Raw genomic sequence first — 54,193 nt, forward strand, 5'->3', positions numbered from 1 at the left:
CAAGTCATCAGGAAGGCATATCGGTGACCGCAAAGGCGATGAACAGTGCATCTGTTCGGGATGCGAATCGCATCTATTTTCAGGCTCTGGCCAACTCTCGGGCCTCCCTGGGCAACCTCTCGGTGCTTCCAGTTCTCATCATGTTTCTGGTCGGCATCGTCACCTTCGGACTGAGTCTGCTGAGCGCAGACGAAGGTCGTGAAGTCTTGTCATTTGTTCGTGATGTCAATGTGGTCATCATCGCAATAAGTGCGCTGTTCATGGCGCTTTCGGTATTCAGAAAGCTGCTCTACAAGTTCCAAGTCTTCTTCTCGGTCGCCTTGGCGGGCATGGCACTAGGCCTCGTATACGGCGTGTGTTTGCTCACCGTCCCGCTGGTGGCATTCGTCAACGTGCCCGACAAGAGAGTCTCGACAGTGTTGTTCGCCGTTACCGGCTCCGTCGGTCTCGGCGTCGTGGCCGCGGCGGTCGTGGTTCACGCGCTGATGTTGAGGCATCGGTTGCGGGTAGGGCATTCGGAGGAGCGCACGATTGGCAACTTCGTGGCCGTGTCCCGGTCGAACAGGTCGAAGATCGTGTGGATCACTTTCGGTCTGGTGGCGGTAGTGCCGAACGTGCTGACCTCGGGCCAGTACCTGGCGAACTCCCTTGGGGCGCTGGGGCTCATCTTCTTCGCGTGCGTAACGCCGAGTCTTCCGGTGGAGTTCGCGTATCTTGCCTATCTCAAGTCCAAGGATCGCGCCTATTGGGAGGCCCGACCTCCGCGGCTTCCGAAGGATGAGCGTCGCAGGTTGGCCAGGAAGACCGCGATGTGGGTGTTCGGGATCGCGGTCGCCCTTGCGCTGTTCTGGGTCTTCGCCAAGAACTTCTCTGCAGGTGTTTAGCAATGGAGAGGGAAGCAACGTCGCGCTTGAAGCTGAGGCGTCGCACGCTGAGTTTGCACAATGTGGTCAGTTTGACCCTCAACCTCCAAGACGCCGACCAGCTGCTCGAGATCATTGACGGAACGGTCGACGAATTCCGACGCGCGCTGGTCCGGAACGGCTATTACGTGACAGGGCCAACGGTGTTTCGCGCCCTACCCGATTCACGGGACTTCACGCTCATGACCACCCTGGGCAATCGGATGAACCTGGTGGGGGCCCACGGCACCGGCTTCGAGTTCAATGAGCGACTCACTCTCGACACCGACTACTTCTACCGGCACGTGGACATCGATGAGCCGGTGCCCTACGACGACATCGAGAGGATGCTGCAGGAAGCCGGATTGACAGTGCAGACGATTTACCATGTGATCCTCGACGTCTATGGCGAGACCATGCTCGATCTGTACATCGAAGCGGTCGAGCGGTGACGGAGAACACCTGGCAGCTCGCGGCGTTCGGCAAGAGGCTGGCCTACCAAAACGTCCTGAGTTCCCGTGCGACGTTCCATTACAGCGAGCTCGGTGAACGGTTCGGAGAGTTTACCTCCGCCATCACGCAGAACGGATACGACCCGAAGGGACCCCTCTTCTACAGCCTCAACAACGTTCCGTTGGACGAGATGGTCGACATTGAGATGTTCCTCCCGATTCGTCAAGACTCCGTCCAACCCGAAGAAGGGCTCCTCTTCCACTCGTACTTCGACGTCTCGCCACTGCTCAGCGGCATGGTCACCGGCGACTTCGAGGTTCAGGCCGAACACGTCTACGCGCAACTCTTGGCGACCTTGGACGTGAACGGACTGCAGCAGAACACCCCCTTCTATCATCTGGTCCGCAACGACATCGCGCCTTACGTCTCCGTTCTAGTCGGGTACTCGAAGCGCTGAGTGTCGCAGCGGAGCGCTAGGTCTGCCAAGCCTCAAGCGGTGTGAACCTGCCCGAGCACGCCGCCTCAGGCGCCCCTGCGGGTGCGGAAGGTCCGCGCCAGCACCATGACGAGCGCACCGGACAGCAGCCCGGTGGCGAAGACGATCAGCCACGCAGGGTCGAAAGAGGCCGGGCCGACGACGCGGGCCGGCGTGATGTCTTTCGCAGCGATGGGGGCCGAGAAGAAGTCCTGGATCTTGCCGAGATCGGCACCCGGTGTCCTGGCATTCGCCAGCACCGTCGAGAAGTTGCGGTAGAACTGCTCGTTCTTCCTCAGGCCGGTGTTCCCGTTCGTCAGCAGCTCAGCGACCCCGGCCCGGATCCTCGAAGCGTCGCTGTAGGTGACATCGGCGCCTCGCAGCAGCGCGTCGAATTGAGCGAGATTGTCCGGCACGGCCGTTGCGCTGCCCGCGATCCTGCTGCTCGTGTCTGCGGATTGCGTCACCAGGTCGGCGAGGTTCCGGTGCAACTCGTCACTGGTGTCGATATAGAGGTTCGGGTCGTCGGGTCGGAAGCTCTCCCAGTCTTTGATCTCGAGACTCCGGACCGCGCTTGCGTAGAAGTTCGCGCCCCTGAGGGCAGCGACGACGTCGGCGAACCCGGTGTCCACGCTCGCCAACGCGGAATCGAATTGCGGAGCAGTTGGCGCGTCGAACGGTAAGGAACCCCGAACCTTCTTGAGCGCCTTGATGTCCGCCTTCAGCGTCTGCAGCACAGCAGGATCCACGAGCGGGGTAGCAGGCTCGGAGGGACCGCCCGAGCCTTCGGTACCGCTCGGATACGCGAGGGGCTTCAAGACCGCTGCAAGCCCTTCGAGGTTCGCGATCCTGGTCGCGAGGTCATCACGAAGTGCGGTGGCGTTCGCGTCCAGGGCGTCGACGGCGGCGGAGTGCTCGGCGGAGTAGAGGGCCATCGCTTGTCGCAGCGATCCGAGTGCGGTGGCCAGACTCGGTGGCACGGTTCCCTCGGGGGTCAGGCAGGCCTCCGGGTCGTCGTTCACACCGACCCCATCGAGCGCGCACAGGGTCGTGTTCCTCAAGCCGTCGAACTGCATCCCGTAGAAGGTGCGATCCGAGACGGCCTGACCGGCGATGCCCGAGTTGCTGTTCGTCACGTTGAGGCGTGCGATCTCCTGCTGGCGGAGCGCGTACGCGTCGAGAAGAGGCAGCTGATCGCGAAAAGCGCCACTGGTTGCGGTGAGCGTGCTGGTGACCGACTCGGTGAAGGCGTTCCGCGCCTCGACGGTCGCCGCGTCGATGCCCTTCAGTGCTGTGGCGCTCGCCACAAATGCCTCGAAATTCGGGATCGTCCTCGAGAAGGGCTCATCCACGTCCGACGACAAAGCGGTGATCAGTGCTCCCTGGTTGCCCAGCGCTGCGTTCATCTGGCCGTCGGCCTGTGCGATGTTGCCAGCGACCGACGCGTAGTACATCGTCACGACACTCTTGTTGAACCCCTGCACGATGCCGGTGACCTTGCTCGTCAGCAGCCGGTCCGAGGGCTCGTCGGCCTGACGCCGCACCTTGAACTCGACGGTCGCCCTCGTCGGGTCGACCTCCTGGAGGGTCAGGAGGTCGCGTGAGAACGACTGCGGAATGTAGATCACGGCGTCGAGAGAGGCGTCTTTGTAGGCCTTCTCGGCGACCGGCCGCGAGAGCACCGACCAGTTGTACTCCGTGTCCTTCGAGACTCGGTCGACGAAGTTCGCGCCGAAGGTGTACGAGGTGCCGTTGAAGTCGGCCGCGAGGTCCTCGTTGACGAGAGCGATTCGGGGCGCGGAGAGCGGGCCGCTCCGAGACAGTTCGCCGTTCACGGCAAGGAAGCCGAGGGCCAGCACGGTGACCAGCAGGATCGCGGACGCCGAGCGCGCGAGCTTCGTCGCGCGCGTCGCGCGGGTCGTGCCACTCCTGCGCTCCGTGCCACTCCTGCGCTCCGTGCCGTTCCTGCGCTTCGTGCCCCGAAACAGGCGTGCCATGATGAATCCCCCCGGTCGCCAAGCCTTGAGTGATCATTCTAGAACATCAGTCGGTTGCCGGTGGGATGCCCAGCCTCGCGTGGGCCGCGGAGCCGATGCGGGACGCTTGCTGCGCCTCCCGGGCCCGCCGTACCATGAGGTGTCTGAATGAGAACGCCTTGTTCTGATATCGAACAGCAACCGCACGATGAAGTGAGGTCCCCCGTGCAGTTCCACCACCACGGCTACGTCTCCGGAGACCCGAGGGTCCAACCCCCGGCAGGCACCGGTATCGACCGGCCCGCCGAGCTCCCCGACACGATGGACGTCCTCATCGTCGGGACGGGACCCGCGGGCATGATCGCCGCCGCCCAGCTCGCGCAGTTCCCCTCGGTCCACACGCGGATCATCGATCGCCGGCCCGGGAGGCTCGAGATCGGCCAGGCGGACGGCATCCAGGCGCGCAGCGTCGAGACCTTCCAGGCCTTCGGGTTCGCGGAGCGGATCACCGCCGAGGCCTACCGGATCACCGAGATGGCGTTCTGGAAACCGGACCCCGCCGACCCCTCCCGCATCGTCCGGACCGCCCGGCCCGCCGACGACCCGACGGGCGTGAGCGAGTTCCCGCACCTCCTCGTCAACCAGGCGCGCGTGCTCGACTACTTCGCCGAGTGTGCCGCCAACGCACCGACGCGCCTGCGGCCCGACTACGGCTGGGAGTTCGTCCGCCTCGAGGTCGACGATGCCGCCGAGTACCCGGTCTCCGTGACGCTGCGGCGGATCGAGGATGCGGGCGGCGCCGAGCGCGTCGTGCGTGCGAAGTACGTCGTCGGAGCCGACGGCGCCCGCAGCAAGGTCCGCGAGGCGATCGGCTGCCACCTCGCCGGCGATCAGGCGAACCACGCGTGGGGCGTCATGGACGTGCTGGCGGTCACCGACTTCCCGGACATCCGCACCAAGTGCTCGATCCAGTCGGAGGCCGGAAACATCCTCCTGATCCCGCGCGAGGGCGGCTACCTCTTCCGGATGTACGTCGACCTGGGGGAGGTGCGCCCCGAGGACCACGGGGCCGTCCGGGCGACGACGATCGACCAGATCATCGCGCGGGCCAACGAGATCCTCCACCCGTACACGCTCGACGTCCGCGACGTCGCCTGGCACAGCGTCTACGAGGTCGGCCACCGCCTGACCGACCGGTTCGACGACGTGCTGCCGGCCGACCTCGGCCGCCGCACGCCCCGCATCTTCATCACGGGCGACGCCTGCCACACGCACAGCGCGAAAGCCGGCCAGGGCATGAACGTCTCGATGCAGGACGGCTTCAACATCGGCTGGAAGCTCGGCCATGTGCTCGACGGCCGCAGCCCGGAGGCGCTGCTCGCCACGTACTCGGCCGAGCGCCAGGTCGTCGCGAAGGAGCTGATCGACTTCGACAAGCAGTGGTCGACCCTCATGGCGAAGAAGCCGGAGGAGTTCGCGAGCCCGACGGAGCTCGAAGACTTCTACGTCCGCACTGCAGAATTCCCCGCCGGCTTCATGACGCAGTACTCGCCGTCGCTGATCGTCGCCGAGGCGGAGCACCAGGCGCTCGCGACCGGGTTCCCGATCGGCAAGCGGTTCAAATCGGCGCCCGTCGAGCGCGTCTGCGACGGCAACCCGGTCCACCTCGGCCACCACGCCAGGGCCGACGGCCGATGGCGGATCTACGTGTTCGCCGACGCTGCGCGGGCCGGCGAGGCGTCGGCCGTGCGGGACTTCGCCGACTGGCTCACCGCCTCCCCGGAGTCGCCTCTCGCCGCGACGCCGGCCGGGCTCGACCCGGATGCGTGGTTCGACGTGAAGGTCGTGTACCAGCAGGACCACACGGGCGTCGACATCGGAGCGGTGCCGGAGGCGTTCCTCCCGCGGGTCGGGCCGTTCGAGCTCATCGACTACGAGAAGGTGTACGCCGCGGACCCGGAGCACGACATCTTCGTGGAGCGCGGCATCGACCGCGGCGGAGCGATCGTCGTTGTGCGGCCGGACCAATATGTGGCGGACGTCCTGCCGCTCCGCGCGACGGACGAGCTCGCGGCGTTCTTCCGGCCGGTGCTTGCGGTGTCCGTCTCGGCTTGAGACCGCGCCAAGCGGCCCTACACCTGCGCGCCGAGCTTGAACCCGCGCGGCTGCTCCTCCTTGCGGGTGTACGAGAACCCGTCGGCGCCGATGGTGACCTCCATCTCGGAGTCGTCGGTGCGCGTGGTGAGCGGTTGCGGGTTGCCGTCGAGGTCGAGGACGGTCGAGGCCTCGGTGTACCAGGAGGGGACGACCGGGTTGCCCCACCAGTCGCGGCGCTGGTTGTCGTGCACATCCCACGTGACGACGGGGTTGTCCGGGTCGCCGGTGTAGTAGTCCTGCGTGTAGATCTCGATGCGGTGGCCGTCTGGGTCGCGCAGGTAGAGGTAGAACGCGTTCGAGACGCCGTGGCGCCCGGGCCCGCGCTCGATGCAGTCGGAGCGACGGAGCGCGCCGAGCTTGTCGCAGATGGCGATGATGTTGTGCTTCTCGTGCGTGGCGAAGGCGATGTGGTGCATGCGCGGCCCGTCGCCTCCGGTCATGGCGGTGTCGTGGACGGTCGGCTTGCGGCGCATCCACGCGGCATACGTCGTGCCGGCTTCGTCCTGGATGTCCTCCGTGACGCGGAAGCCGAGGTCCTCCATGTACTTCACGGCACGCGGCACGTCAGGCGTCACCTGGTTGAAGTGGTCGAGGCGTACCAGGGCGCCCGGCGTGTACAGGTCGTAGCGCCAGGCGAGGCGCTCGACGTGCTGCACGTCGTAGAAGAACTCGTACGGGAAGCCGAGCGGGTCCTCCACGCGGACGGAGTCGCCGATGCCCTTCGTGAAGCCGGAGGCGCGGCGTTCGACCCGGCAGCCCAGCTCGGTGTAGAACGCGACGGCTCGGTCGAGGTCCTCGGGTGTCCGGACCCGGTACGAGAAGGCCGCGACCGCGGGCGCCGGGCCTTTGCGCAGCACGAGGTTGTGGTGGATGAACTCCTCGAACGAGCGCAGGTAGACCGCGTTCTCGTCCTCCTCGGTCACCACCAGCCCAAGGACGTCCACATAGAACTCGCGGCTCGCGGCCAAGTCGGTGACGACCAGCTCCATGGAGGCGCAGCGCACGATGTCGGGCGGTGTCGCCTTCGGGGTCGGAATGGGATCGGTCGGCGCCGGGATCGGGTCGCTGTCGGTCACGGTGGGCTCCGGGGAGTCGGGGGTGATGGTCATGGTGAGCTTCCTCTTCGTCGAGTGGTCTGCGGGCGTGGCGGCGATCCGCCGCCGTGTCACTGCCGGGTCACGCGTCCCCTGCGTCCTCGGCGGCCTCGGCGGCCTCCTCGGGCTGATGGACGGTGGCGCCGAACCGGGCGGTGTGGACCGCTCCGAGGGTGATGTGGACGGCCTGCTGGTCGGTGTAGAAGTCGATCGAGCGGTAGCCGCCCTCGTGCCCGAGTCCGGACGCCTTGACGCCGCCGAACGGGGTACGGAGGTCGCGAACGTTGTGCGAGTTCAGCCAGACCATCCCCGCCTCCACGCTCTGCGCGAAGGTGTGGGCGCGGGTGAGGTCGCTGGTCCAGATGTAGGCGGCGAGCCCGTAGCGGACGCCGTTGGCGAGCTCGAGCGCCTCCTCGTCGGTGTCGAACGGGGTGATGGCGACGACCGGGCCGAAGATCTCCTCCTGGAAGATCCGTGCGTCGGGTGCGACGTCGGCGAACACCGTCGGCGCGACGTAGTTGCCGGTCGGCAGCCCCTCCGGTCGGCCGCCGCCGGCCAGGAGTCGTCCCTCCTGCTTGCCGAGCTCGACGTAGCTCATCACCTTCTCGTGGTGCTCGGGGTGCACCAGCGCACCGACCTCGGTCTTCGGGTCGTGGGGGTCGCCGACCACGATGTTCTTCGCGCGCTCCGCGTAGCGCTCGCAGAACTCGTCGTAGATCGCCCGCTCGACCAGGATGCGCGACCCGGCGGTGCAGCGCTCGCCGTTCAGCGAGAACACGCCGAACAAGGTCGAATCGATCGCAGCCTCCAGGTCGGCGTCGGCGAAGACGACGGCCGGCGACTTGCCGCCGAGCTCCATCGACAGGCCCTTCAGGAACGGCGCCGCGTTGGCGAAGATGATCTGCCCGGTGCGGCTCTCGCCAGTGAAGGAGATGAGCGGGACATCCGGGTGCTTCACGAGCGCGTCGCCCGCCTCCTCGCCGAGGCCGTTGACGAGGTTGAACACGCCGTCGGGGAGGCCCGCGTCGCGGAAGATCCCCGCCCAGAGCGAGGCCGACAGGGGCGTGAACTCGGCGGGCTTGAGCACGACGGTGCACCCGGAGGCGAGGGCCGGCGCCAGCTTCCAGCTCTCCAGCATGAAAGGCGTGTTCCACGGCGTGATGAGCCCGGCGACGCCGATCGGCTTGCGGTTCACGTAGTTGAGCTGGCTCCCCGGCACCTTGTACGCGTCATCGGACTGGGCCACGATCAGGTCGGCGAAGAAGCGGAAGTTCTCGGCCGCACGCTGCGCCTGCCCGAGCGCCTGGGTGATGGGGAGGCCGGTGTCGAACGTCTCGAGCTCCGCGAGCCGGGCGTCCTGCGCCTCCACCGCGTCGGCGATCCGGTTGAGCACCCGGGCGCGCTCGCGCGGCTTCATCCGCGGCCACGGGCCCTCCTTGAAGGCGCGGGTCGCCGCCGCGACGGCCAGGTCGATGTCCTCCCTCTGCCCCGCGGCGGCGGTGACATAGGTCTCGTTCGACACCGGGTCGAGCACGTCGAAGGTCCGGCCCGAGACGCTGTCGACGAACTCCCCGTCGATGAAGTGCTGGATGGTGCCGGGGAGGTTCTCGGGGACGTGGTGGGTGGGCTCTGCGTGCTGCGTCATCGCGTGCTCCTGTCGGTCGTGCGGTCGTGAGGTCTGTGGGATCAGCGGTGATCGTCGCCGTCGCGGCCGGACTCGGCCGCCTGGGCGCGATGGAGGGCGTCGAGCGTCGCCAGCCGGTGGTTCCGGGCGGCGAGCTCGATCTCGAGGGCATCGGCCTCAGACTCGATCAGCTGGAGGATGTGCTCGTGCTCGTCGACGGACTCGCGGGCGCGACCGGGCACGAAGGCGAAAGTCGAGTCGCGGAGGACAGTGAGCCGGTTCCACCCGCGGTGGACGAGGTCGAGGATGTGCGGGTTCGGGCACTCCTCGAAGAGCACCGAGTGGAACTCCTGGTTGAGCTGGGTGAACCGGTGCGGGACGAAGTCGTCGAGGCACGCGACCAGCTCCCGGTTGATGAGGCGGGCGCGATGGAGTTGGTCCCCGGTGAGCAGGGGAGCCGACAGGCGGGTGGCCGCTCCCTCGACGAGCGCCAGCGTCTCCATCGTGTACGTGTACTCGGCCTCGTGGAGGAGCGCGACCTGCGCGCCGACGTTCTTCTCGAACGTGACGAGACCCTCCGCCTCCAGCCGCCGGATCGCCTCCCGGACGGGGACGACGCTGACGCCGAGCTCGCCGGCGATCTGGCCGAGCACCAGCCGGAGACCGGAGCCGTACCGGCCGTCGTCGATGCGCGCCCGGATGAACTCGTACGCGAGCTGCGACTTGCTCGGCGTCGCCGCGGGGCCGGTTCCCGGGCCGGCAGCGGCCGCGCTCACTGCTGTTCCCGCCACGCGCGGTACCTCTCCGTCCACGCCTCGTTCATCGGGAAGAGTCCGTCGATCTTCTCTCCGGCTGCCACCTGCTCGGCGACGTACTCCTCCTCGCGCTCCTGCTCGATGGCGGCCGCCGCCACCTCGGCGACGAGGGCGATCGGGATGACCACGAGCCCGTCGTCGTCGCCGACGATGACGTCGCCCGGCAGCACCGTGGCACCGCCGCACGCGATGGCGACGTCCGCCTCCCAAGGCACGTGCCGCCTCCCCAGGACCGCGGGGTGCGCGCCGCCGTGGTAGGTCGGGATGTCGAGGGAGGCGACCGCCGCGATATCCCGGACGCCGCCGTCGGTGACGATCCCCGCCGCGCCGCGCACCTGGGCGCGCAGCGCGAGGACGTCGCCCACGGTCCCGCTCCCGCGCTCGCCCCGTGCCTCGATCACGACGACCTCCCCTTCGCCCACCGCGTCGATGGCGCGCTTCTGGGCGTTGTAGCCGCCGCCGTGCGAGGCGAACAGGTCTTCACGGTTGGGGAGGTACCGGAGCGTCTTCGCCGTCCCGACGAGTTTCGTGCCGGGCTTGGTGGAGGTCAGACCGTCAATGCTCACGTTGTCGAGACCGCGCTTGCGCAGTTGCGAGCTCAGGGTGGCCGTGGTCACGGTCGCGAGCTGCGCCCGCACCTCCTGAGTCAACGACGGGCCGTCAGCGGCCGGTGTGCCGTAGGCCTCCGCCCGCTGCGTCTCGTCGATGCTCGGCTTCGCACCGAAGTCGCCGAACGTGAGGGTGCCCTGCGTGATCCGCGTCACCAGCCTCCCGGAACTCGGAGCGCCGGGAGCGCTGGGCGCATCGACCTCGACCTCCACTGTCTGGCCGGGTTCCACGACGGTGGAACCCGCCGGGGTCCCGGTGAGGATGATGTCCCCGGGCTCGAGCGTCATCAGCTGCGACAGGTCGGCGACGAGCCGCCCGAACGGGAAGAGCAGCTCTTCCGTCGTCGCCTCCTGCACGAGCCGTCCGTCGACCCAGGTGCGGATGCGCAAGGACGCCGGGTCGATTTCTGCGACCGGGATGAGGCCGGGCCCGAGGGGGGTGAAGCCGTCGCCCCCCTTCGACCGCACGTTGGAGCCGCGGTCGGCCGCGCGGAGATCGTAGAGCCCGAAGTCGTTCGCGGCCGTCACCGCCTCGACGGCGGCCCAGCCCTCCTCGGGCGCGACCCTGCGGGTGGGTCTCCCGATGATCAGGGCGATCTCGCCCTCGAACGCCAGGAGCTCGGTCCCCGCCGGCCGCTCCAGCTCGGAGCCCGAGACCGCCAGCGACGACGACGGTTTGAAGAAGTAAGACGGCTGGGCCGGGGTGCGCCCGCGCTGCTCGGCGCGCGATCGGTAGTTGAGGTGCACCGCGATGATCTTGCCGGGACGGATAGCCGACCCGGACAGGGGGAACTCGCTCATCTCGTTCTCCTCAGTAGCTCGCGGGCGCAGCGGCCGCAGGGTCGTCGCCGATGAACCGGATCGCGAGCCCCTCGGAGGCGCGGGCGAGCAGCGTCACGTCCGACCCGACCAGGAGGTAGGCGGCGCCGGCCCCGGCGTACCGGTCGGCGGTGGCGGGGTCGAACGCGTTGACGCCGACCGGGACTCCTGCCTCCCGTCCGGCCGCTATCACGCGCTCGACCGCCGCGGCCACCTCCGGGTGGTTCTGCTGCCCGAGGAGCCCGAGGGAGGCTGCCAGGTCGGCCGGTCCGACGAGCAGGGCGTCGACCCCGGGGACGGCGGCGATCTCGGCGGCCGCGTCGAGTCCCTCCACCGTCTCGATCTGGACCGTGAGCGAGACGAGCTCGGAGGCGCGGGCCAGGTAGTCGGGGATGCGGCTCCAGCGCGAGGAGCGCGCCAGCGCGCTGCCCACTCCGCGCACGCCGGCCGGCGGGTAGCGGACGGCGCGCACCATCGCCTGCGCCTGCTCGGCGCTGTCGACCATCGGCACGAGGATGTTCTGGGCGCCGAGGTCGAGGAGCTGTTTGATCACGACCGTGTCGCCGATCGGCGCGCGGACGACGGGGGTGACCGGGTAGGCGGCGACCGCCTGCAGCTGCGCGAGGACGGACTCGAGTCCGACGGGGGAGTGCTCACCGTCGATGAGGACGATGTCGAGGCCGCTCCCGGCGCAGATCTCGGCGACGAGGGGGCTGCCGGAGCAGGACCAGATGCCGAACAGGGGCCGGTCGGCTTCGCCGAGGCGGTCGGCGAGGGTGGGTGGCGGGGTCAGCTGAATCGGCATGTGACGGCTCCCAGGGTTCCGTAGTCGGCGTGGACGGTGTCGCCGGGGTGCACCCACATCGGGCGTGTGAACGAGCCGGCCAGGATGGTGTCCCCGGCCTCCAGGCGGGTGCCGTGCGCGGCGAGTTTGTTCGCCAGCCAGGCGACGCCGTTCGCGGGGTGATCGAGCACGGCCGCGGCGACCCCGGACTCCTCGATGGTCTCGTTGCGGTAGAGCAGGGCGCCGACCCAGCGCAGGTCGACGGCGTCGGGGGCGACGGGGCGGCCGCCGATGACCATGGCGCCCATCGCGGCGTTGTCGGAGATCGTGTCGACGATCGTGCGCCCCTCCAGTTCGATCCGGGAGGAGAGGATCTCGAGCGCCGGGACGACGTAGGAGGTGGCGTCGAGCACGTCGAACAGGGTGACGTGCGGCCCCTCCAGCGGGGTGTCGAGCACGAAGGCGAGTTCGACCTCGACGCGCACGTTCGAGAACCGGTCGTGCTCGATCACCGCGCCGGTCTGGTAGACCATGTCGGCGAAGATCGCCCCGTAGTCCGGCTCGGTGATCCCGGTCGCCTGCTGCATCACCCGGGAGGTGAGCCCGATCTTCCGGCCGACCAGCCGCCTCCCGGCGGCCAGCCCGCGCTCGACCCAGACCCGCTGCACGGCGTAGGAGTCCTCCACCGTCATCCCCGGATGGCGGGCGGTGAGCAGCGGCACCGTCGTCCGGGCGCGCTCGGCGTCCGCCAACTCATCGGCGATCGCCTCGATGGTCATCCTGTCGAGCACCGGTGCTCCCTTCTGACGTTGCCGTGCGATCGTATATCATCCGTGCGCGGCAGGCCAGGGGCGGAGCTCAGACCCTGTCGGGCGCGCCCTCGGTGTCGATGCTCGCGGCGGTGACCTCGATGACGGCATCGTGCATCCCGTTGGCGTCGGCCCACGCTCGCGTGACCTCGAAGACGTCGCGGCACACGTGCGCGGCCGGTCGTTCCCCGTCGACGGCGAGGCGGATCGAGATGCGGGCCGGCGTCAGCGAGATGCCGTCTCCGGGTTCGGCGCCGAGCGCGGCCCCGAGCGCGGAACCGACCCGCTCCATCACGCCCCCGGCCGGGTACAAGCGCACCACGCCGGGTATGGCTCCCACCAGCGCCGCGAGCACGGACTCGGTCCCGGGTTCTGCGGTCGTCATGGGCGCTCCTCCTCATCCTGCGGCTCGTCGAACACGTCGGTGACCGTGACGTCGACCGAGCTGACGGTGAGCTCCGCGTGCCGTCCGAGCTCCGCGGCCACCGCCTCCCGGACCGCGGCTGCGACCGTCGCGAACGGCTCCCCGTACCGGACGGCGATCTCGACGTGCACGTCCACCGGAGCACTGAGGGTCCCGACGTCGCCGTCGAGGCGGCAGCGGCCCACGATGACGCCGTCGATGCCGTCCCCGACGCCGCGGATCAGCGCACGGACGGCGCCCTCCGTGAGGGCGAGATCCGCCGACGGATCAGGGTGCGCCACCGGGATCCGCCGTCCCGCCTTCACGTCGAGGCGGATGCCGTCGAGGATGCGCGCCACCCACCCGTCGTCGACCGGGTTCTGCTCGGCCTCGGCCGCCAGGGCTTCGGCCGTGGTCCGGCTGAGGCGCTCCAGCGAGGCGAGCGCGGCCCGGCACTCGGGCGAGTCGTCGATGCTCGGGTCGGCCGGCCGCCGTCCGCGCGCCAGGTAGTCGCTGAGCTCGTCGAGGGTGTGGCCGTCGATCAGCTCGTCGCCGGGGAGGAGGGGGTCGGTCATCGCCAGTCCTCCATCGCGTCGAGCAGTCTTCTCCGGCCTCGGGCGAGCTGTCCCCGGACAGTGGACGCCGGGATGCCGAGCTCCGCCGCGATCTCGTCGTAACTGTACTGTCCCACTTCGCGCAGCACCCAGCATCTCCTCTGCAGCTCCGGGAGGTCGTCGAGCGCCCGGCTCAGCGCCTCCCGGGCGGTGCGGACCTCGGCCAGATGCTCCGGTCCCTGCGTCGCGGGGGCGGGCGCCTCGACCTCCGTGATGTCCTCGTGCGGGCGCCGGGCCCTGATTCGGTCGATGCAGCGCCGGCTCAGGATCCGCATCAGCCACGCCTTCACCGCAGCGCCGGCCTCGAGCTCCCCGAGCCGGTCCCAGGCGGTGACGAACGTCTCCTGCACGACGTCGTCCGACTCGTAGGTCGACCCGAGCATCCGGGCCGCGTAGGCGCGCATGAGGGGCCCGTGCCTGCGGACGAGGACCTCGAAGGCGGCCGGGTCGCCGTCGGCCGCGCGGGCGGCGAGCGTGTCGTCGCTCGCCTCCTGCAGGGCACGCAGTTTCTGGGGGGTCACCGCGCCTCCCTCTCACCGCACCGACCACCTGCGACCATTCGTACTTCTGTTAGAACGGTTAGTAACTAGCTCGGCTAGATAAATCAGCGAATTCTCAGCTTTTCCGCGTGACGAACGCCCGCACCGGTCCGTCACAGATGTGCGGCTCACAGACGTGGGCCGGAAGGAACGGAAGGACGAACCATGGCGAACACCACCCCCTCGACCAGCCCCGCCCCGACCGAGCGGGCGCTCGGCAAGACGGTCATCAACGACGCCGTCGTCGCCAAGGTGGCCGGCATCGCGGCGCGCGAGGTCCCCGGGGTCCACGCGCTCGGCGGAGGCGCCGCTCGCGCCCTCGGCGCGCTCCGTGAGGCGGTCAACGCGACCGACCTCGGCCAGGGCGTCAGCGTGGAGGTCGGAGAGAAGCAGGTGGCGGCCGACGTGACCGTCGTCGCCGAGTACCCCGTCGCGCTCCAGAAGGTCGCCGCCGACGTGCGCGCGGCCATCGTGCAGGCCATCGAGCGGATCGTCGGGCTCGAGGTCACCGAGGTCAACGTCACGATCAACGACGTGCACGTGCCGAGCGACGACGACGAGCAGGAGGCCCGGGTCCAGTGACGAAGGCCAGCTACGGCGCACTGATCGGCGGCGCCCTCGCCGTCGTCTGGGCCGCGTTCGGCTTCTGGGTGTTCGTGGGCGTGGCCGCGGCCATGCTCGTCGGCGCCGCGGCGGCGCGGATCCTCGGCGGCGAGCTCGACCCGGCCCGGGTGGCCGACGCGCTGCGCGGCCGCCGCTCCTCCTCATGACCGGAGGTCGCGACCGGTTCCTGGGCGTGGCGCTCGAGCACCTCGCCCGGGCGGTCGCCGCCGACGAGCTCGGCGTCTTCCCGCGTGACGTCTCGGCCCGGGTGCGCGACGCCTCCGGTTCGCTGGCGGTCCGCGTGACCGCCCCGGTCGCCGTCCGCTCGCTCAGGGCAGCCCGAGTGGAGGCGGGTCCGGCCGAGCCGCTGGCCTCACGCTTGGCGGACGCGGCTGCGACCATCCGGGCGCGCCTCGGCGCGCTCACCGGCCTCGAGGTCACCCGCGTCGACGTGCGGGCCAGCGGAGCAGTCATCTCGGAGAGGAGGGTCCGATGACCCGGACCGGAGCGCGGATCGTTCGCCGCGAGACGCACTCGCCGCGCTCGGCGGCGGCCGTCGCGGTAGCTGCCGTGCTTCTCGCCGTGGTCGTCTGGCTGGCGGTGGAGGGGGTGCTCGCCCTGCTCGGGCTTCGCCCGGCGCTCCTGGCACCCCGCGCGCTGCTGACCGCGATCGCGGAAGCCCCGGGATGGCCCGCTCCCGCGCTCATCGCCACCGCGAGCGCGGCATCCCTGATCGCGGTCGTGCTCGTCGCGCTCGCGGTCTTCCCGGGGCGGCGGGCGCGTCGCCCCCTGGCGTCCGAACGGGCGCTCGTCGTGGCGGACGACGACATGCTCGCCTCCGCTCTCGCCCGCCGCGCAGCGAAGACGGCCGCAGTGGCACCTGACGCGGTGTCCGCATCCCTCGGGCGCCGGGCCTGCACGGTTCGCATCGTCCCCGTCAGCGGCCGGCGGGTCGACCGCGACGCCGTCCGCCGTGCGGTCGCGGAGGAGTTCGAGCGCTCCGGTGCGACCGAGCGGGTGCGGGTCAGCGTCCTCGTCTCGACGAAAGGAAAGGTGGGATCGTGAACGACACCAACCGCGCGCTGAACCGGACGGTCATCGCGGTGGCCGGGCTGATCGCGCTCGCCGTCGGCGTCGCCGCGGCACTGCTGCTGCTGGTCCCGGGTGCGGCCCGCCAGTGGACGCGCACCGCGCGAAACCTGGTCGCGGCCGCCGATGACGCCTTCGCACGTCCGTTGGGGCCGGGAACGGCCGTCAGCGCGACAGCGCTGGCCGCGCTCACGGCAGCGCTTGCGACGGCCGTGCTGCTCCTGGTCTTCATGCTTCGGCAAGGGGGAGGCGCGACCTCCACGGTCTTGCGGATGGAGACGGCCGACGGCGAGGTGCAGATCGACACCGCCGTCCCGGCCGCACTCCTCTCCGATGCGCTGGCGTCCGTGCCCGGAGTCGCGGGGATCGGGGTCGGCGCCTACCGGGTGCGCGGCGAGCGCGCCCTCAAGCTCACCGTCCGCTGCCGTCGCGGGGCCTCGCCCCGGGAAGTCGTGGACGCCATCGACGACGCCGTGCTGCGGCTGCATGCCGCGCTCGGTGCCACGCCGCCCGTGTTCGCCCAGCTGGTCGGCGGGTTCCGTGCCCGCCTCCGCTCGGCGGTGCGGGTCGACACCGCGACGGCCGCCCGGTCGTCGTGATCCAAGAAACACGAGATGGGAAGGACACAGCCATGAGTGCTGCCGACAAGATGAAGAACACCGCGCAGGAGCTGAAGGGCAAGGCCGAGGAGGCGATCGGCAAGCTCACCCACGACGACCAGAAGGTCGTCGAGGGCAAGGCCGACCAGGCCGCCGCGAAGGTCAAGAACGCGGGCGAGGACATCAAGGACGCCTTCACGGAGTGATCGCCGCGCCGTGGTCCGGCCGGTGCTTCCGGGACGCGGGTCGCCGTTCTGCAGGGATCGGCGACTCGCGTCGTCCGTCGGCTCGGCCGTCAGTGCAGGTCGGCGGCGATGGCGTCGGCCGCTGCCGTCAGCCGTGCGCCGATCGCCGCTGCGTCGACCGCCGACGAGACGAAGACCACGGCCAGCGCCGCCGGCGGCTGACCGCTCACCCGGAGGGGCACGGCGACAGACGCGAGGCCCGGGATGACCTCGTCGTGGCTGGTCGCGTAGCCGCGGTCGCGGGCGAGTGACGCCTCCTCGCGCGCGTGCTCACCGGGCAGCTGCCGCCACTGCGCGTCGGTGAGCATCGACTGGATCGCGATCCCGGGAGCGCCCGAGGCGAGCGGATGCCGGGTGCCCGGCCGCTGCGCCACGGTGGCGTGGGCGTGCGCCGGCTCGACGGTCACCAGCGTGACGACCTCGTGTCGGTCGAGCACGGCGACGAAGGCGGTCATCGTGAGCTCGTTCGCCACCGCGGTGAGCTGCGGGAGGGCGACGGCCTGCAGGTCGCGGGAGACCGACCGCGCCAGGCTGGCGAGCCGCGGACCGAGCTGCACGGAACCGGCGGCGTCGCGCACGACCAGGCCGTGGTCCTCCAGCGTGCGGAGGATCCGGTAGGCGATCGAGCGGTGGAGGCCGAGTCTCGCCGACAGTTCGGCGATGGTGAGCGGCTCGCCCGCGTCGGCCAGGATCTCGAGCGCGCGGATGCCGCGGGACAGCGTCTGCAGCGGGGAGGCGGAGGCCGCGTCGCTGCCGGGAGTCATGCGTTCGATTATAGAAGCGGGGGCACTCCGATCCGGTCCCGTCAATGGGGTCCCGAGCGCGCGCCGGCGACCCTAGCGTTGCGGCATGCCGACCTACACCGCCACCCGCCCGCTCGACGGCGACGCCGATCAGTACCTCGACTACGTGTCGCGTCCCGAGAACCTGCCCGCCTACTTCCCGCGCATGACGGAGGCCCACCAGCTCCCCGACGGCAAGGTGGAGACGACCGCCCGGGTCGACGCCGACCGGGACGGCCGGGACGAGACCGTCACCTCGGAGGCCGAATTCGACGTCGACCGCGCCGCGCGGGAGATCTCGTGGTCCGCGCCCGGTCCGCACGACTATCACGGGTCGCTGCGGATCACCGACGACGGCGTCGAGCTCACCATCCACACGACCCACGACGTCGACGGGATGCAGCACGCGCTCGACGATGCGCTGCAGACGATCGCCACCAACCTCCGAGAGCAGGCCTGACCCGTGCCAGAGACCCAGTACACCTTCGACAACCCGGTAGACCGCTACCCGGCGATCAAGCCGGACGAGAAACAGGTTCCCGAGCCCGGTCTGGAGAGCGACCTCCAGCCGCGCGCCGACCTCGGCGAGGACAGCTACGTCGGTTCCGGCCGCCTCGAGGGCCGCAAGGCGGTCGTGACCGGAGGCGACTCCGGCATCGGCGCCGCCACAGCCATCGCGTTCGCGCGCGAGGGCGCCGACGTCGCCCTCGTCTATCTCCCCGAGGAGGAAGAGGACGCGCAGCGCATCGCCGGTCTGATCCGCGATGCCGGCCGGACCGCCGTCACGATCCCCGGCGACCTCAAGCAGCGCGAGTTCAGCGACGAGATCGTCCGCCGCGCGCTCGACGAGCTCGGCGGGATCGACATCCTCGTCAACAACGCGGGCAAGCAGATTGCGACCGAGAGCCTGACCGACGTCCCGGACGACTAGTTCGACCACACGATGAAGACCAACATCTACGCGATGTTCTGGCTGACCCGCGCTGCTCTCCCGCACCTCCCCGTCGGCTCGGCGATCATCAACACCACGTCCATCCAGGCCTACCAGCCGAGCGAGACGCTCGTGGAGTACGCGACGACGAAGGCCGCGATCAACGCGTTCACCAAGGCCCTCGCGCAGCAGCTCGCGCCGAAGGGCGTCCGCGTCAACGCCGTCGCCCCGGGCCCGATCTGGACCCCGCTCCAGGTGAGCAAGGGGCAGCTGCCCGAGGCGATCCCCGAGTTCGGCCAGGAGACCCCGATCGGGCGCCCCGGCCAGCCGGCCGAGCTCGCCCCCGCGTACGTCTTCCTCGCCTCGCCCGAGTCGAGCTACGTCATCGGGGAGACGCTGGCGGTCACGGGAGGGATGCCGACGCCGTAAGGGCAAGGCTCGGCTCGCGTGCGGCCGCTCGGGCGCGACGAGCGGCCGAACCCGTATGCTTCGGAACGGAGTAGCCAATCGGGGTCCGCATCCCGCGTGAACTCGGGGAGGTCCGACGGTATGGGGAGGAGAACCCGGATGGGCGTGGCCAACCACGGCGACGGCCACGCAATGAGAATTCTCGCCCGGGGTCCGATCGGTCTCTATGCGGTGGCGGCAAGTGTGGGCGTTGTCGGCTTGCTCACCGGCGTGTCGAGTCTTCCCCTGGTCAGCGGCATTCTCGTTGTCGCTGTCATCTTCTTCGTCCTGTCGTTGACGGCTGCGTACTTCACGGTAAAAGGAGTCACGGGGCCGCCCGCATCAAGCGGCTTCATCGGCCAGCTCTTCGCCATGGGCTTCTGGCGTGGTTCCCGTGCTTTCCGAGTGACATTCGTGCTGCTCGGAACGATCGCGGCGCTCACGTTCTCCGCTGGAGCCGTCGTTTTGCCGCGCGGGACGACAGTTGAAAAGGTGGGAGACGCCTCCTACAGCGTCAACTCCGGTCACCGTCAGGTGTTGTCGTCGGCTGAGGCGCTGTACCTCCAAAGCGCGCAGCACATTCTTGTTCCGATAGGCCTCGCCCTTGTACTCAGCGTCTTTTCCGCAGGGCTGCTTCGCGGTGTTGCGGTTGCTCGACGCGAGCGAGCGGGTGGCCTCACGCGGGACATGTGGCAATGAGGAGAGCGCTCAGGCGCGCAGCACCGAGGGCCGGGGGAGACCCAGCTCTTCGAGGAGGTCGCCGAGCATGCGGTCGAGTTCGAAACCGGCCTGGGTGATCTTGTTGTTGCCGAAGGTCCGCAGGGAGGCGCTCGGTTGCTCGAAGGCCAGCACGGTGCGCCCGGCGCCCCGGGCGTGCAATTCGAGGCGCACCGGAGCGTAAAGCAGCGCGCCCGGATCATGCCGGAACATGCGCGCCATGACGCCGTACTCGCCGAGCAGGTACAGCGCGCTCGGGGTGTCGGCTCCCCCGACCTTCATGACCGGGGTGGGGTGCTCCTCCCAGAACCGGACGAGCCCGTGGATGCCCGGCCCGGCGAGCTCTGCGACGAGGCGGCGCCAGGGTGCGCCCTCGCGCATGAGCCCGCTCAGCAGCCTCCTGTCGACGGCCGGGACCTCCGCCTCCAGAGCCGAGCGGAGTCGCTCGAACGGCATCTCGGCCTCCAGCTCGATCCGGGAGGCGGTCACCGGCACGATGCGCTCGGTTGCGGGGAGGGCCATGCCTCCTATTCTCGCCTGCCGCAAAAGGAAGCCCCTCGACTCTCGAGGAGAGCCGAGGGGCGGGGTGGACACGGGACGGGTTACGCGGAGACCGCCTTCTGCCCGGTGTCGCGCGACGATTCCGTGGCCGACTCCACGGCGATCTTGCGCGGCTTGGCGCGCTCGGCGATCGGGATGACGACGGTGAGCACGCCGTTGTCGTAGCTGGCCGTGATGCGCTCGGCATCGACGTCGTCGCCGATGGTGAACTGCCGCAGGTAGGCGCCGTACGGTCGCTCCTGGACCAGCCAGCGGCTGCTCTCGTGCGAGCCCGCGGAGCGCTGGGCGCGGATCGTCAGCAGGTGGCCGTCGACGTCGACGTCGACCGAGCCGGGGTCGATGCCGGGGAGGTCCGCATGGAGGACGTACTCCGCGCCCTCGCGGAACAGGTCGATCGGCATCATGCGCGGCTGGCGGCTGGTGTCGAAGATGGTCTGGGCGATCCTGTCGAGCTGGCTGAAAGGATCGAACGACATGGCCATGGTGTGGGCTCCTTTCACTCGGATGCGTGTGTCTCTACTGGTCTTCTCGAGGAAGATCTACTGTGTTTGCAACAGATTTTTTACTCCAGACAATTGACAAAATCTCGCATTCCCAGCAAACTTTGAGGATGACGGATCGCGGCGAGGACACCCCGCTCTACAGCATCGCGGTCGCGGCCGAGCTCTCGGGTCTGACCGCCGCCGCGCTGCGTCTCTACGAGGAGAAGGGCCTGGTCGCGCCCGCTCGCACAGATGGCGGGACCCGCCGCTACAGCGAGGGGGACCTGTCGCGCCTCCGCGAGATCTCGCGCCTCCAGGAGGACGGCATCAACCTCGCCGGGATCGGGCGCGTCATCGAGCTGCAGGGCGAGAACGACGAGCTCCGCCGGCGCATCGACGACCTCGAGGCGCCCGCGGCGGCGGAGGAGTGATCGGGCGATGCGCTCAGAGGTCGTCGATCGAGCCGATAACGACCGGCACGCACTCGGTGAAGCGGTACCGCACGAGGTCGGGCCACTCGCTCGAATCCGCCAGGTCGAACACGTCCACGACGGCGGCACCGCCGATGTGGGAGGGGAGGCGCAGCTCGAACGGCGGTTCGCTGGTCCGCTCGAACTCGATCTCGAAGGCGATGTCGCCGCGTTCGAGGACGGCCAGGACGGTGTCCACGGCACCCCTCCCTCCGGTCCGGCCCGACGGGCGATGCTGCCGCGGGCGATGCGTCTTGCGGCCAGTAGTACTCCTGGCCGCGCCCGGAGCAACCCCTTGCCCCGCCGCTGGATCGGCGCGCCTAGACTGGGGCCGTCCGTCCGAGCCGCTCAGGAGGAGTCCGCCATGGGTACGATCAGCGTCCACGAGTTCGTGTCGCTCGACGGCGTCTTCGAGGACCCGAGCTGGACGGTCCCGTTCGGGTTCGACCCGGACATGGGCGAGGACATCGCGCGGCTCACCCGCTCGTCCGACGCGATCCTGCTCGGGCGTCGCACGTTCGAGATGTTCGCCCCGGCTTGGTCGGGCCGCACGGCCGACGACGACCCGGGCGCGCCCTTCTTCAACGACACCCCGAAGGCGGTGGTCTCGGGTAACCTCGACGACGCCGCGGCTGAGCGCACCTGGCGCAACTCGCGCTCGCTGGGCGCCTACGATGCGGGGCGCATCCGCGAGTTCAAGGACAGCGTCACGGGAGGGATCTACATCAGCGGCAGTGGGGCCCTCGTGCGCGCCCTCCTCGCCGACGGCCTCGTCGACGCCCTCCACCTCTTCGTGTACCCGCTCGTCCGCGGCACCGGTGCGCGGCTGTTCCCAGAGGGGAGCGCCGAGACGGTGCTCCGGCTCCGGCAGTACGACGCCTACGACAACGGCGTGCTGCATCTCATCTACTCGCGGGCGTGATCCCCTCACGGAGGTGATCACCGGATCCACCAGTTCGGATGTCGCCGGTCAGCGCTAGGTTTGTCACCTCACCAGAACACGAATCGGGAATCAACCGTGACCCTCCTCCGTCTATCGCTCCGTTATGCGCGCCCGTACTGGCGCTCGGTGAGCGCGGTCGTCGTCCTACAGCTGATCGCGACGCTGGCCGCCCTGTTCCTGCCGACCCTCAACGCCCAGATCATCGACAAGGGCGTCCTCCGCGGTGACACCGACTTCATCTGGCGGACCGGGGGCCTCATGCTCATCGTCTGCTTCGGCCAGGTGGCTGCTGCGATCACGGCCACCTACTTCGGTGCCCGCGCCTCCATGTCGACGGGCCGCGACCTGCGTCGCGCCTTCTACCGCAAGGTCGACGACCTCCCGGCCCTCGACCTCGCGCGGTGGGGCATGCCCACTCTCATCACCCGCAACACGAACGACGTGCAGCAGGTGCAGATGCTGCTCCTCATGACTCTGAACTTCATGGTGTCGACGCCGATCATGTGCGTGGCGGGCATCATCCTCGCCGTACAGGTCGACGCCGGGCTCTCGTGGCTGATCTGGGTCTCGGTCGCGGTCCTCTTCGTCGTCGTCGGCGTCCTCGTCGCCCTGCTCCTCCCGATGTTCCGCGAGATGCAGAGCCGGATCGACGGCGTCAACGGCGTCATCCGCGAGCAGATCGTCGGCATCCGCGTGATCCGCGCGTTCGTCCGCGAGAAGTTCGAGACCGGCCGCTACGACGACGCCAACGCCGCGCTCACGCGCATCTCGGTGCGGGTGGGGAACATCTTCGTCCTGATGTTCCCCGTGATCATGCTCATCCTCAATGCCGCAACGGCCGCGGTGCTGTGGTTCGGCGCGGAGCGCGTCAACACCGGCGAGATCCAGATCGGTGCGCTCACCGCCTTCCTGCAATACCTCCTCCAGATCCTCGTCGCGGTCATGATGGGCGTCTTCATGGCGATGATGATCCCGCGGGCGATGGTGTGCGCCGAGCGCATCGACGAGGTCCTCGGAGCTGTCCCGTCGCACCGGGGGGCCGACGCGGCGGCAGCGCTTCCGGCCGGCGGCCGCGTGCAGGTCGAGGGCGTCACCTTCGGCTATCCCGGTGCCGAGAAGCCGGTCCTGAACGACGTCACCTTCGCCGCCGAGCCCGGCCAGGTGACCGCCATCGTCGGGTCGACCGGTTCCGGCAAGAGCACGCTCGTCTCCGTCATCGCCGATCTCTTCACGCCCCAGCAGGGCCGGGTGCGGATCGGCGGTGTCCCCGTCGACGCGCTGACCCGCGAGCAGCTCTCCGGCGTGCTGGGTCTGGTGCCGCAGCGGCCCTACCTCTTCTCGGGCACGATCGCCTCCAATCTCCGCTTCGGCCGGCCCGACGCGACCGACGCCGAACTGTGGGAGGCGCTCCGCGTCGCCCAGGCCGACGGCTTCGTCCGCGCGAAGGAGAACGGCCTCGACGAGAGGATCGCCCAGGGCGGCACCAACGTCTCGGGCGGCCAGCGCCAGCGGCTGTGCATCGCGCGCGCTCTGGTCGCGCGTCCGAAGGTGTTCCTGTTCGACGACTCGTTCTCGGCGCTCGACGTCGCCACCGACGCCCGGCTGAGACGCGCCCTCGCACAATCCACCGGCGACGCCACGGTGATCGTCGTCGCGCAGCGCGTCTCCACCATCCGTGAGGCCGACCGGATCATCGTCATGGACGACGGCCGCGTCGTCGGCAGCGGCACGCACGACGAGCTGCTCGAGACCAACGAGACCTACCGCGAGATCGTCGAATCGCAGCTGAGCCTGGAGGTGGCCTGAGATGACCCGGACCGACCAGCGCAAGAACCGACGTCGCCCCGCCGAGGAGCCGACCGCCACCGCGATCGTCCTCGACGAGCTCGAGGAGGAGTACGACTTCACGCCGGGCGAGTCCGACGGTGACATGTTCGGCGGAGCCCCCGCCAAGAAGGCGCAGCACTTCTGGCCCTCCTTCGGTCGTCTGCTCGGCCTCCTCCGGCCCGAATGGCTCGGGATGGTCTTCGTGACGCTGCTCACGGTGGTCTCGGTCGCCCTCGTGGTGATCGCGCCGAAGCTGCTGGGTCAGGCCACCGACATCATCGTGCAGGGCTTCACGAGCTCCGCACAGGGCGGAGCCGGCATCGATTTCGTCGCCCTCGGGCGTCTCCTCATGATCGTTCTCGCCTTCTACATCGCTGCGTCGCTGCTCCAGTGGTGGCAGGGCTACCTGCTGAACGGGCTGGTGATGCGGGTGGTCTACCACCTGCGCGAGTCGGTGGAGGCGAAGCTCAACCGCCTCCCCCTGAGCTACTTCGACACGCGTCAGCGCGGCGACCTCATGTCGCGGGTGACCAACGACGTCGACAACATCCAGACCGCGCTGCAGCAGGCGTTCTCGCAGCTCATCCAGTCGGTGCTGACCGTCCTCGGCATCGGGATCATGATGTTCATCGTGTCGTGGCAGCTCGCCCTGATCGCGCTGATCTCCATTCCGCTCTCCGGCATCATCGCCGGCGTGATCGGCTCCCGCTCGCAGAAGCTGTTCAAAGCGCAGTGGGCTTCGACCGGCGCGCTCAACGGGCACATCGAGGAGTCGTACTCCGGCCTCGACCTCGTGCGCTCGTTCGGCCGCGACGAGGTCATGCTCGAGGAGTTCGACCGCCGGAACGACAAGCTCCACCGGTCGATGGTCGGAGCCCAGTTCGTCTCGGGCATGATCATGCCCGCGATGAACTTCGTCTCCTACCTCTCGTACGTGCTCATCGCCGTCGTCGGCAGCCTGCGCGTCACGGCCGGCCAGATGACCATCGGAGACGTCACCGCCTTCATCCAGTACTCGCGGGAGTTCTCGCAGCCGGTCGGCCAGATCGCCGGCATGGCCAACATGCTGCAGTCCGGGGTCGCCTCGGCGGAGCGCACGTTCGAGTTCCTCGACTCGGAGGAGCAGTCGGCCGACACGGAGGCCGAGCACCTCCCGGAGCGCGCCGACGGCCGGGTGGAGCTCGAGCACGTCGACTTCTCGTACGACCCCGAGACGGAGCTCATCCGCGACCTGTCCCTGTCCGTCCAGCCGGGCCAGACGGTGGCCATCGTCGGCCCGACCGGCGCCGGCAAGACGACCCTCGTCAACCTCATCATGCGGTTCTACGAGCTCAACGCCGGAGCGATCCGCCTCGACGGCGTCGACACCACGCACCTGTCGCGCGCGGAGCTCCGCGGCCAGGTCGGGATGGTCCTCCAGGACGCGTGGCTGTTCTCCGGCACCATCCGCGAGAACATCCGCTACGGGCGGCTCGACGCCACCGACGACGAGGTGATCGCGGCGGCCAAGGCCACCATGGTCGACCGGTTCGTGCGCCAGCTCCCCGACGGTTACGACACCCTCATCGACTCCGACGGCGGCAACGTCTCCGCGGGTGAGCGCCAGCTCATCACGATCGCCCGCGCCTTCATCGCCAACCCGTCGCTGCTCATCCTCGACGAGGCCACGTCATCGGTCGACACGCGCACCGAGCTGCTCGTGCAGCACGCCATGGCCGCGCTGCGCACCGACCGCACCTCGTTCGTGATCGCGCACCGCCTCTCGACGATCCGCGACGCGCACACGATCCTCGTCATGGAGAACGGCCGCATCGTCGAGCAGGGAGACCACGCCACCCTCCTCGAGCGCCGCGGAGCGTACTACGACCTCTACATGACGCAGTTCCGAGGCGACGACGCCGAATCCGAGCTCGCCCTGCAGGAGGGCGTGACCGCGGGAGCCCCTGCGTCGTAAGTTCCGGCACAGATTCGTGCCGAGTGTGGGCTTCGACTCGCCCCGGGCCCACCTTCGGCACGAATCTCGGCGAGGCGGAAGGCGAATACCCCGTAGTTCGCAGCACAGATTCGTGCTGAATGTGGGCTTCGAGGCGCGCAGGGCCCACATTCGGCACGAATCTCGGGGATGGGAGGCGAGGCGAAGGGAAGGGAGGCGAGGCGGACGACGCGCATACACCGTTTTGCTAGGCAGGTGAACGAGTTGAGGGCGCGACCTGCGACCGGTACAACTGGCTCATGAGCAAGGTCGACGGCACCTCCTTCCCCCCGGGCCCGGAGTACGAGTACGGCGGGTACCACGTCCGCATCGAGCCGGACGGATCGACGACCGGGCGGTGGCGGGTCGTGTCCGACGACGACGACACCTACTTCGGGATCATCGCCGCGGCTGAACCGGTGAAGGGCGAGCCGGAGGTGCACTTCGCCACGCACTTCCCGGGTGAGGAGGAGATCCCTCCCATGCGCATCTGCGCCCAGTGGACGTCGGCCGTGGAGTTCCTCCTCGACGCGGGCGAGGGCTGACCGGCAGCCTTACCGGCAGCCGAAGACGCGCTGCGGACGCGCCGCAGACACGCAGAAGCCCGGAGCCGGCGGACCGGCTCCGGGCTTCTCGCTGTCTCAGGCGAGCGCGGGCTCAGGCGAGTGCGCCGATGGCGAAGCTCACACCGCCCTGGTCGTCGACCGACGCGTCGAGGACCTTGTCGTCGAGCGCCACCGCTGCGCCCGGCTCGAGGAAGAGGCGCGCGCCTCCCGACTCGACGACCTGGTCGGCCGGGTCGGGGGTGGCGGCCACCTCCGCCGCGAAGGCCGTGTGCTCCGGGTTGCTGCTGCTGATCCGCAGGCCAGCGTCGTCTTGCGGTGCCTGCTCCGTCAGTGTCTTGACGATCGTGCTGGCGTTCTCCGTGAGGGTGAGCATGCGCTCTCCTTCCGTTCGATTGCTCAGGAGCCGTCCACGATTCCGCGCTCAGGCGGAACCCGCAACCCTCGCTCCCGTCATTGCCAGGGAACACTCACGTGGCACTCACCCGGCGGTACGGCTCACTCGAACGCGGCGAGGAGCTCCCGGTTGAATGCCGGGATGTCGTCCGGCTTGCGCGACGAGATCAGCGTGAACGGACCGTCGTCCACCACGACCTCCTCGTCCACCCATGTGGCGCCCGCGTTCCGATAGTCGGTCTGGAGGCTCGGCCAGCTGGTCAGGGTGCGCCCGTCGACGACGCCCGCCTCGACGAGCACCCAGCCGCCGTGGCAGATCACCGCGATCGGCTTGCCGGCGTCGGCGAACGCCTTCACCAGCGACACCGCTTCGGGGAACATCCGGACCTGGTCGCCGTTGGCCACACCTCCCGGGAGCACCAGCCCGTCGTACTGGGAGGCGTCCGCCTGGTCGAGCGTCACGTCCACTTGGAAGGTGTCGGCCGGGGTCAGGTGGTTGAAGGCCTGGACCTCGCCCGCGTCCTTCGAGATCAGCTTCGCGGTCCCGCCAGCCTCGGTGATCGCCTGCCACGGGCCGGTCAGCTCCGCCTGCTCGATGCCCTCGGGGCCGACCAGGAAAGCGATCGTCTTGTCATTCACTGCCATGTGTAGTTCTCCTTCCGTGCTCCCAGCTGTACGCCGCGGCCGCGGGAGAATGAACCCATGACAACCATTCCGCAGGTCACTCTCAACGACGGCAATGCCATCCCTCAGCTCGGCTTCGGCGTGTACAAGATCCCCGAGGACCAGACACCGGAGGCGGTGCTCGCCGCGCTGGAGGCGGGCTACCGGCACATCGACACGGCCGCCTTCTACGGGAACGAGCGCGGAGTGGGCGAAGGGATCCGGCGCAGCGGCCTCGACCGCGGCGACGTCTTCGTGACGAGCAAGGTCTGGTGGACCGAGAACGGCTACGACTCGACCCTCCGCTCGTTCGACGCGAGCCTCGAGCGACTCGGCTTCGACACCATCGACCTCTTCCTCATCCACTGGCCCGCACCGCGCAGCGACAAGTACGTCGAGACGTGGCGTGCGCTCGAACGGGTTCACGAGGAGGGGCGGGCCCGCTCGATCGGGGTCGCCAACTTCCACACGCACCACCTCGAGCGCCTCGCCCGCGAGACCGCCACCGTGCCCGTCGTCAACCAGGTCGAGCTGCACCCGTGGCTGCCCCAGGCGGGGGTGCGGAGGTACGACGCCGCGCACGGCATCGCGACGGAGGCATGGTCGCCGCTGGCCCGCGGCAGGATCCTGCAGGACCCGACCCTCGAGCGGGTCGCATCCAAGCACGGCGTGACCCCGGCACAGGTGGTGATCCGCTGGGAACTGCAGCTCGGCGTGATCGTCATCCCCAAGTCGACGACCCCCGAGCGGATCCGCCAGAACATCGACGTCTTCGGCTTCGAGCTCGACGGCGACGACCTCGACGCCATCGCGGCCCTTGAGACCGGCGAGCGAACCGGCAAGGACCCGGACGACCTCGGCTGACCGCGGCGGCGTCTCCCGCCCGTCCGCAAGGGCGCAGAAACGCCCTACTCGCCCGAGGGGTGCGCCCCCACCACGTCGAGCAGCCACGCGAGCGCGAAGGCCCGCTCGCGCCACGCGGCGTACCGGCCCGAGACGCCGCCGTGACCGGCCGCCATCTCGATCTTCAGGAGCGCGTCGGCCTGAGCGACGTCCCGCAGCTTGGCGACCCACTTCGCCGGTTCGACGTAGAGCACGCGCGTGTCGTTGAGGCTCGTGATCGCGAGGATCCGCGGATACGGGTGCGGGTGCACGTTCTCGAGGGGCGAGTACGACTTCATGTAGAAGTACACGTCCTCGTCGTGCAGCGGGTCGCCCCATTCGTCCCACTCGATCACCGTGAGGGGCAGGCTCGGGTCGAGGATGCTCGTCAGCGGATCGACGAACGGCACCTCGGCCAGCACGCCCGCGAAGGTCCGCGGAGCGAGATTCGCCACGGCGCCCATGAGCAGCCCGCCGGCACTCCCGCCCTGAGCGGCGAGCCGGTCGGGGCTCGTCCAGCCCTGGTCGACCAGGTGCCGGGCGGCCGCCACGAAGTCGGTGAACGTGTTCTTCTTGTGGAGCTTCTTGCCGTGCTCGTACCAGAGCCTCCCGAGCTCGCCGCCGCCGCGGACGTGCGCGATCGCGAAGACGACGCCGCGGTCGAGGAGGCTGAGGCGCGGGATGCTGAAGGACGGATCCATGCTCGCCTCGTACGAGCCGTACCCGTAGAGCACGAGCGGGGCCGGCTCGCCCGGGGTGACGAGGTCGCGGCGGTAGACGAGCGATACGGGGATCCTGGTCCCGTCGGACGCGACGGCCCATTCGCGCCGCTGCGCGAAGAGCTCGGGGTCGAACTCGCCGAGCACGGGCTGCTGCTTCCGGAGGTGCAGCTCGCCGGTGCGGACGTCGTAGTCGTAGACGCTCGACGGGGTCACGAAGCTGCCGTATCCCAGACGGAGGTACGGCTGCTCCCACTCCGGGTTGCCGCGGAGCCCGACGGTGAACAGTTCCTCCTCGAAGGGGAGCTCGTGCAGCGTGTCGTCAGCAGCAGCGCCGGCACCGCCTTCGGCCGCCGCGCCCTCGGGCAGGCGCGCGACCGCCACCCGGGTCATGCCCTCGCGGCGGTATTCGAGCGCGACGAAGTCGCGGAACGCGTCGACTCCCTCCAGGCGCACGGCGGGGTCGTGGGGGAGGAGCGTGCGACGCGGCCCCTCCGGGTCGTCGGCGGCGACGCTCACCAGCTCGAAGTTCACGGCGCCGTCGTTGTGCACGATGAGGAGGCGGTCGCGGCCGCCCACGACGACGTGCTCGATGTCGTACTCGACCCCCTCCTTGCGCGGCCAGACGACGCGGAACTCGCCCGTGGGGTCGTCGGAGCGCAGCAGCCGGCTCTCGCTCGTGACGTTCGACCCGGCCTCGATCACCAGGTACCGGCGGCTGCGGGTGAGCCCGACCCCGATCCAGTACCGCTCGTCGGGCTCGTGGAACACCTGCGCATCGGCGGTCCCCGGCCCGTCGCCCACCCGGTGCCGCCAGACGGTGTCCGGTCGCCACGACTCGTCGACGGTCGTGTAGAAGATGTATTCGCCGGTCTGGTCGAACAGGGCGCCGGACGCCGTTCCCGCGATCTCGTCCGGGAACACGGCACCGTCGTCCGTCAGGGACCGGACACGCAGCGTGTACCGTTCGTCGCCCTCCGTGTCGACCGCGTAGAGCAGCCGCGTGCCGTCGGCGCTGACGTCGAAACTGCCGAGCGCGTAGAACTCGTGCCCCTCCGCCTCCGCGTTGTCGTCGAGCAGGACCTGCTCGCCGGGCAGACCCTCCCGCTGCGCCTGCTCGTCGAGCGACGGAGGCGTCCAATCGTCGGGGGCCGCGATCGGGGCGCGGCAGTGGATGCCGTACTGCTTCCCCTCCACGGTCCGCGTGTAGTACCACCACTCGCCCTCGCGGGTGGGGACGCTCAGGTCCGTCTCGCGCGTCCGGGCCTTGATCTCGTCGAAGATCTGCTCGCGTAGCAGTGCCAGGTGCTCGGTCCTCGCGTTCGTGTACGCGTTCTCCTCGTGGAGGTGCGCGATGACGGCGGGGTCGTCCTTCTCGCGCATCCACTCGTAGTCGTCGACGTAGACATCGCCGTGGTGGGCGCGCGCGACGGGGTGCTTCGGTGCGGTGGGCGGGGTGAGCATGCCTTCAGGCTACCGGGCGCCTCCGCGGCTCCTCGTGCTGCTCCCGCGCCGTGCGGGGACGACCGGGTGCGCTCCGGTGTAGCCCTCGCGCTCCTTCGCGATCGCCATGATCCGCGAGCGCTGCGCGTACCAGCCGAGCACGAGCAGCGGGATGATGACGACGAGCGAGGCCACGGTGAAGGTCCCGGTCGGGTAGTCGAACGCCATGAGCACGAGCACCGAGGCGAGGAAGGCGAGCGTCAGCCACGCGGTGAACGGCGCGCCGAAGAGCCGGAACGCCGGCCGCTCCATCCGCCCGGTCAGCGCCCACCGGCGCAGCTGCATCTGGCAGAGGACGATCATGCCCCAGCTCGTGATGATCCCGAGGGAGGCGACGTTGAGCACGATGTTGAACGCCTGCTCGGGCACGACCAGGTTGAGGAAGACGCCGAGGACTCCGATGCACGCGGTGAGGAGGATGCCCCCGTAGGGAACTCCGCGGCTGTTCATGCGGGCGGTGAAGCGCGGCGCGGCACCCGTGGTGGCCATCGAGTGGAGGATGCGCCCCGTCGAGTACATGCCGGCGTTCAGACTCGACAGCGCGGCGGTCAGGACGACGAAGTTCATGACCGAGCCGATGATCGCGCTGAGCTGCGGGCCGCCGAGGTGGCTGAAGACCGTGACGAACGGGCTCTCGCTCCCGCTGTACGCGCTGGCCGGGAGGAGCAGCGCCAGCAGGAGCACGGAACCGCAGTAGAACACCGCGATGCGGAACACGACGCTGTTGATGGCGCGCGGCATGATCCGCTCGGGCTCGGCCGTCTCGCCGGCCGCGATGCCGACCAGCTCGACGCCCGCGTAGGCGAAGACGACGCCCTGCACCAGGACGACGGCCATCGCGATCGTCGCGACGCCGTGGGGCAGCAGCCATCCGTTCCGGGCGAGCATGGCGACGCCCGTGGGCCCCTCATCGGTCGGCCATCCCGCCGCGAGGACGACGATCCCGACGATCAGGAAGGCGACGAGCGCGCCGATCTTGATGAGCGCGAACCAGAACTCCATCTCGCCGAACACCTTGACCGAGATGAGGTTGAGGCTGACGACGACGATGAGGGCGATCAGGGCGAGCAGCCACTGCGGCACGGCCGAGAACAGGCTCCAGTACTTCACGTACAGGGCGACGGCGGTCGAGTCGACGATCGCGGTCATCGCCCAGTTGAGGAAGTACATCCACCCGGCGACGTAGGCCATCTTCTCGCCGTAGAACTCGCGCGCGTACGACACGAACGACCCCGAGGACGGGCGGTGCAGCACGAGCTCGCCCAGGGCGCGGAGCACCAGGAAGGCGAAGAAGCCGCACACGGCATAGACGAGCACGAGCAGCGGGCCGCCGTCGGCGAGGCGCCCGCCGGCGCCGAGGAACAACCCGGTGCCGATCGCGCCGCCGATGGCGATCATCTGCAGCTGCCGTGACGACAGCGCCTTGTGGTAGCCCTCCTGCTCGCTCGAGAAGTCCTGAACGGCCTGGCCGACGTCGCCCAGGTGCTCGCGACGGTTCTCCAGCTCCTCGGCCGGGTCATGCGGTGTGCTCAACGGCGCCTCCCTCTCCGGCCGTTCACTGTACCCGAGCCGCGCGCAGCCCCGGGACGCCGGGCGCCGGAGGAGGAACGGCCGCCTCGCCCCGGGTAGGGTGGGCGCGTGAGTGACAAGTGGTGGCGTTCGGCCGTGGTGTACCAGGTGTATCCCCGCAGCTTCGCGGACAGCGACGGCGACGGCATCGGCGACCTCCGGGGAGTCATCGAGCACCTCGATCACCTGGAGGAGCTCGGCGTCGACGTGGTCTGGCTCTCGCCCATCTACGCGTCTCCCCACGACGACAACGGCTACGACATCAGCGACTACCGCGCGATCGACCCGCTCTTCGGCACGTTCGACGACTTCGACGAGCTGCTGGAGGGCCTCCACTCCCGCGGGATGAAGCTCGTCATGGACCTCGTCGTGAACCACACCTCCGACGAGCACCCGTGGTTCATCGAGTCGGCCGCCTCGCTCGACAGCCCGAAGCGCGACTGGTACTGGTGGCGTCCGCCCCGCGACGGCAAGCGTCCGGGCGAGGCCGGAGCGGAGCCCAACAACTGGGGATCGTCGTTCTCGGGGCCCGCCTGGCAGCTCGATCCCACGACGGGCGAGTACTTCCTCCACCTGTTCTCGCGAAAGCAGCCGGACCTCAACTGGGGGAACCCGGAGGTCCGCGACGCCGTCTACGACATGATGAACTGGTGGCTCGACCGCGGCGTCGACGGGTTCCGGATGGACGTCATCAACTTCATCTCGAAGGACACGTCCCTCCCGGACGGCCCGGTGCAGCCCGGTGCGCTGTACGCGTCGCCGCACCCGATGGTCGCCGACGGACCGCGGATCCACGAGTTCCTCCACGAGATGCACGAGCGCGTGTTCGGCGGGCGCGACGACCGCTATCTGACGGTCGGCGAGATGCCCGGCGTGACCATCGAGCACGCCCAGCGCTTCACCGACCCGGCGAACGCCGAGGTCGACATGGTGTTCCAGTTCGAGCACGTCGACCTCGACCACGGTCCGGGCGGCAAGTGGGACCACCGGCCGATCACGGTCGTCGACCTCAAGCAGAACCTCACGCGATGGCAGGAGGGACTGGCCGAGCGCGGCTGGAACAGCCTCTACTGGAACAACCACGACCAGCCGCGGGTCGTCAGCCGTTTCGGCGACGACCGGCCGGAGTTCCGCGCTGCGTCGGCGAAGGCGCTCGGCACGGTGCTGCACCTCATGCGCGGCACCCCGTACGTCTACCAGGGCGAGGAGCTCGGCATGACGAATGTGCCGTTCGACTCGATCGACGACTTCCGCGACATCGAGTCCCTCAACCACTACGCGGAGGCGGTGGACCTGCTCGGCGAGCCGGCGGACGAGGTGCTGGCGGCGCTGCGGCGGACGAGCCGCGACAACGCGCGCACGCCCATGCAGTGGTCGGCCGGCCCGAACGCCGGGTTCAGTTCCGGGACGCCGTGGATCGCACCCAACCCGAACCACACCTCCATCAACGCGGCAGACCAGCGCGAGGACCCCGAGTCGGTGTTCTCGCACTATCGCAGGCTGATCGCCCTCCGTCACGCCTCCGAGGTCGTCGCCGTCGGCGATTACGAGCTCGTGCTGCCGGAGCACCCGGCGATCTTCGGGTATACGCGCAGCCTCGGTGAGCGGTCCCTCCTGGTGCTCGCCAACGTCAGCAGCGAGCCCGTGCGCTTCGACACGAAGTCCCTCCCCGGGTGGGACTCCGCCGAACCGGTGCTGCGCAGCGGACCCGCCGGCGCCGCGTCGGTGTGGGGCGAACTCGCTCCGTGGGAGGCGGTCGTTCTCGCGCGCTGACGCGAACCGCTCTTGCGCACACCGCCCCGCGGGTGTGTGATTGCTGGCACGAACCGGGGAGGCTGTCATGGGGAATTTCGTCGCGCGAGCCGAGGTCGACGTGCGGGCGCCGCGGCGCATCGTGTGGAACCTCCTCACGTCGAACGGCTCGCATCCGGAGATCATGTTCGGCGCCGAGATCGAGTCGGAGTGGCGCCTCGGCTCGCGCATCGTGTGGCGAGGCGAGTGGGAGGGACGCACCTTCGAGGACCACGGCCGGGTTCTCGAACTCGACGATCGCGAGGAGCCGTGGCGGCTGGTGCTCACCCACTTCAGCCCGCTGACCGGCCAGCCGGACGTGCCCGAGAACTATCACGGCCTCCACTTCGAGCTGGACGAGACGCCGGAGGGGACGCACGTGACGCTCGACCAGGACAACAACCCCACCCGTGAGGCGGCGCAGCACTCGCAGGACAACTGGGCGGCCATGCTCGCGGGCGTGAAAGCCGTCGCCGAGAGGCAGGCCGCCGGGGCTAACCGGCCTTAGCGGTCTGCGCCTTGGGCTCCAGCGCCGCGCTCTGCCGCACCTCGGTGAGGAAGGCCCCGAGGAAGACGTCGAAGGCTGCGACCGTGCCGTTCCGGTCGCCGCTCAGCAGATAGCCGAAGTGGAGTCCGGCGGCGCTGTCCACGAGCCAGTGGGCGAGCACCCCGGCTCTCCGCGTGTCGACGCCCTGCTTCTTGATCCAGGTCTTGACGAGGTCGCGCCAGGCGATGAAGGCGGTCGTGATGCGCTTGCCGATGTCGGGGTCGATCGGCTCGAGCACGCCCGCCTCGAACTGCAGGCGCAGGGCCGTCCGGTTGTTGTCGCGGAGCGAGTGCCGGAACGCCTCCCGGTACCAGTCGTGGAACTGCTCCGGCGAGAAGGACGTGACGTCGACGCCCTCGAGCGACTGGGACTGCTGGCGCACCCCCTCCTCGAGGATCGCGTCGATCATCTCCTGCCGCGAGCCGAAATGGTAGACGAACGAGTAGGTGCTGACGCCCAGCGCGCTGGCCAGACTCCGGAACGTCATACGGGAAAGCGGCTCCGTGGCCACGTGGTCCATGATTCGGGCCAGCAGCTCGGGCTTGCGATTCGGATCGGGTGTGCGTCCCATAGCGATAACGATAGCTTCGGGTATCTCCCGCGGGACTAGTAGTTTCGGAGCCTGCGCGAGCTTTCAGGCGATCAGCCGTTGCCCTTGCCGTTACCCTTGCCCTGGCCGGCGTTGCCGCCGGGTGCCGGGGGAGCCGGGTTCGTCGGAGCCCCCGGTGCGGGCGCGGGCGCGGCCGGGGTGGGTGCTTTGGCCGCGGGCGCGTTGATGTACTTGGCGGGCGGCGCCGGGAAGGCCGCACCTCCGTAGATGCCGTCGAGCGCGGTCTGGATGCGCTTCACGATCGCGAACTTCACGTCGCCGCCGCCGACACCCTGGAACTGCTGGCTGCGAAGGGCGACCTGGCCGGAGATGTTGCCGACCCACGTCGCCTGCGCGATCCGGGTCGTGGAGGTGACGAGCCAGTTCTCGATCGAGTTGTCGGTCGTTCCGGTCTTGCCGAAGATCGGGACGCCGTCACCGGGGTTGGCCGACGCCGCCGTCCCGCCGCCGCGCAGCACGCCCTGGAGCGCGTAGATCGCGGCCGCCGCGATGCCCGGGTCGATCGGCGTGCTCGAGCACACGCTCTTCGGGACCGGGTGATCGGTGCCGTCCGACTGGATGATCCGGTCGATCGCGACCGGGCTGCACGCGACGCCGTTGTTGGCGAGGCCGGCGTACGCCGTCGCCATCGTGATCGGCGCGATGTAGTTCGTGCCGAGCACGGAGGAGGGGTTCGCCATGTAGCGGTTCGTGGCCTCATCGGCGCCGTGGACGAGGAGATCCTGCGCGCGTTCCTTGATGCCGCAGAGGTCGATCATGGTCGCCATCTTCGCGAAGATCGAGTTGATGGAGGCGGCGGTCGCGTTCATGACGGTCGTCGCCGTCACCGACTCGCCCTCGTCGTTCGCGACGGACCACGGTGCGCCGCCGATGTCGTTGCACGGGTTGCTCTCGTGGAACGCACTCTGCGGGAACAGGTGCTGGGTGCCGTTGACCGTCTCATAGAGGGAGTGGCCCTCCTGGAGCCACTCGAGCAGGTCGAAGGCCTTGTACGACGATCCGGTCTGGAAGCCCTCCGAACCGCCGTCGTTGTAGTCGGTGTTGTAGTTGACCGCCGTCGTGCCGGGGGCCGGATCGGCCGTGTTGTCGTACGGGCGGTTCTGCACCATCGTCACGATGCGGCCGGTGCCGACCTCGACCGACACGTTGGACGAGCCGAGGTCGAGGTTGGGGCTCGTCGGCGGGATGTAACTGCTGAGGGCCTGCTGCGCTGCGCCCTGGAGGTCGAGGTTCAGCGACGTGTAGATCTTGAGGCCGCCACGGGTCAGGAAGCCGCTGCGGTCGTCCTCGGTCTTGCCGAAGATCGGGTTCTGCTCGATCTGGCGTTCGACGTAGTCGCAGAAGAAGGCCGCGTTGAACTGCTGCGCCGTCATGCAGCCGTTCTGCATCGTGCTGATGTGCGGCTCGATCTTCGTCTTCTTGGCCTCATCGTGCTCGGCCTTGGTGATCTTGCCGTTGACGAGCATCCGGTCGAGCACGTAGTTGCGGCGGTTCAGAGTCGCCTGATAGCCGTTCGCCGCCCCGTTGTCCTTGCTGTTCGGCCGGTCGATGCGCAGGTTGTCGGGATTGTTGAGGATCGCGACCAGGGTCGCGGCCTGCTGGAGGTTCACCTGCTGCGCGGAGACGCCGAAGTAGTACTCGGCGGCCGACTGCACCCCGTAGACGCGCCCGCCGAAGAGCGCGATGTTGAGGTAGCTCTGCAGGATCTGGTTCTTCGAGTACTCCTTCTCGAGCCCGATCGCGTACCGCATCTCCTTGAGCTTGCGGGAGGGGTCGACCTTGGTCGCGTCGTTGTAGCAGGACTCGTAGGCCGTGAGCTGCTTCTTCTGGACGGCGGCCGAGGCGGTCGGGTCGGGCTGCTTGCTCTCGCAGCGCTGCACGAGGATGTTCTTGACGTACTGCTGCGTGATCGACGAGCCTCCCTGCACCGACTTGTGCAGGGCCGTGAGGACAGCGCCGCGGATGGTGCCCGTGACGTCGACGCCGCCGTGCTCGTAGAAGCGGGGGTCCTCGGTGGCTACAGCGGCGTCTTTGAGGTTCTGCGAGATCTGGTCCCAGCCGACCTCGATGCGGTTCTGCGAGTAGAACGTCGCGATCGGCGCCCACTGGCCGCCGGTGAGGGCGTACATCGTCGAGGCCTGCGCGAGCGGCTCCACCTTGACGTACTCCGGGAGGCTGTCGAAGACGCTGATCGTGGAATCGGCGGCCGACCCGGTCAGTGCGACCGCCGGAGTGACGGCGGCGGCGGCCAGCAGGCCGGCGACGCCGCTCAGCGCCACGAACCCGAGGAGGGCAGGTGCCCACTTCCATCTGCTGCGTCTCTCGGGAGTCATGCGCGCCATGATACGCGGAGGAGGTGAGTGCACCCCGCTCGCGCGGCCCGGGTTGTGGAGAGTCCGTTCACAGAGTAATCAGGCGCCGTCGCGCAGCTTGTCGCACAGCCGCGCGAGCGTCTCGAGCTCCTCGGGGGAGAGCTTGGTGCCGACCCGCTCCGAGATGGTGCGGGTGTGCTCGACCGCCACTCGGCGGAACATCTCGAACCCCTTGTCGGTGAGCTGGATCACCGCGCCGCGAGCGTCCGACGGCTCCGGGCATTTCGCCACGAGGCCCTGGGCGACGAGCCGGTCGACGAGCCGGCTCACGCTCGGCTGGGTGAGCAGGACGTGCTTGTTCAGGTCTCGCAGCCGCAGGCGCCGGTCGGGCTGCCGCGACAGGTTGAAGAGCACGTCGTACTCGTTGAAGGAGATGTCGCGGGTGGGGAACTCTGCCGCCAGCGTGCGCATCACGGCGACCTGGGCGCGGAACAGCGACTCCCAGGCGGTGACCGCACTCGTGCGCGTGTGCTTGGCGGGCGCGGCGGTCGCGCTCTCAGCCATGGTGCCTCCCGGGGACGGACCTCAATGCATTCGCATCTTCTCATCATCGTCCGACACGGGCATCCGTGCTACCACGGCAGGCGGCGCGGGATTCGCGGAGCGATCACGTCGCCTGGTGTGCCCGGGGAGGCGGTTAAAAGATTGAGGGCCGGCCGCAGAGGCTAGCGGCCGGCCCTCTCCCTTGCACCAAGAGTGTCCTGCAATCACATTCCGCGATGGCTGCCACAGCAAACAACCATTGCTCTTGAACTGTATAACGAAGTGGTAACGGGCGCTAGTTACCAATCCGTTATTTTTTCTGCGAGTTCGCTATGCGCCCCTGTGCGGTCTCGGAGTCGCTACTCGGCGTCGAGGTCGCGCTCGAGGAGCGAGACCAGTCCGTCGAGGGCCGCCTCCGCCCCGGGAGCCTCGGACCTCAGGGTCACGACGGTGCCCTTGTTGGCGGCGAGCCCCATGAGCGACAGGATGCTGCCGGCGTTCAGGTCGGGCCCGTCGCCGACGGCGATGGTGACCGGGATCCCGGTCTCCTGCACCGCCTGGACGAAGAGCTTCGCGGGTCGTGCGTGGAGCCCGGAGGCGCTGCCCACGGTCGCCGTGCGTTCGGTCATGTCGATCCTCTTTCCTTCTTCGTGCCGGGTCAGGCCGCGACCGGCTCGGGGACGGCAGCGGTCGCGTCCTTCGTCTCGACCCGCTCGGTCCGGGTCCCGAACCGCTTGAGCGCGACGACGATCACCGCCGTCACGACGACCCCCGCGACCAGGGCGATCAGGAAGCCCCAGATCGGGTCGATGGCGAAGAAGACGAAGATGCCGCCGTGCGGAGCGCGGGACTGGACGTGGAACGCCATGGCGAGAGCGCCCGTGACGGCGCCTCCCACCAGGTTGGCGGGGATGACGCGCAGCGGGTCGGCCGCGGCGAACGGGATGGCGCCCTCCGAGATGAAGGAGGCTCCCAGAAGCCAGGCGGCCGCGCCGTTCTCGCGCTCGACCTGCGTGAACCCGCGACGGTACAGCACGGTGGAGGCGAGGGCCATGCCGAGCGGGGGGACCATCCCGGCCGCCATGACCGCCGCCATCACCTGGAACGAGGCGTCGGTCTGCTGGGCGAGACCGGCGACGGCGAACGCGTAGGCCACCTTGTTGACGGGGCCGCCGAGGTCGAAGCACATCATCAGGCCGAGGATGATGCCGAGGACGATGGCTCCGGCACCGCTCAAGCCGTTGAGGAAGGCGGTCAGCTGGGTCATCAGCCAGGCGATCGGGGCGCCCAGGATGAGCAGCATCAACCCCGAGGCGATGATGGAGGCTCCGAGCGGGATGATCACCACCGGCATCAGGCCGCGCAGCCAGCGGGGCACGGCCGGCTTGCCGATGAGGTACGCCGCGTAACCGGCCAGGAGGCCGCCGATGAGGCCGCCGAGGAAGCCCGCGTTCATGAAGACCGCGATGGCGCCGGCCACGAATCCCGGCGCGATACCCGGCCGGTCGGCGATCGCGAATGCGATGTAACCGGACAGGGCGGGTACGAGGAATCCGAGGCTGACGCTGCCGATCTCGAAGGCGATGGCCCCGAGATAGTAGCCGAGCCCCTCCGGAGGCAGATTCCAGATGGCGTAGTGCTGGAGCGTGTACACCGCGTTGTTGACGCCCGACGAGCCGTGCGCGAGGGCGATGCCGTAGCCGCCGAGGAAGGGCAGGAAGCTGATCGCGATGAGGAGACCGCCGCCCGCGACGAACGGGATCATGTAGCTGACGCCCGTCAGGAAGATGCGCTGGAGGTTGCGCCCCCACGACAGCTGCTGCGGCTGGGTCGTCCCTCCCTGGGCCGCGGTCGCGGTGACGCGCGGGCCGTTCGGGTCCTTCGCGGCGGCGATCGCCTCGGTGATGAGGCGGTCGGGCTGCTCGATGCCGCGCTTGACGCCGGACCGCACGACCGGCTTGCCGGCGAACCGCGCCTCCTCGCGCACGTCGACGTCGTTCGCGAAGATCACGGCGTCGGCCTCGTCGAGGACGCTCTGCGGGAGCGCCTGGTAGCCGCTCGAGCCCTGGGGCTCGACGATGAGGTCGACGCCCGCCTTGGCGCCCGCGGCGGTGAGCGCGTCGGCTGCCATGAAGGTGTGGGCGATGCCGGTCGCGCAGGAGGTCACGGCCACGATCCGCGCCGGGCGCCCGTCGATCAGGTAGGCGTCGCCGGGGGAGGCGCTGGGCGCGGGCGCGGGAGCCTCCGACGCGGCGGAGGCCGCCGGTGCCTGCTGAGCGGCCTCGCCCTCGCCGATCGCCTCGTCGACGAGAGCGACGACGTCCGCGGCGGTCCGGGCGGACCGGAGCCCGTCGGTGAACTCCTCCCGCATGAGGCTCCGGGCGAGCTTCGACAGCATAGCCAGGTGGGTCTCGGCCGCGTTGTCGGGGGCGGCGATGAGGAACACGAGGTCGGCGGGGCCGTCCGGGGCGCCGAAGTCGACGCCGGGGGTGAGGCGGGCGAACGCCAGCGACGGCTGCGTCACCGCGGCGCTCTTGGCGTGCGGGATGGCGATGCCGCCGGGGAGGCCCGTCTCGTCCTTCTGCTCGCGGGCCCAGGCGTCGGCGTACAGGGCCTCCGGGTCGTTCGCCCGGCCCTGCGCGGCGACGCGGGCGGCGAGGTCGCGGATGACCGCGCTCTTGTCGTCGCCGAGGCCGACGTCGAGGCTCACGAGCTCGGGAGTGATGGTCTTCGATGACACGGTTTCCTCCATACGGTTTCAGGTGTCGGGGCTGTTCAGGTGGTTCGGTTCCGCGCGCCGGGTGTGCGGGCGGTCGCGGGTCAGGCGTGCAGGGCGGCGACGCGGAGGTCGACGTCCGGCAGATCGGAAGGGCGGGGCGGCTGGGTGCCGGGGAGCGCTGCGGCGGCAGAGCCGTAGCGGATGGCGGAGAGGAGCCGGTCGGGCGCCTGCTCGCCGGCGACGTCGGCGAGCAGGTAGCCGGCGAGCGAGCTGTCGCCTGCACCGACGGTGCTCCGCACACGTATCACGGGCGCGGGGGCGATGTAGCCCTCGTCGGGCGTCACCAGTACCGAGCCGCGCGCGCCCAGCGTGACCAGGGCCGCTCCGACGCACTCGGGGACGAGCCGGCGGGCCACTCCCAGCACGGCGCGGCCCAGGTCTTCCTCGGGATCGAAGGCGGTGCCGGTGAGCTCGGCGAGCTCGTCGTCGTTGGGCTTGATGAGATCGGGGTGACCGTGCTCGACGACCGCGCGCAGCGCCTCCCCGGAGGTGTCGACCGCGATGAGCGGAGCCGACGAGCCCCAGCGGGCCCGCACGGCGCGGATGACGGCGACGTAGAAGTCGTCGCCGACGCCCGGCGGCAGCGACCCTGCCAGGACGAGCCAGCGAGCGCCCTCGCTCGCCTCCACGACGGCGGCGACGAGCGCGTCGGCGTCCGCCTCGCTGAGGGAGGCGCCCGGGAGGTTGAGCTTGGTCGTGACGCCGTCCGGATCGGTGATGGTGAGATTGGCGCGAGCGTGGCCGGTGATCGGCACCGTCCGGCTGCGCACCCGGGTGGCGAGCAGGGCCGCGCCGAACGGGTCGTCCGCGGCGAGGGGCAGCACGGCGACGGCGTCGACTCCGGCGGCCTGGACGGCGCGCGCCACGTTGATGCCCTTGCCGCCCGCGTCCTCGCGCGAGACCAGAGCGGACTGCACGCTTCCGGGCTGGAGCGGGGCATCGAGGGCGATGGCCCGGTCGAGCGACGGGTTGGCCGTCAGGGTGACGATCATGCGGTCCACACCTCCGTCCCGGCCGCCTCGAGGGCGGCAGCGAGCTCGGCGTCCGGCTTCTCGTCGGTCACGAGGACGTCGACCGCGTCGAGCCCACAGAACGAGACGAGCGACTCCTGCCCGAACTTGCTCGCGTCGGCGACCACGACGACTCGCCGCGCGGAGCGCACGATCGCCTCCTTGACCGCCGCCTCGTCCGGGTCGGGCGTGCTGGCGCCGAAGCCGGCGGAGAGGCCGTTGACGCCGACGAAGGCCACGTCGGGGCGGAGCGACTCGATGGTGCGGACGGTGGAGGCGCCGACCGCGGCGGCGGTGACCCCGCGGATCCTGCCACCGACCACCGACAGCGAGATCCGTTCGGCCGAGGCGAGGGCGGGCGCCAGGGTCAGCGAGTGCGTGACGACCTCCGCCTCCCCGTCGAGCGCGACCAGCCGGGCCGGGAGCAGGGAGGCGACGGCTGCCGTGGTCGTGCCGGCATCGAGGAAGAGGGAGCCGCGGAACGATTCGCCGAGCGCGTCGAGCGCCCGGACCGCGATGCGCTCCTTCGAACCGGCACGGAGACTGGTGCGCTCGAGGATGGACGGCTCGGTCGTGCTGCCGCGCTCGATGGCGACCGCGCCGCCGTGGACCCGGCGCAGCGCACCGGCTCGCTCGAGTGCGTCCAGATCGCGGCGCACGGTCTCGGTCGTGACGCCGAACCGCTCGGAGAGCTCGACCACCGCCACGCGGCCCTCGCTGAGGAGGATGCGTTCGATGAGCTCCTGCCGCTCCATTGCGTACACCGCGGTTCCCTTCGTCGGAAGATTCCCAAACAATACAACATGAAGCAACACAAAACAACAGGCGATGCGGAATTGCCGCATTCGTGCGTGCCGGTGGAGCGTTGGTGGGACGCCAGGGATGTCGTGGCGCGAGTGCCGCGAGTGCCGCGAGCCGCGAGACCAGGAAGGCCGAGGCGCACGTGCGTGCGTGCCGGCGCGGGTTTCTTGGGTCGGCTATCGCCTCGGGCCGGTTATCGTCGGCGCCCCAGCGGGTGCCCCGCGTCGCTCGCGGTCAGGCGGCCGCGGCCGGCCCCCGTGCGGATCCGAGCCGCATGCGCACACGAGGATGGCCGGAGAGCGGCAACTCCCCGGCCATCAAGACCTTCGACGCCCCGCCGAAGCGGAGCCTGCGTCAACAGTCACCGAGGGCCCTCCCCATGCTAACGCCGGCGGTGCGCACCCCCTCCACGCCAGCCTCGGAGAAGCCCTTGCTCGCTACCCTCCGCCCCTCTCGCGCCCCCGCCCCTCTCGCGCCCCCGCCCCCGCGATCGAGTCCCCTCAGAGTGCGCGTCCCGGAGGTGATTTCGTGCACTCTCGGGGAACTCGTTATCGGCGCGTGCGCCCCCCGCGATCGAGTCCCCTCAGAGTGTGCGTTCCGGAGGTGATTTCGTGCACTCTCGGGGAACTCGTTGTCAGCGCGTGCGCCCCCCGCGATCGAGTTCCCTCAGAGTGTGCGTTCCGGAGGTGATTTCGTGCACTCTCGGGGAACTCGTTATCGGCGCGTGCGCCCCTCGCGATCGAGTCCCCTCAGAGTGCGCGCGCTGGGGGCGATTCCGTGAACTCTTGGGGGACTCGTTGTCGGCGGGTGCGCCCCCGCGATCGAGTCCCCTGAGAGTGCGCGTACGGGGCCGGGATTCGTGCACTCTGAGGGGACTCGATGGAGGGGGCGGAGGCGCGCGGAGCGAGGCGCGCGGAGCGAGCCCGCCGCCCCGCCTCAGAACAGGTCGGGGGAGGGGGCGCTCGCGTAGCGGATCGAGACGTCGGCGTGCCGGTCGAACCGGTACCCGACGCCACGGACGGTGCGCACGATGTCCTCGTAGCGGCCGAGCTTCGACCGGAGGCGGCGGACGTGCACGTCGATGGTCCGCTCGTTGGGGACGTCCTCCTCGTCGGCGCTGCTCCACAGGGAGGCGATCAGCTCGGAGCGCTCGATCGTGCGGCCTTCGCGCAGCACCAGGTACTGCAGGAGCTCGAACTCCTTGTACGTCAGCGCGACGGTCTGGTTGTCGAGCACCAGGCGCTTGCGCGAGATGTCGACGACGACGCCGGAGGCGGCGCGGTCCTCGTCCTCATCGACGACGGTCGCGTGGCGGTGCTTGGCGATGGCGGCCGGGTCCTGCAGGGCGAGGCGCACGACGTCGACGTCGCGGCCGCCGGCCCCGGCGGGGGCGAGCGCCACCGCGGCGTAGGTCTCAGCGGAGGGGGCGAGCTCGGCGGTCAGCCGCTTGAGCGCCTCCACGATGCGGCCGAGGTCGGTGCCGTCGGCGGCGGCCTTCGCCTCGTCGATGCCGACGTAGAGCACGAAGCCGCGGGCCTCGGTGCCTTCGGGCACGGCGCGGATGCGGGGCGCGGAGGAGACGGCGGCGCTCTCCGTCTCGGCCGGGGCGGCGGCGCGGAGCGGCGAGGTGGAGCGACGGGCGGCGGCGGCGGTGGTGGCGTAGGGGGCGTCGATGGTGGCGAGAGACATGGGAGGGAGGTCCTTCGTGATGATGATGCTTCGCGGATCCCGGTACGGCGATGCCACCGTCTCAGCAGCGGGGAGGAGCGGTGTCGCCGGTTTAGCGGATTCGCGGGATGGGTGTTGTCGGCCCTGTTCAGAAGGGGCCGGTGCTCGGGTGCGTGGGTGTGGCGCTCCCGGGGAGCTCGCTGCCCGGACGACGTCGGTCGCGTCGTGGGCTTCGGCTCAGCGAAGGGTCGTCAGATCAGCGACACATTCGGCACATGGACTCGCAGCCGGCCATCATCATGCCGGCATTCCCCAGAGCCTCGAAGGAGGTCAAGGTACGCGAGTAGAGAGTCATGTCAAAAAGTAAAACGGACCGTGACTCGCCGTGTCAAATCGTGACGGAATGTTTCAGACGGTTCCGTAGAGGCGATCGCCGGCGTCGCCGAGGCCCGGGACGATGTAGCCGTTCTCGTTGAGGCGCTCGTCGAGGGCGCCCAGCACGATGGTGACGTTGCGGCCCTCGGTGGCCTTCTCGAGCGCCTCCAGGCCCTCGGGGGCGGCGAGGAGGCAGATCGCGGTCACGTCGACCGCGTTGCGCTGGAACAGGAACTCGATGGCGGCGCCGAGCGAGCCTCCCGTCGCCAGCATCGGGTCGAGGACGAAGCACTGCCGGTCGGACAGGTCGGTCGGGAGGCGCTCCGCGTACGTCGTCGGCTGCAGCGTCTCCTCGTTGCGGACCATGCCGAGGAAGCCGACCTCGGCGGTCGGCATGAGCCGGACCATGCCCTCGAGCATGCCGAGCCCGGCGCGGAGGATGGGGACGACGAGCGGACGCGGCTCGCTCAAAGCGAGACCGGTCGTGGCCGTGACGGGCGTCTCGATCCCGACCGGCTCGACGCGGACATCGCGGGTGGCCTCGTAGGCGAGCAGCGTGACGAGCTCATCGGTGAGCTGCCGGAACACCGGCGACGGGGTGCGCTTGTCTCGGAGCACGGTCAGCTTGTGCGTGATGAGAGGGTGGTCCGCAACGTGCACTCGCATAGGCTCAAGGCTATCCGAACATCCTTCCGTGGAGGTCCCGTGAGCCTGCCCGTGCCCGACGCCTACGAGCGGTGGATGCGGAGCGCCATCGCCGACGCCCGGCTCGCCTTCGGCACCGGCGACGTGCCGGTCGCGGCCCTCGTGATCGACGAGCGCGGCGAGGTGATCGGCACCGGGCGCAACGAGCGAGAGCTGCGGAACGACCCCACGGCGCACGCTGAGGTCCTCGCACTGCGCGACGCTGCGGCCTCCCGGTCCGACTGGCACCTCGAGGGCTGCACGCTGGTCGTCACGCTGGAACCCTGCGTGATGTGCGCGGGCGCGGTGCTCGCTGCGCGCCTCCCCGTCGTCGTCTTCGGGGCGTGGGACGAGAAGGCGGGTGCGGGAGGCTCGGTGTACGACGTGCTCCGCGACCGGCGGCTGAACCATCAGGTCGAGGTGTACCCCGGCGTCCTCGCGGAGGACTGCGCCGAGTTGCTGCTCGACTTCTTCCGCGCCAAGCGCTGAGCGCGGTCGGTGGGGAGGCGCGGCGCGCGTCAGTCCGGGAGGCGCTCCAGCCACTCCGAGAAGGCCGCTCGCGACGCCTCCTGCATGCGCGCCGAGTACAGCTCGCGGTCGCGGCGCAGCGCGTCGGGGTCGATGGCGAGCTCGTCCAGCTCGTTGTAGCCGTCGGCGACCCACGCCTCGTGCATCTCGTCGGTGACTTCGGGGTGGAACTGAACCGCAAGCGCGAAGTCGCCGATCGCGAAGGCCTCGTTGGAGTAGTCGCTCGAGGAGGCGAGGCGGACCGCACGCTCCGGCAGCTCGAACGTATCGCCGTGCCACTCGACCACGGGTACCCCGGCGAAGTGCCGGAGGGGGGAGTCGGCACCGGCCTCGGTCGGCTCGACCCGACGGAACCCGATCTGCATGGTGTCGCCGCGGTACACTCGCTCGCCCAGCGCGCCCGCCATGAGCTGCGCGCCGAGGCAGACCCCGAGCGTCGGCCGTTCGGCGTCGATCCGAGAACGGATGAGCTGCTGCTCGGCGGCGAGGAACGGGTACTCCTCCGTCTGATAAGCGCCCATCTCGCCGCCCAGCACGACGACGAGCTCGGCCTCGGCCGGGTCGATCGCCGAGACGTCCTCGGTGGTCACGTCGACCACGCGGAGCTCGTAGCCGTGAGCCTCGAGCGTCGGGCCGATGTTGCCGACGTGGATGCTCGGGTCGTGCTGGAGGATCAGGGCGGTGCGGGTCACTCGAGTCCTTTGATGACGATGGTGTCGGTGGTCGGGTGCTGCTCGGCGGGGTCGACCCAGACATCGGGCTCGATGTAGATGACGCGCGCGATCGGCACGGCGTCGCGGATGCGCCGCTCGACCGCATCGATCGCGCCCGCCACATCGGCCAGCCGGTGCTCGCCCGCGAAGGCGAGCTTGGCTCCGACGAGCAGCTCGTCCGGGCCCAGGTAGAGGGTCTTCATGTGGATGATGCGCTCCGCCTCCCCGCCGGCGAGCACCGCCTTCGCGATCGCCTCCTCGTCGGCCTCGCTCGCACCTTCGCCGACGAGGAGGCTCTTCGTCTCGATCCCGAGGACGATGGCGACCGCGACCAGGAGCGCGCCGATGAGGAGCGTGCCGATGCCGTCCCAGGCGGGGTTTCCCGTGACGATGGTCAGCCCGACCCCGATGAAGGCGAAGACCAGGCCGGTCAGCGCGGCCACATCCTCCAGGAGTACGACCGGGAGCTCAGGGGCCTTGGCGCGGCGCACGAACTGCACCCACGAGAGCCCGTTCCGCTGCGGGCCGGATTCCTTCATCGCCGTGCGGAGCGAGAACGACTCGAGGCCGATCGCGATGATGAGCACCAGGATGGGCAGCCAGGCGTTCTCGAGCGGATGCGGGTGCGTCAGCTTCTCGATGCCCTCGTAGACCGAGAACACGCCGCCGACCGAGAACAAGATGATCGAGACGACGAACGCGTACACGTAGCGCTCGCGCCCGTAGCCGAACGGGTGCGAACGGTCGGCGCGGCGGCGCGATCGGCGGCCGCCGAGCAGGAGGAGCAGCTGGTTGCCCGAATCGGCGACCGAGTGCACGCCCTCCGCCAGCATCGAGGACGAGCCGGAGAAAGCCCACGCGATGAACTTGGTGAGGGCGATGCCGAGGTTGGCCGCGAGGGCCGCCACGATCGCTCGGGTGCCACCGGATGCGCTCATGGTCCTCATCCTAGGATGGCCCCATGGACGACGCGCAGGCGACCCTCCCCACCATCGCGATGCTCGGTGCCGGCTCGATGGGCCGTGCCATCCTCAGCGGGCTGCTCGAGCCGACCGTCTCGGTGTCGGGCGGCATCCGGGTCACGAACCGGTCGGAGGAGCGTGCGGCCGAGCTCGCCGGACTCCCCGGCGTCACGGCCTACGCCACGGCGTCCGACCCCGACGCCAACCGTCGCGCCGTCGAGGGCGCTCGGCTCGTCATCGTCGCGGTGAAGCCCGGCATGGTGCCCGGCCTCCTGACCGAGATCGCCGACTCCCTCCAGCCTGGGGCCGTCGTGGTCAGCGTCGCAGCGGGCGTGACGACGGCGACGTTCGAGTCGCTCCTCCCGGACTCGGTCGCGGTGGTGCGCTCGATGCCCAACACCCCGGCGGTCGTCGGCCGTGCCGTCACCGGCATCAGCCCCGGCCTCCGCTCGGAGCCCGAGGACCTGGCCCTCGTCCGCACGCTCTTCGAGACGGTCGGCGAGGTCGTGGAGGTGCCGGAGTCGCAGCTGGACGCTCTCAGCACCATCTCCGGCTCGGGGCCCGCGTACGTCTTCCTCCTGATCGAGGCGCTCACCGACGCGGCGGTCCGCAAGGGGTTCACGCCCGAGCAGGCGGCCGCGCTCGTGAACGGGACCTTCCTCGGCGCGGCCGAGCTGCTCGTCTCCTCCGGGGAGGAGCCGGCCGAGCTCAGGAGGCGCGTCACGAGCCCCAACGGCACGACCGAGCGCGCCATCGCGGTGCTCCAGGAGGCGGACCTCCCCGACCTGTTCGCCCGCGCGACCGACGCCGCCCTGGCCCGCGCCCGCGAGCTCGCCGCCGGAGCGTAGGCGGCCGAGCCATGAGCCGCAGGAACCACCGCGTGGCGGTGCTCGTCCTCGAGGGTGCGAAGCCGCTCGACGTGGGCATCCCGGCTCAGGTGTTCTCGACGCGGCCGAGCATGCCCTACGAGGTCCGCGTCTGCGGCGCGTCGCCCGGGCTCGTGACAGGAGGCGACGGCCTGTCGTACCACGTCGCGGACGGGCTCGACGCGGTCCGGGAGGCGCAGACCGTCTTCATCCCGGGCTATCGCGAGCCGGCGCGGACGGAGCCGCCCGCCGCGGTCGTCGAAGCGCTGCTGGCCGCTCACGAGCGGGGCGCCCGGCTCGCCGCGATCTCGACGGGGGCGTTCGCGCTCGCCGCCACGGGCCTCCTGGACGGCAAGCGAGCGACGACGCACTGGCACTACACGCACGCGCTCGCAGCGAAGCACCCGCGCATCACCGTCGACGAGAACGTGTTGTTCGTCGACGAGGGCGACGTGCTCACCTCGGCCGGGGCGGCCTCGGGAATCGACCTGTGCCTCCACCTCGTCCGCCGCGACCACGGTGTCGGACTCTCGAACCACGTGGCCCGGCGGCTCGTCGCCGCCCCGTATCGCAGCGGAGGCCAGGCGCAGTTCGTGCCCCGCAGCGTGCCCGAGCCGCTCGGCGACCTGTTCGCCGAGACGCGCGAGTGGGCGCTGGCGCACCTCGCCGAGCCGCTGACCCTCGAGTCGCTGGCGCGCAACGCCAACGTGTCGGCGCGCACGTTCTCTCGCCGGTTCCGCGAAGACACCGGCTACACGCCGATGCAGTGGGTGCTGCGGGCCAGGGTCGACCTCGCGCGCGAGCTGCTGGAGCGGTCGGATCTCACTGTCGAGCAGATCGCGGCGCGAGCCGGTCTCGGGACCGGGGCGAACCTCCGGCTGCACTTCCAGCGCATCCTCGGGACGTCGCCGACCGAGTACCGGCACACGTTCGCGGCCTGAGGTTCGCGCGTCCCTGCGGCTCTTGTGCCGCTTCCCTTTCCGCTCCCTTTCCGCCGAGTGAGCGGTGGCGGGATCCTTGCGGGCGCTGACCCTGCACCAGGCGAGATCCTTGCGCACAGTGTCGCTCCGGCCACTGTCGTCGAGCCTCCCGCTCTCGCACGATGGAGGGCGGAAAGGAACCTCCATGACCCGCATCGCCATCAACGGATTCGGCCGCATCGGCCGCAACACCCTCCGCGCCCTGCTCGAGCGCGGCTCCGACCTCGAGGTCGTCGCGATCAACGACCTGACCGCGCCCGAGACCCTCGCGCACCTCCTCAAGTACGACAGCTCGCTCGGCCGGCTCGGCCGCACCGTCGAGGTCGACGGCAGCGACCTCGTCGTGGACGGGCACCGCATCCGCGTGCTCGCCGAGCGCGACCCTGCCGACCTGCCGTGGGCGGAGCTGGGCGTGGAGGTGGTGCTCGAGTCGACCGGGCGCTTCACCTCGGCCGACGCTGCGCGCGCCCACCTCACCGCCGGAGCGCGGAAGGTCCTCGTCAGCGCGCCCTCCGACGGCGCGGACGTGACACTGGCGTTTGGCGTCAACACCGACGCGTACGACGCCGAGACGCATGTGATCGTCTCGAACGCCTCCTGCACGACCAACGCGCTCGCGCCGCTCGCCGCCGTTCTCGACGACCTCGCCGGCATCGAGCACGGGTTCATGACGACGGTGCACGCCTACACGCAGGAGCAGAACCTCCAGGACGGACCGCACCGCGACCTGCGCCGCGCACGTGCCGCCGGGGTGAACATCGTGCCGACCACGACCGGCGCCGCCAAGGCGATCGGCCTGGTGCTCCCGAACCTCGACGGCAAGCTGTCGGGCGACTCGATCCGCGTGCCCGTCCCCGTCGGATCGATCGTCGAGCTGAACACGACGGTCTCACGCGAGGTGACCCGCGAGGAGGTGCTGGCCGCCTACCGCGCCGCCGCCGACGGTGCGCTGCGGGGCATCCTCGACTACGCCGACGAGCCGCTCGTGTCGAGCGACATCACCGGGCAGCCCGCCTCCTCCATCTTCGACGCGGCCCTGACCCGCGTCGACGGCCGCCACGTCAAGGTCGTCGCCTGGTACGACAACGAGTGGGGCTTCTCGAACCGCGTCGTCGACACGCTGCACCTCCTCGCCGGCTGACGCCGGCGCTTCGCGCCCGCTGCGCTCCGCCCTCCGCTGCGCTCCCCCCACGCTGCGCTCCGCCCCCCCTCGAGTCCGCACTTACTCAACGCTTGTCACCCGAATTCGTTGAGAACGTGCGGACTCGATGAAGGGGAGTGGCGCGCGAGAGTGTGGCGAACGCGACGCGCGACCGCGTTGAAGTCGTCGGCGGCGGTGACGTAAATCATCTGCCAGCCCCGCTCGACGAGCCACTCCCGGCGCGCGATGTCCTCCCGGTACGCCCGTTTGTCCGTCCGGTGGTGGTCCCCCAAGTACTCGACGCCCACTCGCTCCGACGGGTAGGCGAGGTCGATCATCGCGCGTGTCCTGTCCTTCCCGGGGGCCGTTACCGAGTGGTTCAGAGAGGGGCTCGGAAGCCCGGCGTCCTCTAGGGCCAACCGGAGCAGGGTCTCCTGCGGGGAGAGCGAGCCGTAGCGGACCCGCTCCAGAGCGAGGCGGAGCGTTCGCACGCCCCGCCGCAGCCCATGACGCCGTACAGCGGCCTCCAGATCGGCCCGTGTGCAGCGCGGCGGCGCACCCGAGTACGGTTGGTCGCCGGTGATGAGGTGGTCGCCCATCACGACGAGATCCGGCAGGCGCAGCCGCGAGCTCAGTTGCGCCCAGGTGTCGTGAGGGGACATCACCCGCAGCCCGCGGACGATTCCCAGGCGGTGGTCGTCCGCTTTCAGCTGGTGGGCGACGACGCCGCTCCGTCGGGGCGGCCTGGCCGGTTCGAATACCGAGACCTCCACCGCGGCCGGGAGTGCTGCCGCAGGGAGCGGCAGCCCGTGCAGCACGGCGGCCGATCGGTGGCTGAAGACGGCGGCTTCCGGAAGCACGAGCGCGGCTGCTGCACAGAGCGCACGGTGGTCGTCCGGAGGCGCAACCGTCCGCACGCCACGGAAGGGCCGGTGCAGTTGCGCGCCGTAGACGGTCCGAAGCGGCATTCCGCTCGCGATGGCGTCGGCGCTTCTGAAGGCGTCATGGTGCATCGCGTCAGTCCACCACCTCGCGGTTCCCGAAACGGCGTTATCCACAGGCCACCGCGCATCTCGGCGGACTCCTCCCGTCGAGTACGGACTTACTCAACGTTCAGGCGCTGAAAGCGTTGAGTAACTTCGTACTCAGCGCTGGGCGCGAGCGCCGCGGCGCGCGTCAGGCCTCGAGGGCGGCGAAGCGCTCGATGTCGCCGGAGGCGCCGGACACGATCACGAGGTCGTGGTTCGAGACGACCGTGTCGGCGGTCGCGTAGGTGAACGGCTTGCCCGGGCTCTTCACGCCGACCACCGTGATGCTGTACTTCGACCGCACCCCCGAGTCGCCGAGGCGCTGACCGCGGATGGGCTTCGGCGGGTACATCTTGACGAGCGCGAAGTCGTCGTCGAACTCGATGAAGTCGAGCATGCGGCCCGAGACGAGATGGGCCACGCGCTCGCCGGCCTCGGCCTCGGGGTAGATCACGTGGTTGGCGCCGATCCGCTCGAGGATCTTGCCGTGCGACTGCGAGATCGCCTTCGCCCAGATCTGGGGCACCTTCAGGTCGACGAGATTGGCCGTGATGAGCACGCTCGCCTCGATCGACGACCCGACGGCGACCACCGCGATGGAGAAGTCCTCGGCGCCGATCTGCCGCAGCGTCTCGATCGATCTCGCGTCGGCCTGCACGCTGTGCGTCACCCGGTCGGCCCACGTCTGGACGAGCGCGGCATCGGTGTCGATCGCGAGCACCTCCCGGCCCAGGCGGTCGAGCTCGACGGCGGCCCCGGTGCCGAACCGGCCCAGCCCGATCACGAGCACCGGAGCGTTGTGCTTGATCCGGTCAACCAACGAGCGGCCTCTCCTCGGGGTTCTGGTAGAGCTGCCGCCGTTGGCTCTGGGCCAGGGCTGCGGCGAGTGTCACTGTACCAACGCGTCCGCAGAACATCGTCGCTGCGAGAACGAAGACGCCGGCGTCGGGGAGGCGCTCGGTCAGCCCCGTGGACAGGCCGCAGGTGGCGAACGCCGAGATGACGTCGAAGAGGACGTGGTCGAGCGGCGCCTTGGTGATCTGCAGGATGAGGATGCTCGACACCGCGACGATCGTGGCACCCCAGAGCGCCACGGCGACGGACAAGCGGAGCACGTCGATCGGGATGCGCCGCCGGAACGCGTCCATCGATTCCACTCCGCGCGCCTCCGCGAGCCCCGCGAGGAACAGGACGGCCAGCGTCGTCACCTTGATCCCGCCGGCCGTGGAGGCGGACCCTCCACCGATGAACATGAGCATGTCTGTGACGAGCAGGCTCGACCCGTGGAGGTCCTGGATCGGGATCGTCGCGAACCCGCCCGACCGGGCCATCGTCGACAGGAACAGCGACTGGAACACGGTGTGCCCGGCATCGAGCCGGCCGAAGGTGCGGGGGTTGTCGTACTCGAGCAGCACGTAGAGCACCGCCCCGGCGACGAGGAGCACGAGCGAGGTGATCAGCGTCAGCTTGACGTGGATCGACCAGGTCCGCCGCCGGCGGCGCAGGTTGGAGGCGATGGCCAGGATCACCGGGAAGCCGATCGCGCCGAGGAACACGCCGATCATGAGCGCGCCGAGGAACCAGTAGTCCGTCGCGAAGCGGGACAGCCCCTCCACGTTGGGCGCGAAGCCCGTGTTCGTGAACGCCATCGCCGAGTAGTACACGCTCTCCCATGCCGCCGTCAGCACGTCGACGCCGGCGATCAGCATGCGCGGGAACAGCAGCAGCGCGACGCCGCCCTCGATGACGACCATGCTCAGCGCGACGGTCCGCAGCAGCTTGCCGACCTCGCCCAGGCGGACGGCCTGCCCCTCGGGGACAGGGCCCGCGTGGATCCGCAGCGGGTTGCTGTCGCTCGCGGCCATGAGCTTGGCGCGCAGCCCGAGCCTCCGCGAGATGACCATGCCGAGGATGCTCGCCATGGTCAGCACGCCGACCGCGCCGATCTGGACGCCGAGGTAGACGAGCAGATGGCCGAACACCGACCAGTGCGTCGCCATGTCGACGGTCGACAACCCGGTCACGCAGATCACCGATACGGCGGTGAACAGAGCGTCCGGGAACCGGGTGACCGTGCCCTCGGCCGAGGCGATCGGCAGCGAGAACAGGGCCGTGAACAGGAGGATGAGGAGGGCGAACACGAGGATCGCGAACCGGGAGGGACTCCGCGTCGCGAACCCGTTGAGCGCCGCGCGGAGGCGCGCCGCCGTCGGTGCGGACCGGGCGCGGGTCCCGCGCGCTCGGGTGGTGCTCATGGTCCTCGATCCCCTCCCCTCGGGCCTCCGCCATGCTACTGCGGGCGACGGACATGGAACTGGGCCGGGCGAGTGGCTAGCCTGGGGGAATGGCCGACATCTTCGACGTGATCGCGGACCCCACGCGGCGCGAGATCCTCGCTGTACTGCTCGACCGGCATACGAACGCAGTGCATTCCGTGGGCGAGATATCGGTCTCCGAGATCGTCGCGCGGCTCGAGCTCAGTCAGCCGACCGTGTCGAAGCACCTCAAGGTCCTCCGGGAGGCGGGGCTCGTCTCGGTCCGCGAGGAGGGACAGCACCGCTACTACCGACTCGACTCGACGCCCCTCGAGGCCGTCGAGGACTGGATCATTCCGTTCACGGCATCCGACCTCGGCGCGGAGGAGATCGGGGCGCAGCTCGCCGAGGAGACGAGGGAGTTCGCCAGCACGGTCGGAAAGGTCCTCGCCGACACCCGGCACCGGGTCACCCCGCGGAAGTGGCGGCGCGACTGACTCCGCATTCACCCCGGCGCCCCGCGCGGGTAGCATGACCGGGGAGAGGACGGGGAGATGGCTCACGA

At 69.8% G+C, this 54,193-nt stretch carries 59 protein-coding genes and 1 pseudogene (2 of these 60 cut by a window edge); 28 read left to right on the plus strand and 32 right to left on the minus strand.

What is annotated here, in order from left to right; translation table 11 throughout:
- The 4 genes in view from FPT20_RS01370 to FPT20_RS01385 are tightly spaced (at most 2 nt apart) and all read left to right on the plus strand, a layout consistent with a single transcriptional unit that may run on beyond the window.
- A protein-coding gene (locus tag FPT20_RS01370) for a hypothetical protein (protein WP_158861885.1) crosses the window boundary here: on the plus strand, positions 1-27 show its 3' portion. 231 nt of this gene lie to the left of the window's left edge; the window shows 27 of its 258 coding nt (coding positions 232-258); the start codon falls outside the window, past its left edge; it ends in the stop codon at positions 25-27.
- Entirely contained in the window at positions 24-884 is an 861-nt protein-coding gene (locus tag FPT20_RS01375) for a hypothetical protein (RefSeq protein ID WP_233265346.1), read from the plus strand. The genes FPT20_RS01370 and FPT20_RS01375 overlap by 4 nt, the downstream gene beginning before the upstream one ends.
- A 2-nt stretch (positions 885-886) precedes the next feature.
- A complete protein-coding gene (locus FPT20_RS01380) occupies positions 887-1,354 on the plus strand; it encodes a hypothetical protein (protein WP_233265347.1) in 468 nt (155 codons plus the stop codon).
- The gene (locus FPT20_RS01385; RefSeq protein WP_158861886.1) at positions 1,351-1,812 is read left to right on the plus strand and encodes a DUF5085 family protein; all 462 of its coding nucleotides are present in this window, start codon (positions 1,351-1,353) and stop codon (positions 1,810-1,812) included. The genes FPT20_RS01380 and FPT20_RS01385 overlap by 4 nt, the downstream gene beginning before the upstream one ends.
- A 65-nt stretch (positions 1,813-1,877) precedes the next feature.
- Here the strand turns inward: FPT20_RS01385 and esaA are convergent, their stop codons facing one another.
- Positions 1,878-3,827, minus strand: coding sequence for a type VII secretion protein EsaA (esaA, locus tag FPT20_RS01390; RefSeq protein WP_158861887.1), 1,950 nt, complete (start codon positions 3,825-3,827; stop codon positions 1,878-1,880).
- A 204-nt stretch (positions 3,828-4,031) separates the two neighbouring features.
- Between esaA and FPT20_RS01395 the strand changes: the two genes are divergently transcribed.
- A complete protein-coding gene (locus FPT20_RS01395; protein WP_158861888.1) occupies positions 4,032-5,921 on the plus strand; it encodes an FAD-binding monooxygenase in 1,890 nt (629 codons plus the stop codon).
- A 17-nt stretch (positions 5,922-5,938) separates the two neighbouring features.
- Here the strand turns inward: FPT20_RS01395 and hpaD are convergent, their stop codons facing one another.
- The 9 genes from hpaD to FPT20_RS01440 form a co-directional block, all read right to left on the minus strand.
- Positions 5,939-7,072, minus strand: a complete 1,134-nt coding sequence (gene hpaD / locus FPT20_RS01400) for a 3,4-dihydroxyphenylacetate 2,3-dioxygenase (RefSeq protein ID WP_158861889.1) — start codon at positions 7,070-7,072, stop codon at positions 5,939-5,941.
- Between the two features lie 67 nt (positions 7,073-7,139).
- A complete protein-coding gene (gene hpaE / locus FPT20_RS01405) occupies positions 7,140-8,702 on the minus strand; it encodes a 5-carboxymethyl-2-hydroxymuconate semialdehyde dehydrogenase (RefSeq protein ID WP_158861890.1) in 1,563 nt (520 codons plus the stop codon).
- Positions 8,703-8,743: 41 nt separating this feature from the next.
- Positions 8,744-9,472 carry a GntR family transcriptional regulator gene (locus FPT20_RS01410; RefSeq protein WP_442786461.1) on the minus strand — a complete coding sequence of 243 codons (729 nt, stop codon included), beginning with the start codon at positions 9,470-9,472 and terminating at the stop codon, positions 8,744-8,746.
- Entirely contained in the window at positions 9,454-10,905 is a 1,452-nt protein-coding gene (locus tag FPT20_RS01415; RefSeq protein WP_158861891.1) for a fumarylacetoacetate hydrolase family protein, read from the minus strand. Before FPT20_RS01415 ends, FPT20_RS01410 begins: the two co-directional genes overlap by 19 nt.
- 10 nt (positions 10,906-10,915) lie before the next feature.
- Positions 10,916-11,728 (minus strand): HpcH/HpaI aldolase family protein, encoded by an 813-nt coding sequence (locus FPT20_RS01420; RefSeq protein ID WP_158861892.1) that lies wholly within the window; start codon positions 11,726-11,728, stop codon positions 10,916-10,918.
- On the minus strand, positions 11,713-12,498 hold the full coding sequence (gene hpaH / locus FPT20_RS01425) for a 2-oxo-hept-4-ene-1,7-dioate hydratase (protein ID WP_158861893.1): 786 nt from the start codon (positions 12,496-12,498) through the stop codon (positions 11,713-11,715). The genes FPT20_RS01420 and hpaH overlap by 16 nt, the downstream gene beginning before the upstream one ends.
- A gap of 67 nt (positions 12,499-12,565) precedes the next feature.
- Entirely contained in the window at positions 12,566-12,901 is a 336-nt protein-coding gene (locus FPT20_RS01430; RefSeq protein WP_158861894.1) for a hypothetical protein, read from the minus strand.
- Complete coding sequence (locus FPT20_RS01435; protein WP_158861895.1) at positions 12,898-13,494, minus strand: Asp23/Gls24 family envelope stress response protein; 597 nt, start codon at positions 13,492-13,494, stop codon at positions 12,898-12,900. Before FPT20_RS01435 ends, FPT20_RS01430 begins: the two co-directional genes overlap by 4 nt.
- A complete protein-coding gene (locus FPT20_RS01440; RefSeq protein WP_158861896.1) occupies positions 13,491-14,054 on the minus strand; it encodes an RNA polymerase sigma factor in 564 nt (187 codons plus the stop codon). Before FPT20_RS01440 ends, FPT20_RS01435 begins: the two co-directional genes overlap by 4 nt.
- 183 nt (positions 14,055-14,237) lie before the next feature.
- Here FPT20_RS01440 and FPT20_RS01445 point away from each other — a divergent pair, with 183 nt between their 5' ends.
- From FPT20_RS01445 to FPT20_RS01470, 6 genes are read left to right on the plus strand one after another with little or no spacing between them, the layout of a single operon-like run.
- Positions 14,238-14,654 (plus strand): Asp23/Gls24 family envelope stress response protein, encoded by a 417-nt coding sequence (locus FPT20_RS01445; RefSeq protein WP_158861897.1) that lies wholly within the window; start codon positions 14,238-14,240, stop codon positions 14,652-14,654.
- Positions 14,651-14,842 (plus strand): hypothetical protein, encoded by a 192-nt coding sequence (locus FPT20_RS01450; RefSeq protein ID WP_158861898.1) that lies wholly within the window; start codon positions 14,651-14,653, stop codon positions 14,840-14,842. The genes FPT20_RS01445 and FPT20_RS01450 overlap by 4 nt, the downstream gene beginning before the upstream one ends.
- Positions 14,839-15,171, plus strand: a complete 333-nt coding sequence (locus FPT20_RS01455) for a hypothetical protein (protein WP_158861899.1) — start codon at positions 14,839-14,841, stop codon at positions 15,169-15,171. Before FPT20_RS01450 ends, FPT20_RS01455 begins: the two co-directional genes overlap by 4 nt.
- Positions 15,168-15,740: a DUF6286 domain-containing protein gene (locus FPT20_RS01460; RefSeq protein ID WP_158861900.1), complete on the plus strand. Its 573-nt coding sequence runs from the start codon at positions 15,168-15,170 to the stop codon at positions 15,738-15,740. The genes FPT20_RS01455 and FPT20_RS01460 overlap by 4 nt, the downstream gene beginning before the upstream one ends.
- Entirely contained in the window at positions 15,737-16,363 is a 627-nt protein-coding gene (locus FPT20_RS01465; protein WP_158861901.1) for a hypothetical protein, read from the plus strand. The genes FPT20_RS01460 and FPT20_RS01465 overlap by 4 nt, the downstream gene beginning before the upstream one ends.
- Positions 16,364-16,395: 32 nt before the next feature.
- Positions 16,396-16,569, plus strand: coding sequence for a CsbD family protein (locus tag FPT20_RS01470; protein ID WP_158861902.1), 174 nt, complete (start codon positions 16,396-16,398; stop codon positions 16,567-16,569).
- Positions 16,570-16,658: 89 nt separating this feature from the next.
- On the opposite strand, the gene FPT20_RS01475 is transcribed toward FPT20_RS01470, so the two are convergent.
- On the minus strand, positions 16,659-17,372 hold the full coding sequence (locus tag FPT20_RS01475; protein WP_158861903.1) for an IclR family transcriptional regulator: 714 nt from the start codon (positions 17,370-17,372) through the stop codon (positions 16,659-16,661).
- Between the two features lie 85 nt (positions 17,373-17,457).
- On the opposite strand from FPT20_RS01475, the gene FPT20_RS01480 reads away from it, so the two are divergent.
- From FPT20_RS01480 to FPT20_RS01490, 3 genes and pseudogenes are all read left to right on the plus strand, one after another.
- Complete coding sequence (locus FPT20_RS01480; protein WP_158861904.1) at positions 17,458-17,850, plus strand: SRPBCC family protein; 393 nt, start codon at positions 17,458-17,460, stop codon at positions 17,848-17,850.
- Positions 17,851-17,853: 3 nt separating this feature from the next.
- Positions 17,854-18,750 (plus strand): annotated as a pseudogene (locus FPT20_RS01485) (SDR family oxidoreductase).
- Between the two features lie 138 nt (positions 18,751-18,888).
- Positions 18,889-19,467, plus strand: a complete 579-nt coding sequence (locus FPT20_RS01490) for a hypothetical protein (protein ID WP_158861905.1) — start codon at positions 18,889-18,891, stop codon at positions 19,465-19,467.
- 9 nt (positions 19,468-19,476) lie between these two features.
- Here the strand turns inward: FPT20_RS01490 and FPT20_RS01495 are convergent, their stop codons facing one another.
- Both FPT20_RS01495 and FPT20_RS01500 read right to left on the minus strand, forming a co-directional pair.
- Positions 19,477-20,007, minus strand: a complete 531-nt coding sequence (locus tag FPT20_RS01495) for a hypothetical protein (protein ID WP_158861906.1) — start codon at positions 20,005-20,007, stop codon at positions 19,477-19,479.
- Positions 20,008-20,087: 80 nt separating this feature from the next.
- Positions 20,088-20,528 (minus strand): Hsp20/alpha crystallin family protein, encoded by a 441-nt coding sequence (locus tag FPT20_RS01500; RefSeq protein WP_158861907.1) that lies wholly within the window; start codon positions 20,526-20,528, stop codon positions 20,088-20,090.
- A gap of 128 nt (positions 20,529-20,656) precedes the next feature.
- Between FPT20_RS01500 and FPT20_RS01505 the strand changes: the two genes are divergently transcribed.
- Positions 20,657-20,959 (plus strand): MerR family transcriptional regulator, encoded by a 303-nt coding sequence (locus FPT20_RS01505; RefSeq protein WP_158861908.1) that lies wholly within the window; start codon positions 20,657-20,659, stop codon positions 20,957-20,959.
- Between the two features lie 13 nt (positions 20,960-20,972).
- Here the strand turns inward: FPT20_RS01505 and FPT20_RS01510 are convergent, their stop codons facing one another.
- A complete protein-coding gene (locus tag FPT20_RS01510; protein ID WP_158861909.1) occupies positions 20,973-21,197 on the minus strand; it encodes a hypothetical protein in 225 nt (74 codons plus the stop codon).
- Positions 21,198-21,362: 165 nt separating this feature from the next.
- On the opposite strand from FPT20_RS01510, the gene FPT20_RS01515 reads away from it, so the two are divergent.
- The 4 genes from FPT20_RS01515 to FPT20_RS01530 all read left to right on the plus strand — a co-directional run bounded on the left by FPT20_RS01515 (position 21,363) and on the right by FPT20_RS01530 (position 26,285).
- A complete protein-coding gene (locus FPT20_RS01515; protein WP_158861910.1) occupies positions 21,363-21,920 on the plus strand; it encodes a dihydrofolate reductase family protein in 558 nt (185 codons plus the stop codon).
- A 96-nt stretch (positions 21,921-22,016) separates the two neighbouring features.
- Positions 22,017-23,747: an ABC transporter ATP-binding protein gene (locus FPT20_RS01520; RefSeq protein ID WP_158861911.1), complete on the plus strand. Its 1,731-nt coding sequence runs from the start codon at positions 22,017-22,019 to the stop codon at positions 23,745-23,747.
- 1 nt (position 23,748) lies between these two features.
- Positions 23,749-25,722, plus strand: a complete 1,974-nt coding sequence (locus FPT20_RS01525; RefSeq protein WP_158861912.1) for an ABC transporter ATP-binding protein — start codon at positions 23,749-23,751, stop codon at positions 25,720-25,722.
- Between the two features lie 278 nt (positions 25,723-26,000).
- Positions 26,001-26,285: a hypothetical protein gene (locus FPT20_RS01530; RefSeq protein ID WP_158861913.1), complete on the plus strand. Its 285-nt coding sequence runs from the start codon at positions 26,001-26,003 to the stop codon at positions 26,283-26,285.
- A 112-nt stretch (positions 26,286-26,397) separates the two neighbouring features.
- Here the strand turns inward: FPT20_RS01530 and FPT20_RS01535 are convergent, their stop codons facing one another.
- Both FPT20_RS01535 and FPT20_RS01540 read right to left on the minus strand, forming a co-directional pair.
- Positions 26,398-26,679, minus strand: a complete 282-nt coding sequence (locus FPT20_RS01535; RefSeq protein WP_158861914.1) for a Fe-S cluster assembly protein HesB — start codon at positions 26,677-26,679, stop codon at positions 26,398-26,400.
- Between the two features lie 122 nt (positions 26,680-26,801).
- A complete protein-coding gene (locus FPT20_RS01540; protein WP_158861915.1) occupies positions 26,802-27,344 on the minus strand; it encodes a type 1 glutamine amidotransferase domain-containing protein in 543 nt (180 codons plus the stop codon).
- Positions 27,345-27,401: 57 nt separating this feature from the next.
- Between FPT20_RS01540 and FPT20_RS01545 the strand changes: the two genes are divergently transcribed.
- Positions 27,402-28,226, plus strand: coding sequence for an aldo/keto reductase (locus FPT20_RS01545; protein WP_158861916.1), 825 nt, complete (start codon positions 27,402-27,404; stop codon positions 28,224-28,226).
- Positions 28,227-28,270: 44 nt separating this feature from the next.
- Here the strand turns inward: FPT20_RS01545 and FPT20_RS01550 are convergent, their stop codons facing one another.
- On the minus strand, positions 28,271-30,427 hold the full coding sequence (locus FPT20_RS01550; protein WP_158861917.1) for a S9 family peptidase: 2,157 nt from the start codon (positions 30,425-30,427) through the stop codon (positions 28,271-28,273).
- Between the two features lie 9 nt (positions 30,428-30,436).
- Positions 30,437-31,999, minus strand: coding sequence for an amino acid permease (locus FPT20_RS01555; RefSeq protein ID WP_158861918.1), 1,563 nt, complete (start codon positions 31,997-31,999; stop codon positions 30,437-30,439).
- Positions 32,000-32,104: 105 nt separating this feature from the next.
- Between FPT20_RS01555 and FPT20_RS01560 the strand changes: the two genes are divergently transcribed.
- Complete coding sequence (locus tag FPT20_RS01560; protein ID WP_158861919.1) at positions 32,105-33,808, plus strand: alpha-glucosidase; 1,704 nt, start codon at positions 32,105-32,107, stop codon at positions 33,806-33,808.
- A gap of 67 nt (positions 33,809-33,875) precedes the next feature.
- Positions 33,876-34,334: an SRPBCC family protein gene (locus FPT20_RS01565; RefSeq protein WP_158861920.1), complete on the plus strand. Its 459-nt coding sequence runs from the start codon at positions 33,876-33,878 to the stop codon at positions 34,332-34,334.
- Here the strand turns inward: FPT20_RS01565 and FPT20_RS01570 are convergent.
- The 9 genes from FPT20_RS01570 to upp form a co-directional block, all read right to left on the minus strand.
- A complete protein-coding gene (locus FPT20_RS01570) occupies positions 34,321-34,944 on the minus strand; it encodes a TetR/AcrR family transcriptional regulator (RefSeq protein ID WP_158861921.1) in 624 nt (207 codons plus the stop codon). The genes FPT20_RS01565 and FPT20_RS01570 overlap by 14 nt on opposite strands.
- A gap of 71 nt (positions 34,945-35,015) precedes the next feature.
- Positions 35,016-37,316, minus strand: coding sequence for a transglycosylase domain-containing protein (locus FPT20_RS01575; RefSeq protein WP_233265348.1), 2,301 nt, complete (start codon positions 37,314-37,316; stop codon positions 35,016-35,018).
- A gap of 78 nt (positions 37,317-37,394) precedes the next feature.
- Positions 37,395-37,859, minus strand: coding sequence for a MarR family winged helix-turn-helix transcriptional regulator (locus FPT20_RS01580; protein ID WP_158861923.1), 465 nt, complete (start codon positions 37,857-37,859; stop codon positions 37,395-37,397).
- Positions 37,860-38,197: 338 nt separating this feature from the next.
- A complete protein-coding gene (locus FPT20_RS01585) occupies positions 38,198-38,467 on the minus strand; it encodes an HPr family phosphocarrier protein (RefSeq protein ID WP_158861924.1) in 270 nt (89 codons plus the stop codon).
- A gap of 29 nt (positions 38,468-38,496) precedes the next feature.
- Positions 38,497-40,590: a fructose-specific PTS transporter subunit EIIC gene (locus FPT20_RS01590; RefSeq protein WP_199245632.1), complete on the minus strand. Its 2,094-nt coding sequence runs from the start codon at positions 40,588-40,590 to the stop codon at positions 38,497-38,499.
- A 68-nt stretch (positions 40,591-40,658) separates the two neighbouring features.
- Complete coding sequence (locus FPT20_RS01595; RefSeq protein WP_158861926.1) at positions 40,659-41,609, minus strand: 1-phosphofructokinase; 951 nt, start codon at positions 41,607-41,609, stop codon at positions 40,659-40,661.
- On the minus strand, positions 41,606-42,391 hold the full coding sequence (locus FPT20_RS01600) for a DeoR/GlpR family DNA-binding transcription regulator (protein ID WP_199245635.1): 786 nt from the start codon (positions 42,389-42,391) through the stop codon (positions 41,606-41,608). The genes FPT20_RS01595 and FPT20_RS01600 overlap by 4 nt, the downstream gene beginning before the upstream one ends.
- A gap of 973 nt (positions 42,392-43,364) precedes the next feature.
- A complete protein-coding gene (locus FPT20_RS01605; protein WP_158861927.1) occupies positions 43,365-44,117 on the minus strand; it encodes a winged helix-turn-helix domain-containing protein in 753 nt (250 codons plus the stop codon).
- A 387-nt stretch (positions 44,118-44,504) separates the two neighbouring features.
- Positions 44,505-45,137 (minus strand): uracil phosphoribosyltransferase, encoded by a 633-nt coding sequence (gene upp / locus FPT20_RS01610; RefSeq protein ID WP_158861928.1) that lies wholly within the window; start codon positions 45,135-45,137, stop codon positions 44,505-44,507.
- Between the two features lie 39 nt (positions 45,138-45,176).
- On the opposite strand from upp, the gene tadA reads away from it, so the two are divergent.
- Positions 45,177-45,644, plus strand: coding sequence for a tRNA adenosine(34) deaminase TadA (gene tadA / locus FPT20_RS01615; RefSeq protein WP_158861929.1), 468 nt, complete (start codon positions 45,177-45,179; stop codon positions 45,642-45,644).
- A 29-nt stretch (positions 45,645-45,673) separates the two neighbouring features.
- Here tadA and FPT20_RS01620 read toward each other — a convergent pair whose 3' ends face one another.
- Both FPT20_RS01620 and FPT20_RS01625 read right to left on the minus strand, forming a co-directional pair.
- Complete coding sequence (locus FPT20_RS01620; RefSeq protein WP_158861930.1) at positions 45,674-46,375, minus strand: glutamine amidotransferase; 702 nt, start codon at positions 46,373-46,375, stop codon at positions 45,674-45,676.
- A complete protein-coding gene (locus tag FPT20_RS01625) occupies positions 46,372-47,334 on the minus strand; it encodes a cation diffusion facilitator family transporter (protein WP_158861943.1) in 963 nt (320 codons plus the stop codon). Before FPT20_RS01625 ends, FPT20_RS01620 begins: the two co-directional genes overlap by 4 nt.
- A 23-nt stretch (positions 47,335-47,357) precedes the next feature.
- Between FPT20_RS01625 and proC the strand changes: the two genes are divergently transcribed.
- The 3 genes from proC to gap all read left to right on the plus strand — a co-directional run bounded on the left by proC (position 47,358) and on the right by gap (position 50,345).
- Positions 47,358-48,206, plus strand: a complete 849-nt coding sequence (gene proC / locus FPT20_RS01630; RefSeq protein ID WP_158861945.1) for a pyrroline-5-carboxylate reductase — start codon at positions 47,358-47,360, stop codon at positions 48,204-48,206.
- Between the two features lie 11 nt (positions 48,207-48,217).
- Positions 48,218-49,165 (plus strand): GlxA family transcriptional regulator, encoded by a 948-nt coding sequence (locus FPT20_RS01635; protein WP_158861947.1) that lies wholly within the window; start codon positions 48,218-48,220, stop codon positions 49,163-49,165.
- A 184-nt stretch (positions 49,166-49,349) separates the two neighbouring features.
- Complete coding sequence (gene gap / locus FPT20_RS01640; protein ID WP_158861949.1) at positions 49,350-50,345, plus strand: type I glyceraldehyde-3-phosphate dehydrogenase; 996 nt, start codon at positions 49,350-49,352, stop codon at positions 50,343-50,345.
- Between the two features lie 95 nt (positions 50,346-50,440).
- On the opposite strand, the gene FPT20_RS01645 is transcribed toward gap, so the two are convergent.
- The 3 genes from FPT20_RS01645 to FPT20_RS01655 form a co-directional block, all read right to left on the minus strand.
- The gene (locus tag FPT20_RS01645) at positions 50,441-51,358 is read right to left on the minus strand and encodes a hypothetical protein (RefSeq protein ID WP_233265349.1); all 918 of its coding nucleotides are present in this window, start codon (positions 51,356-51,358) and stop codon (positions 50,441-50,443) included.
- A 163-nt stretch (positions 51,359-51,521) separates the two neighbouring features.
- A complete protein-coding gene (locus tag FPT20_RS01650; RefSeq protein ID WP_158861951.1) occupies positions 51,522-52,193 on the minus strand; it encodes a potassium channel family protein in 672 nt (223 codons plus the stop codon).
- Positions 52,186-53,628 carry a TrkH family potassium uptake protein gene (locus tag FPT20_RS01655; protein ID WP_158861953.1) on the minus strand — a complete coding sequence of 481 codons (1,443 nt, stop codon included), beginning with the start codon at positions 53,626-53,628 and terminating at the stop codon, positions 52,186-52,188. The genes FPT20_RS01650 and FPT20_RS01655 overlap by 8 nt, the downstream gene beginning before the upstream one ends.
- An 89-nt stretch (positions 53,629-53,717) precedes the next feature.
- On the opposite strand from FPT20_RS01655, the gene FPT20_RS01660 reads away from it, so the two are divergent.
- Positions 53,718-54,125: an ArsR/SmtB family transcription factor gene (locus tag FPT20_RS01660; RefSeq protein ID WP_158861955.1), complete on the plus strand. Its 408-nt coding sequence runs from the start codon at positions 53,718-53,720 to the stop codon at positions 54,123-54,125.
- A 57-nt stretch (positions 54,126-54,182) separates the two neighbouring features.
- A protein-coding gene (locus FPT20_RS01665) for a helix-turn-helix domain-containing protein (protein WP_158861957.1) crosses the window boundary here: on the plus strand, positions 54,183-54,193 show its beginning. 205 nt of this gene lie beyond the right edge of the window; the window shows 11 of its 216 coding nt (coding positions 1-11); the start codon lies at positions 54,183-54,185; the stop codon falls past the right edge of the window.

Source organism: Leifsonia sp. AG29 (assembly GCF_009765225.1).
GTDB lineage: Bacteria > Actinomycetota > Actinomycetes > Actinomycetales > Microbacteriaceae > Leifsonia.

Bases quoted from the DNA above. Each gene is read 5' to 3' on its own strand.
- FPT20_RS01380 (WP_233265347.1), top strand. From the start codon at position 887: ATGGAGAGGGAAGCAACGTCGCGCTTGAAGCTGAGGCGTCGCACGCTG.
- esaA (WP_158861887.1), bottom strand. From the start codon at position 3,827: ATGGCACGCCTGTTTCGGGGCACGAAGCGCAGGAACGGCACGGAGCGC.
- hpaD (WP_158861889.1), bottom strand. From the start codon at position 7,072: ATGACCATCACCCCCGACTCCCCGGAGCCCACCGTGACCGACAGCGAC.
- hpaE (WP_158861890.1), bottom strand. From the start codon at position 8,702: ATGACGCAGCACGCAGAGCCCACCCACCACGTCCCCGAGAACCTCCCC.
- FPT20_RS01415 (WP_158861891.1), bottom strand. From the start codon at position 10,905: ATGAGCGAGTTCCCCCTGTCCGGGTCGGCTATCCGTCCCGGCAAGATC.
- FPT20_RS01420 (WP_158861892.1), bottom strand. From the start codon at position 11,728: ATGCCGATTCAGCTGACCCCGCCACCCACCCTCGCCGACCGCCTCGGC.
- FPT20_RS01430 (WP_158861894.1), bottom strand. From the start codon at position 12,901: ATGACGACCGCAGAACCCGGGACCGAGTCCGTGCTCGCGGCGCTGGTG.
- FPT20_RS01435 (WP_158861895.1), bottom strand. From the start codon at position 13,494: ATGACCGACCCCCTCCTCCCCGGCGACGAGCTGATCGACGGCCACACC.
- FPT20_RS01445 (WP_158861897.1), top strand. From the start codon at position 14,238: ATGGCGAACACCACCCCCTCGACCAGCCCCGCCCCGACCGAGCGGGCG.
- FPT20_RS01455 (WP_158861899.1), top strand. From the start codon at position 14,839: ATGACCGGAGGTCGCGACCGGTTCCTGGGCGTGGCGCTCGAGCACCTC.
- FPT20_RS01460 (WP_158861900.1), top strand. From the start codon at position 15,168: ATGACCCGGACCGGAGCGCGGATCGTTCGCCGCGAGACGCACTCGCCG.
- FPT20_RS01470 (WP_158861902.1), top strand. From the start codon at position 16,396: ATGAGTGCTGCCGACAAGATGAAGAACACCGCGCAGGAGCTGAAGGGC.
- FPT20_RS01475 (WP_158861903.1), bottom strand. From the start codon at position 17,372: ATGACTCCCGGCAGCGACGCGGCCTCCGCCTCCCCGCTGCAGACGCTG.
- FPT20_RS01480 (WP_158861904.1), top strand. From the start codon at position 17,458: ATGCCGACCTACACCGCCACCCGCCCGCTCGACGGCGACGCCGATCAG.
- FPT20_RS01490 (WP_158861905.1), top strand. From the start codon at position 18,889: ATGGGCGTGGCCAACCACGGCGACGGCCACGCAATGAGAATTCTCGCC.
- FPT20_RS01495 (WP_158861906.1), bottom strand. From the start codon at position 20,007: ATGGCCCTCCCCGCAACCGAGCGCATCGTGCCGGTGACCGCCTCCCGG.
- FPT20_RS01500 (WP_158861907.1), bottom strand. From the start codon at position 20,528: ATGGCCATGTCGTTCGATCCTTTCAGCCAGCTCGACAGGATCGCCCAG.
- FPT20_RS01505 (WP_158861908.1), top strand. From the start codon at position 20,657: ATGACGGATCGCGGCGAGGACACCCCGCTCTACAGCATCGCGGTCGCG.
- FPT20_RS01515 (WP_158861910.1), top strand. From the start codon at position 21,363: ATGGGTACGATCAGCGTCCACGAGTTCGTGTCGCTCGACGGCGTCTTC.
- FPT20_RS01525 (WP_158861912.1), top strand. From the start codon at position 23,749: ATGACCCGGACCGACCAGCGCAAGAACCGACGTCGCCCCGCCGAGGAG.
- FPT20_RS01530 (WP_158861913.1), top strand. From the start codon at position 26,001: ATGAGCAAGGTCGACGGCACCTCCTTCCCCCCGGGCCCGGAGTACGAG.
- FPT20_RS01535 (WP_158861914.1), bottom strand. From the start codon at position 26,679: ATGCTCACCCTCACGGAGAACGCCAGCACGATCGTCAAGACACTGACG.
- FPT20_RS01540 (WP_158861915.1), bottom strand. From the start codon at position 27,344: ATGGCAGTGAATGACAAGACGATCGCTTTCCTGGTCGGCCCCGAGGGC.
- FPT20_RS01545 (WP_158861916.1), top strand. From the start codon at position 27,402: ATGACAACCATTCCGCAGGTCACTCTCAACGACGGCAATGCCATCCCT.
- FPT20_RS01550 (WP_158861917.1), bottom strand. From the start codon at position 30,427: ATGCTCACCCCGCCCACCGCACCGAAGCACCCCGTCGCGCGCGCCCAC.
- FPT20_RS01565 (WP_158861920.1), top strand. From the start codon at position 33,876: ATGGGGAATTTCGTCGCGCGAGCCGAGGTCGACGTGCGGGCGCCGCGG.
- FPT20_RS01570 (WP_158861921.1), bottom strand. From the start codon at position 34,944: ATGGGACGCACACCCGATCCGAATCGCAAGCCCGAGCTGCTGGCCCGA.
- FPT20_RS01575 (WP_233265348.1), bottom strand. From the start codon at position 37,316: ATGACTCCCGAGAGACGCAGCAGATGGAAGTGGGCACCTGCCCTCCTC.
- FPT20_RS01580 (WP_158861923.1), bottom strand. From the start codon at position 37,859: ATGGCTGAGAGCGCGACCGCCGCGCCCGCCAAGCACACGCGCACGAGT.
- FPT20_RS01585 (WP_158861924.1), bottom strand. From the start codon at position 38,467: ATGACCGAACGCACGGCGACCGTGGGCAGCGCCTCCGGGCTCCACGCA.
- FPT20_RS01590 (WP_199245632.1), bottom strand. From the start codon at position 40,590: ATGGAGGAAACCGTGTCATCGAAGACCATCACTCCCGAGCTCGTGAGC.
- FPT20_RS01595 (WP_158861926.1), bottom strand. From the start codon at position 41,609: ATGATCGTCACCCTGACGGCCAACCCGTCGCTCGACCGGGCCATCGCC.
- FPT20_RS01605 (WP_158861927.1), bottom strand. From the start codon at position 44,117: ATGTCTCTCGCCACCATCGACGCCCCCTACGCCACCACCGCCGCCGCC.
- upp (WP_158861928.1), bottom strand. From the start codon at position 45,137: ATGCGAGTGCACGTTGCGGACCACCCTCTCATCACGCACAAGCTGACC.
- FPT20_RS01625 (WP_158861943.1), bottom strand. From the start codon at position 47,334: ATGAGCGCATCCGGTGGCACCCGAGCGATCGTGGCGGCCCTCGCGGCC.
- proC (WP_158861945.1), top strand. From the start codon at position 47,358: ATGGACGACGCGCAGGCGACCCTCCCCACCATCGCGATGCTCGGTGCC.
- FPT20_RS01635 (WP_158861947.1), top strand. From the start codon at position 48,218: ATGAGCCGCAGGAACCACCGCGTGGCGGTGCTCGTCCTCGAGGGTGCG.
- gap (WP_158861949.1), top strand. From the start codon at position 49,350: ATGACCCGCATCGCCATCAACGGATTCGGCCGCATCGGCCGCAACACC.
- FPT20_RS01645 (WP_233265349.1), bottom strand. From the start codon at position 51,358: ATGCACCATGACGCCTTCAGAAGCGCCGACGCCATCGCGAGCGGAATG.
- FPT20_RS01655 (WP_158861953.1), bottom strand. From the start codon at position 53,628: ATGAGCACCACCCGAGCGCGCGGGACCCGCGCCCGGTCCGCACCGACG.
- FPT20_RS01660 (WP_158861955.1), top strand. From the start codon at position 53,718: ATGGCCGACATCTTCGACGTGATCGCGGACCCCACGCGGCGCGAGATC.